Raw genomic sequence first — 57671 nt, forward strand, 5'->3', positions numbered from 1 at the left:
CATCGTGGTTTGCGGTGCACATTTAACATCCCCTACCCACGCAGCGCCCCTGGCTTTTTCCAGATCTAAATCCGCTTCGCAGATATTACCGTTGGCGGACACCAGGGTAATAACGGGATACTTCTTATCAATATCAATGGCGAACTCACCTTTCGCGTCGGTGCGCGTTTTGCCAATGTGGTTATGAATGTCGGTATTTGACGCCAGTTCACCATTGGGATATCGCACCCGGCCAAACACGGTCACCATGCTTTTCACCTCAGGTGACATCACGCCGACGTTACCGGGATAAAGGTTAAGCGCCTGTTTACGGCCCGAGACAATGTCAAAACTGTCTTCAGAGTTTTTATCATTCATAATTTCCAGCTTGTATTGCGCGTAAGGCGGGAGTGCAATAAAGCTCGATTTGCCGCTAAGAATATAATTTCGGTTATTTATTTTTGCGGCCAGCTTTCCATCACCCACAAGATCGGTTTTCACAATAATGCCCGAGCGCTGTCGCTCTTTGCTCAGACCAAAATCGCCGCCCGCCCAGGCAACGGAACCCTGAGAGGAGAAGTTCATATTGGTCGAGTTGTCTGCTGAACGGGTCACCGAAACCGTCCCGCCGTTATAGCGGGTGTCATAACTCAGGTTGCCATTTACAGCGTAATTGTTGTCGTAGTTCTGCTCTCCACTCAGGCGAGTCGAGGCGGAAATGCCTGCAGACGTAATGACGCTATCCTCAAATTGTTTACGCGCGCTGATATTGCCCTGTGTTGCGCCGTAGCGATCGCGTGAAACCCCGACACTCATCCACGAGGCCAGCGGCAGCGATAAATCCAGGCTGACATAGCGTTCCTGACGTCCGTCATCATTCGTATTGTTGTAGTAATAGCGCTGTACCCCGGCCCGTAACCCCACTGTGGCGTACCGTCCCGCATAGAGGGTGGTACTGTAATCCAGGTTCCGGTAGGTATTACCGGAATAGCGGTTTTCGGTCTGGCTAACCGTTAACGTGCCACCGTGCGGAATAAACCGGCTCAGGTTCAATGTTGCGCCAACCGAATAGTTATCCCGCTCCTGCACCGGCAGACGGTTACCGATTTTGCTGTCTTCCCGCGACGCCCACAGCGATCCAAACCCGCCTGGAGCATTAAGACTGGCGCTGCTGACGTTGCGCCATGTTCCGTCGTTCGCCACCAGCGTTTGTGTCCCGACGCTGACATATTCGTTGACGTTAAGAGTAATGTCCGTTTCATTGACGGCATTGTCATCAAACCCATAACCTGTCGTTTTCAGGGTGAGCCCGGAGAGCATCGCCAGGGTTAACGAGGCCGCACCACCCGCAATCCAGGTCTGTTCACTGCCGGCATCACGGTAATGATTGCGTTTATAACTCACGCGGTCGTAATCAAGTGAACCGCCAAAAATTTGCCATGCGACTTCATGCAGGCCTGCGGCCTGCTGGCGGGCAAATATTTTATTCACCCGACTGACGCGGGTGTTCACCGTCCGGCCATTTACCACGACATCCACCGTGACGTCATACACACCGTAAGGGAACCGGCTGGTGTCAATTTCGTAGCTGCCCATGTTGAAGTTCTGAACGCTTAACAAGCGCCCATCACGAAACACATGCACTTCGCCGGCAGACGGTAAAAATATGGTTATTGGGATCAAGGACAGGGAGGTGTTTTCAACCACCGTACTGCCTTTATTGCCGTAGCTGACGCCGTAGATCTTGCCGCCATTCAGCGCATTGAGGCTGGCGATCGACTGAACGTTCCAGGTGTCGAGCATGCCCAACGCCAGACGATAACCCTCATAATCGCGCTCATACATGGCACGATAGAGTTTGCTGGAGCGGTTACTCTCGCCAATACCATAGACCGAGCCATTGATATTGAGGTGGTGCTCTCTCAACGAGGTGGTGTTATCCAGGGTTAAATAACTGCGAGAGCTGCTGCCATTGCGGTAGTCATTGTAATAGGTGCCAAAGTTGTAATTCAGCACAGTAGACAGTCGATCAACGCTGGACGGTCCCAGCAATGAACTGCGGGCGACTACCGCTTCAGTCAGGGCATCCCGGCTGACAATCATCTCCAGATGAAAAGAGGAGACGTTTAATTTCAGCCGTGCGTCTCGCGAAAGGGCAAGAGAGGTATTGTCGATAAATTTCGCATCGCCTATTTTTTCCACCATCTCGCGCGTTTTCTCTGAAAGCACCGCGTTATTGGGCAAATCGGCAACCATAATGGATTTTACAACGATATTTCCCTCAACCAGCGAGATGACCGCATCAGCAATTTTTTGTTGGCTTTTTGTATCCGTCTCCTGGTAGCGGATATAAACGGGGACCGTCATCCCCTGTTCAAGAGAACGCGCGAATGCCCCTGGAATAACATAATTACCAATCTTAACCGGTGCAGAATGCGCAACCCCTGATGTTAGCGCATAAGAGAGTAATAAACTCCCTCCTATAAGATATTTAAAAGACATACGCATCCTTACTTTTCGGTATTTTTATTACTGGTACCGGAAATGACGCCGTGTATTACTTCACTGTAATAAATTGCTTGCCATGCCAAATCCCAATACGGGTGCGACTGTTTGACACATCGCTTTTCTGCAATCTTATTTTTGTGCCTGGCATGACGTAATAACGCTCGCGACACCCGCGTCCCCGATCCTGTGACGCCTCTTTGCAGGCTCCGTAAGCAATGACCCGAAACGAGACGTTGCCTTTGTTGGTGATGACATCCCCGTCACGACCATATTCGAATCGCTCCTTGCGTGGCGCCACGACCAGTATTGTCCCGATTTCTGCCGACGCCGTCGCAATCGCGGCTTTGCCAGCCTTAGTCGATGCGCTTTCGCTTACGGGTTCGTCAACCCACTGCAGCCGGTAATAACGTTCTTTGTCATCTTCAGGGCCCTTATAGAAAAAGCGAAAAACATCTTTTGCATCACCGGGTAAAATAAGGCTCGCCGGTGTAGAAAGTAATTCTCCCGACGTTTCAAATTGCATTTCTGTTCCGTCAGGCAGCGGAGAAGAGAGCCTTTTTACGGTAACGCTCACATAGCGGGCGGAATCAGTGGTGTTAATAATTTCTTTTGATAACGCGTTTTGATCGGCCGTCATTATTGACGTGATATCACCCACATTAATCGCCAGACTGGAAAAGGATATAGCCATCCCTGCCAGCACTGCGAGTGGCAAATATTTCTTCATCAGTGCATTCCTGAGAAATTCGGGAGAGAGCCTCTCCCGAATTAATATTCATTACGCTGGAGTGGTCCAGGTTGCATTGAACTGAACTTTTACGTCACCCGTCCAGTAACCATCCGGCAGCGCAGAATAGTCAGTTACAGCAGTCGAACCGTCAGAAGTCGCTGAAGCGATGGAGAATTTGAAGCTGGACTGATCGCTTACACGCTCAGCGCCGTTATAGGCGCCATCGGCCAGCAGGCTTTCCAGACCTGAAGTGGAAGCCGCATTCACCAGAACGGTTTCGGCAGAGTTAGACAGCGCCTGACCATTCCATGCCACGCCCACATTCAGGGTAGATGCATCACCGCTTGCATTGGTCAGCGTATTGCTGATGACCTGAGCAGTCAGTTCAAAATCGGTTGCACTTTCCTGTCCCTGAATCGTCACATCAAAAGCGCCATCCTGAGTGTTAAACCCATTCAGGCCCTCTGCATACTGGAACGTCAGCGAGTTCAATGGGGTCACGACCAGCAGGCTGGTTGTATCTTTCGTTGCGGTTGCATCCCATGATGCGGTGGCAGATGCCGTAACATCAGCCATAGCATTTGCAGCAGCAAATACAGAAACCAGAGAGGCCACCAGTAATAATTTTTTCATTTTCATCTCCTGAGAACAAACGTACTGCCAGGTGCCATTTAATAAATAACCTGGAAGCTCCATTTAAATGCGAACGGGATTTACCGCGCCAAAAAAGTATTATTTGAATTATGTTTCAGGACAACCAATCGAATGACGAAAAAACCCTCCGTCGTTAGGATTTTTCTCATAATCATTCATGACGAGATCGCTTAAATAAAAATATAAAACTATTTAAATAACATTTTTAAAATAAAAATCTATAATCATAGCAATTTTAGGCAATTTAAACTGTTTTAGCTTTTTGATACAAATCAAAAGTGGTGCATTGAAAGGAATAACAAAAACATATTTCAAATCAAATAAATACGTCACATTGCAAAAAATCATTAGTTTGTTAATGATTTGATAACAAGATGAAAAATATTGGTATAACAGAGAATATTCCGATCCTTACATGATGAATAATGGAATTTTCCTAAAGACAAATTAAATAATAAAACCAATTGTTATCTTTCTCCGTTTCTCACCCGGCAGATAAATAATAAGAATATTTCAGGTGGCAGGGAATATTCCTGGTAAATTATGCACTGGCAATTGATCCGATTTGAAGGCCGCCTCACGCCGCGCCCCTTCCCCTGCCAATCAGACAAATCCAGACAGTCTTCCATATTTCCTCCATTTTTCTGCCGTGTTGCCTGACTAAACTAGTATCATTCCCCGAAGTATTCAGGATGAGAACGTATAACGATGAAAGGCAGTAACAAATCCCGCTGGGCAATCGCCGCTGGCATCATTGTGGTGGCTCTTGCCGCCGCCTGGTTCTGGCACAATCACTCTTCTGACACTTCCGCAGGTGCCAGCAGCCCATCACAGCGTCCCGCGAGTGGCGGACGTCACGGCATGCGCGGCGGTGCGCTGGCTCCCGTTCAGGCGGCTACTGCGGTAAATAAAGCGGTGCCCCGTTATCTCTCCGGGCTGGGAACCATTACCGCCGCCAACACCGTTACGGTTCGCAGCCGTGTGGACGGGCAACTGATGGCGCTTCACTTCCAGGAAGGCCAGCAGGTTAAAGCCGGGGACTTACTGGCAGAAATTGACCCAAGCCAGTTTAAAGTCACCCTCGCGCAGGCGCAGGGCCAGCTCGCGAAAGACAAGGCCACGCTCGCGAACGCCCGACGCGATTTGGCACGCTATCAGCAACTGGTGAAAACCAACCTGGTATCGCGTCAGGAACTGGATACGCAGCAGTCTCTGGTCAGCGAAGCGCTGGGCACCCTTAAAGCCGACGAAGCCGCCGTGGCCAGCGCACAGTTACAGCTCGACTGGAGCCGCATCACCGCCCCGATTGACGGCCGCGTCGGTCTGAAGCAGGTTGATATTGGCAACCAGATTTCCAGCGGCGATACCACCGGTATCGTGGTCATCACCCAGACGCATCCTGTCGATTTAGTCTTTACCCTGCCGGAGAGCGACATCGCAACCGTGGTTCAGGCGCAAAAAGCCGGCAAAGGGCTGGTTGTGGAGGCCTGGGATCGCACCAACAAGCAAAAATTGAGCGAAGGCACCCTGCTCAGTCTGGATAACCAGATTGACACCACCACCGGCACCATCAAGTTAAAAGCCCGCTTTAACAATCAGGATGATGCGCTTTTCCCGAATCAGTTCGTGAATGCGCGGATGCTGGTCGCAACGCAGGAAAATGCGGTCGTTATCCCAACGGCGGCGCTGCAGATGGGCAACGAAGGGAACTTTGTCTGGGTGCTTAACAGTGAGAATAACGTCAGCAAGCATCTGGTGAAAACCGGCATTCAGGACAGCCAGACGGTGGTGATCAGCGCCGGCCTTTCCGCAGGTGACCGCGTGGTTACCGACGGTATTGATCGTCTCACCGAGGGGGCGAAAGTCGAAGTGGTTGAAGGCCAGCAACAGCCTGCTAAGCAGGGAGCGACTTCCTGATGCAGGTTATGCCCCCGAGCTCTACAGGTGGGCCTTCACGCCTGTTTATTCTGCGCCCTGTTGCCACCACGCTGTTAATGGTGGCGATCCTGCTGGCCGGGATTATTGGCTATCGCTTCCTGCCCGTCTCGGCGCTGCCGGAAGTGGATTATCCCACCATCCAGGTGGTCACCCTTTATCCGGGTGCGAGCCCGGATGTGGTGACGTCTGCCATCACCGCGCCGCTGGAGCGCCAGTTTGGTCAGATGTCTGGCCTGAAGCAAATGTCCTCGCAAAGCTCCGGCGGAGCATCCGTGGTGACGCTGCAGTTCCAGCTTACGCTCTCACTCGACGTTGCCGAACAGGAAGTACAGGCCGCGATTAACGCAGCCACCAACCTGCTGCCATCGGACCTGCCCAATCCACCGGTCTACAGCAAAGTAAACCCGGCGGATCCGCCGATCATGACGCTCGCCGTCACCTCCTCCGCCATGCCGATGACTCAGGTCGAAGACATGGTCGAAACGCGCGTGGCACAGAAAATTTCACAGGTCTCTGGCGTGGGGCTGGTTACGCTTGCCGGCGGTCAACGTCCGGCGGTGCGCGTGAAGCTCAACGCCCAGGCCATTGCCGCGCTGGGCCTTACCAGCGAAACCATCCGCAGCGCCATCAGTAACGCCAACGTCAACTCGGCGAAAGGCTCGCTTGATGGCCCAACCCGGGCCGTGACCCTCTCGGCGAACGATCAAATGCAGTCTGCGGATGAATATCGACAGCTGATCGTCGCGTACCAGAACGGTGCGCCGGTGCGTCTGGGCGATGTGGCAACCGTTGAGCAAGGTGCGGAAAACAGCTGGCTCGGCGCCTGGGCCAACAAACAGCAGGCAATCGTGATGAACGTCCAGCGCCAGCCGGGTGCTAATATCATTGAAACCGCAGACAGCATTCGCACCATGCTGCCGCAGCTGATTGAAAGCCTGCCCAGGTCAGTGAGCGTGAAAGTGCTGTCTGACCGGACCACCAATATTCGCGCGTCCGTGACTGACACCCAGTTTGAACTGATGCTGGCGATTGCGCTGGTGGTGATGATCATCTACCTGTTCCTGCGTAACGTGCCGGCGACCCTCATTCCTGCCGTCGCCGTGCCGCTCTCACTGGTGGGAACATTTGCCGTCATGGTGTTCCTCGATTTTTCGATAAACAACCTGACGCTGATGGCCCTTACCATTGCCACCGGCTTTGTGGTCGATGACGCTATCGTTGTTATCGAGAACATCTCGCGCTATATCGAAAAAGGCGAAAAACCGTTAGCCGCGGCGCTGAAAGGAGCGGGCGAGATCGGCTTTACCATTATCTCCCTCACCTTCTCACTGATTGCGGTACTGATCCCACTGCTGTTTATGGGCGATATCGTCGGGCGTTTGTTCCGCGAATTTGCCGTGACGCTGGCCGTCGCCATTCTGATTTCCGCCGTGGTGTCACTGACCCTCACGCCGATGATGTGCGCCCGTATGCTGAGCCACGCCTCCCTGCGCAAGCAAAACCGCTTCTCGCGCGCCTCTGAGCGGATGTTCGAACGCATTATTGCCGCTTACGGACGGGTGCTGGCGAAAGTGCTTAACCATCCATGGGCAACCCTTGGCGTGGCGCTTGGTACGCTGGCGCTCAGCGTTATGCTGTGGATTTTCATCCCGAAAGGTTTCTTCCCGATTCAGGACAACGGCATTATCCAGGGCACGCTTCAGGCACCGCAGACGGTCTCCTTCGCTAACATGGCGCAGCGTCAGCAGCAGGTGTCAGAGATCATCATGAAAGATCCGGCAGTAGAGAGCCTGACGTCGTATGTCGGTGTCGATGGCACCAACCCGTCGCTGAACAGTGCCCGCCTGCAGATCAACCTTAAACCGCTTGACAATCGCGACGACCGCGTGCAAACGGTGATCGAACGCCTGCAAACTGCCGTGGCGCGCGTGCCGGGTATTGAGCTGTACCTCCAGCCGATTCAGGATTTAACCATCGATACCCAGGTGAGCCGTACCCAGTACCAGTTCACGCTGCAGGCCACCACCCTTGATGCGCTCAGCACCTGGGTACCGCAACTGGTGGATAAACTCAACGCCCTGCCGCAGCTCTCGGACGTCAGCAGCGACTGGCAGGACAAAGGGCTGGCGGCGTATGTGAACGTCAACCGCGATACCGCCAGCCGGCTTGGGATCACCATGGCCGACGTGGATAATGCGCTGTATAACGCATTCGGTCAGCGTCTGATCTCCACCATCTATACCCAGGCGAATCAGTATCGCGTGGTGCTGGAACACAACACGGAAAACACGCCCGGCCTGGCCGCGCTCGATTCGGTGCGCCTGACCAGCAAAGACGGGGGCATCGTGCCCCTCAGCGCCATCGCGACGGTGGAAGAGCGCTACACACCGCTGTCGATTAACCATCTGGATCAGTTCCCGTCCACCACCATCTCGTTTAACGTACCGGACGGTTATTCGCTGGGCGAAGCGGTGGAGTCCATTCTGGCCGCAGAGAAGACGCTGAACTTCCCGTCCGATATTCAGACCCAGTTCCAGGGCAGCACGCTGGCGTTCCAGGCCGCGCTGGGCAACACCATCTGGCTGATTGTCGCGGCCGTGGTGGCGATGTATATCGTGCTCGGTGTGCTGTATGAAAGCTTTATTCACCCTATTACCATCCTCTCCACCCTGCCAACGGCGGGCGTGGGGGCACTGCTGGCATTGATGCTGGCGGGGAGCGAGCTGGACGTGATTGCCATCATTGGGATCATCCTGCTTATCGGGATCGTGAAGAAAAACGCCATCATGATGATCGACTTTGCCCTTGCCGCCGAGCGCGAGCAGGGGATGTCGCCGCGCGAGGCAATTTTCCAGGCCTGCCTGCTGCGTTTTCGCCCGATCCTGATGACCACGCTCGCCGCCCTGCTAGGTGCCCTGCCGCTGATGCTCAGTACCGGTGTTGGTGCCGAGCTGCGTCGTCCGCTGGGGATTGGTATGGTCGGTGGCCTGCTGGTAAGCCAGGTCCTGACCCTGTTCACCACGCCGGTCATTTATCTGCTGTTTGACCGTCTGGCGCTGTGGACGAAAAGCCGCTTCCCGAAACGTGAAGAGGAGGCGTAAATGAAGTTTTTCGCCCTCTTCATTTATCGCCCGGTGGCGACGATTTTACTCTCACTCGCCATCACCCTGTGCGGCGTCCTGGGCTTCCGGCTGCTGCCGGTGGCCCCGCTGCCGCAGGTGGATTTCCCGGTGATCATGGTCAGCGCCTCGCTGCCCGGTGCATCACCGGAAACCATGGCCTCGTCGGTTGCCACACCGCTGGAACGTTCACTCGGGCGAATTGCCGGGGTCAACGAGATGACCTCCAGCAGCTCGCTTGGCAGCACGCGCATCATTCTGGAATTCAGCTTCGACCGGGATATTAACGGCGCCGCGCGCGATGTGCAGGCGGCGATCAACGCCGCGCAGAACCTGCTACCGAGCGGGATGCCGGGCCGTCCGACATACCGTAAAGCGAACCCGTCCGATGCGCCGATCATGATCCTGACGCTTACCTCGGACACCTATTCGCAGGGGCAGCTGTACGATTTCGCCTCCACCCAACTGGCGCAGACTCTTGCCCAGATTAACGGCGTGGGTGATGTCAGCGTTGGCGGAAGCTCTCTGCCCGCCGTGCGCGTGGGCTTAAACCCGCAGGCGCTGTTTAACCAGGGTGTTTCACTGGACGATGTGCGCTCCGCCATCAGCAATGCAAACGTGCGCAAACCGCAGGGGGCCATTGAGGACAGTAGCCACCGCTGGCAGATCCAGACTAACGATGAGCTGAAAACCGCTGCGGAATACCAGCCGCTGATCATTCACTACAACAACGGTGCGGCGGTGCGCCTGAGCGATGTCGCGAGCGTCACCGACTCGGTGCAGGACGTGCGCAACGCAGGGATGACCAACGCCAAACCGGCCATTTTGCTGATGATCCGCAAGCTGCCGGAAGCCAATATTATTGAGACGGTGAACGGTATCCGCGCGAGATTGCCGGAACTCCAGCAGACCATCCCGGCGGCGATCGATCTGCAGATTGCCCAGGATCGCTCCCCCACCATTCGCGCCTCGCTTGAAGAGGTAGAGCAGACGCTTGTGATCTCCGTTGCGCTGGTGATTCTGGTGGTCTTCCTGTTTCTGCGTTCAGGCCGGGCCACGCTGATCCCTGCGGTGGCAGTGCCTGTCTCGCTGATCGGGACCTTCGCGGCGATGTACCTGTGCGGATTTAGCCTTAACAACCTGTCGCTGATGGCGCTGACGATTGCCACCGGCTTCGTGGTGGATGACGCCATTGTGGTGCTGGAGAACATCTCGCGCCATCTGGAGGCGGGGATGAAACCGCTGCAGGCCGCGCTGCAGGGAACGCGAGAAGTGGGCTTTACGGTACTGTCGATGAGCCTGTCGCTGGTGGCGGTGTTCCTGCCGTTACTGCTGATGGGCGGCCTGCCTGGCCGGCTGTTACGGGAATTTGCCGTCACGCTCTCGGTCGCCATCGGTATTTCATTGATCGTGTCTCTCACGCTCACGCCGATGATGTGCGGCTGGATGTTAAAACGCAGCAAGCCCCACTCTCAGCCGCGCCGTAAGGGGTTTGGTCGCTTCCTGCTGGCGATGCAGGAGAGCTATGGCAAGTCCCTGAAGTGGGTGCTGAGGCATACGCGCATCGTCGGCCTGGTGCTGATTGGCACCATCGTGCTCAACGTCTGGATGTACATTACTATCCCGAAAACCTTCTTCCCGGAGCAGGACACCGGGGTGCTGATGGGTGGGATCCAGGCAGACCAGAGTATTTCGTTTCAGGCCATGCGCGGCAAGCTGCAGGACTTTATGAAGATCATCCGCGAAGATAAAGCGGTAGATAACGTGACCGGCTTTACCGGCGGTTCGCGGGTGAACAGCGGGATGATGTTTATCACCCTGAAGCCGCGTGACGAGCGCAATGAAACCGCCCAGCAGGTTATCGATCGCCTGCGCGTTAAGCTCGCCAAAGAGCCGGGCGCTAATCTGTTTTTGATGGCCGTTCAGGATATCCGCGTCGGCGGGCGTCAGGCTAACGCCAGCTATCAATACACGTTACTCTCTGACGATTTAGCCGCCCTGCGCGAGTGGGAGCCTAAGATCCGCAAGGCGCTGGCCGCCCTGCCACAGCTGGCGGACGTTAACTCCGATCAGCAGGACAACGGCGCAGAAATGGCGCTGACCTACAATCGCGAAACCATGTCACGTCTGGGGATTAACGTCGATGCCGCCAACAGCCTGCTGAACAATGCCTTCGGCCAGCGTGAGATTTCCACCATCTACCAGCCCATGAACCAATACAAGGTGGTGATGGAGGTGGACCCGCGTTACACCCAGGACATCAGCGCGCTGGACAACATGTTTGTGATTAATAACGACGGTAAGGCGATCCCGCTCTCTTACTTTGCCAGCTGGCAGCCGGCGAATGCGCCGCTGTCGGTGAACCACCAGGGCCTTTCGGCGGCATCGACCATCTCCTTTAACCTGCCAGCCGGTTCGTCCCTCTCTGAGGCCAGCGATGCGATCAACCGTGCGATGACCCAGCTTGGCGTGCCGTCCACGGTACGCGGCAGTTTTGCCGGTACCGCGCAGGTGTTCCAGGAGACGATGAATTCGCAGGTGATTTTGATTCTGGCCGCCATTGCGACAGTCTATATCGTGCTGGGCGTGCTTTATGAAAGCTACGTCCATCCGCTGACCATTCTCTCCACGCTGCCGTCGGCGGGCGTCGGGGCGCTGCTGGCGCTGGAGCTGTTCGGCGCGCCCTTCAGCCTGATTGCGCTGATTGGTATCATGCTGTTAATTGGCATCGTGAAGAAAAACGCCATCATGATGGTGGACTTCGCGCTGGACGCCCAGCGAAATGGCAACCTGACGCCAGAAGAGGCCATATTCCAGGCCTGTCTGCTGCGTTTTCGCCCGATCATGATGACCACGCTGGCGGCGCTGTTTGGCGCGCTGCCGCTGGTGATTTCCGGCGGTGACGGCTCAGAATTGCGCCAGCCGCTGGGGATCACCATTGTCGGAGGGCTGGTGATGAGCCAGCTGCTGACGCTCTACACCACGCCGGTGGTCTATCTGTTCTTTGACCGTCTGCGGGTGCGTTTTTCGCGTAAAAACAGAACGACGGTAACCGAATAAATGACCGACCTCCCACGTCACGTGCGCTGGCAGCTGTGGATTGTCGCCTTCGGCTTCTTTATGCAGTCGCTGGATACAACCATCGTCAATACCGCCCTCCCCTCGATGGCAAAAAGCCTGGGGGAGAGTCCGCTGCATATGCATATGGTGATTGTCTCCTATGTATTAACGGTGGCCGTTATGCTTCCGGCCAGCGGCTGGCTGGCGGACAAAGTGGGCGTGCGGAATATCTTTTTCACCGCCATCGTGCTGTTTACCACAGGCTCGCTGTTTTGCGCCCAGGCGAATACGCTGGATCAGCTGGTGATGGCCCGCGCGTTACAGGGCATTGGCGGGGCGATGATGGTGCCTGTCGGGCGGCTGACGGTGATGAAGATTGTGCCCCGCGAGCAGTACATGGCCGCAATGACCTTCGTCACCCTGCCCGGCCAGGTCGGCCCGCTGCTTGGCCCGGCGCTGGGTGGAGTGCTGGTGGAGTATGCCTCCTGGCACTGGATCTTCTTAATCAACCTGCCGGTGGGCATCATCGGCGCGATTGCCACCCTGATGCTGATGCCTAACTACACCATGCAGACCCGGCGCTTTGATTTCCTGGGTTTTATCCTGCTGGCGGCGGGGATGGCGATGCTCACCCTCGCGCTTGATGGCCAAAAAGGCCTCGGGATTTCCGCCCTGACGCTTGGCCTTCTGGTGGCGCTCGGCATTACCGCTATCCTGTGGTATCTCTGGCATGCCAGAGGTAACGAGAGCGCGTTGTTCACGCTCGATCTGTTTAAAAACCCCACCTATCGTCTGGGCCTGTTCGGGAGCTTTGCCGGGCGCATCGGCAGCGGCATGTTGCCCTTTATGACGCCGGTCTTTTTGCAGATTGGAATGGGATTTTCACCGTTTCACGCCGGCTTGATGATGATCCCGATGGTACTTGGCAGCATGGGAATGAAACGCATCGTGGTGCAGGTGGTTAACCGTTTTGGTTATCGCCACGTCCTGGTCGCCGCGACGCTTGGGTTAGCCCTGGTGAGCCTGCTGTTTATGGCCGTGGCGCTGCTGGGCTGGTACTACGCGCTGCCGCTGGTGTTGTTCTGCCAGGGCATAATTAACTCTGTGCGCTTTTCGTCAATGAATACCCTGACGTTAAAAGCACTCCCGGATGACCTGGCGAGCAGCGGAAACAGCCTGCTGTCGATGATCATGCAGCTCTCCATGAGCGTAGGGGTGACCCTTGCCGGTTTACTGCTCGGCATGTACGGACAGCATCATCTTAGCGTCGACACGCCGGTCGCCCATCAGGTCTTTTTGTATACCTATCTCAGCATGGCGGTGATTATCGCCCTGCCCGCGTTCATCTTCGCCAGAGTGCCGGATGATACCCGTAAGAACGTCGTTATCCGACACGGCAAAAGGAGTGCACCATGAAATTCTGGCGTCCGGGCATTACCGGTAAACTCTTTGTGGCGATATTTGCCACCTGTATCGTGCTGCTGGTCACCATGCACTGGGCCGTGCGGGTCAGTTTCGAACGGGGTTTTATTGATTACATTAAGCATGGTAATGAACAGCGTTTACAGGGGCTGAGCGATGCGCTGAGCGATCAGTATGCCCTGCACGGTAACTGGCGTTTTCTGCGCAATAACGACCGCTTCGTATTCCAGATCCTGCGCTCGCTTGAGCATGATACCGGTGACGATCGCCCGGGGCCCGGGATGCCGCCGCACGGCTGGCGCACCCAGTTCTGGGTGATAGACCAGGATATGCGCGTACTGGTTGGCCCGCGCGCGCCCATTCCGCCGGATGGCACAAAGCGGGCGATCACAGTGAATAACGCCACCGTCGGCTGGGTGATCGCCTCGCCGGTTGAACGCCTGACGCGCAACACCGATATCAACTTTGATCGCCAGCAGCGCCGCACCAGCTGGTTGATTGTCGCGCTCTCCACCCTGCTGGCCGCGCTCGCGACCTTCCCGCTGGCCCGCGGTCTGCTCGCGCCGGTTAAACGGCTGGTGGAAGGGACGCATAAGCTGGCCGCCGGGGATTTCTCCACCCGCGTCGATACCCGTAGCCAGGACGAACTCGGCAAGCTGGCGCAGGACTTTAACCAGCTCGCCAGCACCCTGGAAAAAAACCAGCAGATGCGACGCGATTTTATGGCTGATATTTCCCATGAACTCCGCACGCCGCTGGCGGTGCTGCGCGGCGAGCTGGAAGCTATTCAGGACGGCGTGCGTCAGTTCACTCCCGAATCGGTGGCCTCGCTGCAGGCGGAAGTGGGCACGCTGACCAAACTGGTCGATGACCTCCACCAGCTCTCCATGTCGGACGAAGGCGCGCTGGCCTACCAGAAAGCGCCCGTCGATGTGATAAACGTGCTGGAGGTGGTAAGCGGTGCCTTCCGCGAACGTTTCGCCAGCCGCAACCTGAAAATCGATCTCTCACTGCCTGACAGTGCCGTGGTGTTTGGCGACAAAGACCGCCTGATGCAGCTGTTCAACAATCTGCTGGAAAATAGCCTGCGCTACACCGACAGCGGCGGTGGCCTGCATATTTCCGGCAAACAAGAAAACGGGCATTTTGCCCTGACCTTTGCGGATTCAGCCCCCGGCGTGCAGGATGCACAGCTGGAAAAACTGTTTGAGCGATTTTATCGCACCGAAGGCTCCCGCAATCGCGCCAGCGGCGGGTCCGGTCTGGGACTGGCGATTTGCGTAAACATCGTCGAGGCCCATAATGGCACGATCCGCGCCGCCCATTCGCCTTTTGGCGGGGTAAGCATTACAGTAGAGTTACCTCTGGAACGGGATTTATCGAGAGAAGCATGACCGAGTTACCGATTGACGAAAACACGCCACGCATTTTGATTGTCGAAGACGAGCCGAAGCTCGGGCAGTTACTGATCGACTATTTACGCGCGGCAAGCTATGCCCCCACGCTTATCAGCCATGGCGATCAGGTGCTGCCTTATGTGCGCCAGACGCCGCCGGACCTGATCCTGCTGGATCTGATGCTCCCCGGAACCGATGGCCTGACCCTGTGCCGGGAAATTCGTCGCTTCTCAGACGTGCCGGTGGTGATGGTGACGGCGAAAATCGAAGAGATCGACCGCCTGCTGGGCCTCGAAATTGGCGCGGATGATTACATCTGCAAGCCATACAGCCCACGTGAAGTGGTCGCGCGCGTAAAAACCATTCTGCGCCGCTGTAAGCCCCATCGTGAACTGCAGGTACTGGACGCGGAAAGCCCACTTATCGTCGATGAAAGCCGCTTCCAGGCGAGCTGGCGCGGCAAGCTGCTGGATCTCACCCCCGCCGAATTCCGCCTGTTGAAAACCCTCTCCCACGAGCCGGGGAAGGTCTTCTCCCGCGAGCAACTGCTGAACCGTCTGTATGATGATTACCGGGTCGTGACTGACCGTACCATCGACAGCCATATTAAAAACCTGCGCCGCAAGCTGGAAGCGCTCGATGCGGAGCAGTCATTTATCCGCGCGGTGTATGGCGTGGGCTACCGATGGGAAGCGGATGCCTGCAGGATAGCCTGAGCATTTAGCTTACCGAACCCGCCTGCTGGCGGGTTTTTCATTTCTGGAAAGCAACGAAGAATCAACCATACTCACATTACCGGTTCGCTTATTGATAACTGGTGCAGATAATTCCACTTCGTTCAAGGAGTTCCTATGTCTGGTTGGTTCGAGTTAAACAAAAGCAGTGATGGTCAGTTCAGGTTTGTTCTCAAAGCAGGAAACGGAGAAACGATCCTGACCAGTGAGCTTTACACCACCAAAAATTCCGCCGAAAACGGTATCGCCTCCGTTCGCACCAATAGCCCTTCTGATGAACGTTATGAGAAGAAAGTGGCCACCAACGGTAAATTCCACTTCAATCTGAAGGCCGGGAATCATCAGGTTATTGGCAGCAGCCAGATGTATGCCTCGGAACAGTCGCGAGATAAAGGCATCGCGTCGGTCAAAACTAACGGTTCAAGCCAGACGGTAAAAGACAATACCTGACGACACGCCTCCGGCCGGGTTAGCGATGGTACGACCCGGCGCTTTACCTCCCTGTCCCTCAGCGCTACAATGCCCGCCCTTAGAGTGGGGGATCTCCCCTTACCGCTGCACCTGGTGCATGCGGATCTGACCTGTCATCAGAACGAGAACAAACATGTTTAAACCGGAACTCCTTTCCCCGGCGGGAACGCTGCAAAATATGCGTTACGCTTTCGCCTATGGCGCTGACGCCGTCTATGCTGGCCAGCCGCGCTACTCACTGCGCGTGCGTAACAATGAATTCAACCATGAGAACCTGCAACTCGGCATTAACGAAGCACATGCCCTGGGCAAAAAATTCTACGTGGTGGTCAACATTGCGCCGCATAACGCCAAGCTGAAAACGTTCATCCGCGATCTGAAGCCGGTGGTTGATATGGGACCGGACGCGCTGATCATGTCGGACCCGGGTTTAATCATGCTGGTTCGGGAGAACTTCCCGGAGATGGATATTCACCTCTCCGTTCAGGCCAACGCCGTTAACTGGGCAACGGTGAAATTCTGGAAACAGATGGGGCTGACCCGCGTCATTCTGTCTCGTGAACTTTCGCTGGAAGAGATTGAAGAGATCCGCACGCAGGTGCCGGATATGGAAATCGAAATCTTCGTTCACGGCGCGCTGTGCATGGCCTACTCCGGTCGTTGCCTGCTCTCGGGATATATCAACAAGCGTGACCCGAACCAGGGTACCTGCACCAACGCCTGCCGCTGGGAATATAACGTTCAGGAAGGCAAAGAAGACGACATCGGCAATATCGTCCACAAACATGAGCCGATCCCGGTGACCAACGTGGAGCCAACCTTAGGCATCGGCGCGCCAACTGACAGCGTGTTCATGATTGAAGAAGCCAAACGTCCGGGTGAGTACATGACCGCCTTTGAAGACGAGCATGGCACTTACATCATGAACTCCAAAGACCTGCGTGCGATTGCGCACGTTGAGCGTCTGACGCAGATGGGCGTGCATTCCCTGAAAATTGAAGGCCGTACCAAGTCCTACTACTACTGCGCGCGTACTGCTCAGGTGTACCGTAAAGCCATCGACGATGCCGCTGCCGGTAAACCGTTCGATACCAGCCTGCTGGAAACCCTGGAAGGCCTGGCGCATCGCGGTTATACCGAAGGTTTCCTGCGTCGTCACACCCATGACGATTACCAGAACTACGAACACGGCTATTCCGTTTCCGAGCGTCAGCAGTTTGTCGGTGATTTTACCGGTGAGCGCAAAGGTGCGCTGGCCGCCGTGGCGGTGAAGAACAAATTCACCAAAGGCGACAGCCTGGAGTTAATGACCCCGCAGGGCAACATGAACTTCACCCTGGAACATCTGGAAAACGGTAAAGGCGAAGCAATTGACGTGGCGCCAGGCAACGGCCATACCGTCTGGCTGCCGGTACCCGAAGAAGTGGAGCTGGAGTTTGCGCTGCTGATGCGTAATTTCAACGGTGAAAGTACCCGTAACCCGCACAGTAAATAGTCAAGCAGGGAAATTTTTTCGCGCTGGGATAATTCTTAGAATCGGATCACATACCGCTTCGTTCAATACGGGTATTATCCCCCCGCTGAAAAACATAACCCATAAATGCTAGCTGTACCAGGAACCACCTCCTTAGCCTGCGTAATCTCCCTTACGCGGGCTTATTTTTTGCCTTTCATCCTGTTCTTACCCGCTTTTTTCCTCCCTGCTATACACTCTTACTAACGCTAAAAAAGGGAGCAGCGCGGATGGCAATCTATCCAGACAGTTTATTGATTCTCAATGGCAAAAGTGCGGGCAACGATTTGTTGCGCCAGGCAGTGACGGATTTGCGTGAAGACGGTGCGCGTATACACGTGCGAGTGACGTGGGAAAAAGGTGATGCGGCACGCTATATCGACGAAGGTCTGAAGCTCGGGGTCGAAACCATTATTTCTGGCGGGGGCGATGGCACCATTAATGAAATTGCCGGCGCTCTGATAGATCTTCCCGCAACCGACCGCCCGGTGATGGGCATTTTGCCGCTCGGTACGGCCAACGATTTCGCCACCAGCGCCGGAATCCCCGAAGAACTGGGAAAAGCCCTGCAGCTGGCTATCCTCGGCAAAGCCACCGCCGTGGATATTGCTCAGGTGAATGAAAAAACCTGTTTTATTAATATGGCGACCGGTGGATTCGGGACGCGCATTACCAGCGAAACCCCTGAAAAGCTGAAGGCAGCGCTGGGCGGCGTCTCGTATCTGATCCATGGCCTGATGCGCATGGATACCCTGAAGCCGGACCGCTGTGAGATTCACGGCGAGAACTTTCAGTGGCAGGGTGATGCGCTGGTGATTGGTATCGGCAATGGCCGTCAGGCCGGTGGCGGACAGCAGTTATGCCCGGAGGCGCTGATCAATGATGGTCAGTTACAGCTGCGTATTTTCACGGGTGATGGCCTGCTGCCTGCGCTGTTTACCACCCTGACCCAGCCAGAAGAGAGCCCGAATATTATTGCCGGTAAATCCGCGTGGTTTGAAGTGAATGCCCCACACGGCATGACGTTTAATCTTGACGGAGAGCCGCTGAGCGGGAAGCAGTTCCGCATTGAGGTGTTACCGGGCGCGCTACAGTGCCGGCTGCCACCGGACTGCCAGCTTCTGCGTTGACAGTGTGGCCGGGCGGCGGTAACGCCTGACCCGGCCAGCGTTTTACAAAAAGTCTTAAGCGATAGTCACTTTGCTGTCCAGGTACACATCCTGCACGGCATTGATCAGCTTCACGCCGTCCGCCATCGATTTTTTAAACGCCTTACGGCCCAGGATCAGCCCCATACCGCCCGCGCGCTTATTGATAACCGCCGTGCGCACCGCGTCGGAGAGATCGGTGTCGCCACCCGCCGCACCACCGGAGTTAATTAACCCGGCACGTCCCATATAGCAGTTCGCCAGCTGATAACGCACCAGGTCGATAGGGTTTTCACTGGTCAGTTTGCTGTAGACCCGGTCATCGGTGTAACCGAAGTTTACCGCTTTATAACCGCCGTTATTTTCCGCCATCTTCTGCTTCACAATATCCGCGCCAATGGTTGCCGCCAGATGGTTCGCCTGGCCGGTCAGGTCGGCAGAAACGTGGTAGTCCACTCCGTCTTTCTTAAATGCGGAGTTACGCAGATACGCCCACAGAACGGTGACCATACCCAGCTCATGCGCGCGTTCGAAGGCAGCAGAAATTTCTTCAATCTGGCGACGTGACTGCTCAGAACCAAAGTAGATCGTCGCCCCGACCGCGACCGCGCCCATATTGAACGCCTGCTCTACGCTGGCGTAAAGCGTCTGATCGTATTCGGTCGGGTAGCTCAGGGTTTCGTTGTGATTCAGTTTGACGAGGAATGGAATGCGGTGGGCATAGCGACGCGATACGGAGGCCAGTACGCCATAGGTGGACGCCACGCAGTTACAGCCCGCTTCTATCGCCAGTTCGACGATGTTCTTCGGATCGAAATACAGCGGGTTCGCCGCAAAGGAGGCGCCCGCGGAGTGCTCAACGCCCTGGTCAACCGGCAGAATAGAAAGATACCCGGTTCCCCCCAGTCGGCCGGTATTATAGAGGGTCTGCATATTTCGCAGTACCGCAGGCGGACGGTTGTTATCAACCATCACGCGGTCGACGTAATCGTGGCCAGGCAGATAAAGCTGGTCGGCTGGAATGGTCATACAACGATGCTGTAAAAGGCTGTCGGCGTCTTTGCCAAGCAACTGCGCAATATCAGTCATGTGATGCTCCCGTAAGCCCGACGTAATGTCGGTGAGTGTTTATCCAGACCCATAGCGTTATGGGCAGACTAAGCCTGGTACCGACTTAACAGATTTTCCACCATTTGCATTTTTTTTCAGCACAATCTGCTGGCTCGATTCGTGTACAACAAAACTGTTACATTGATCAAACAATCACCGCAAAGGTATTTAAAAGGTATTATTAAGTGGTATGTTAAAGGCGTACCCTCTCTGACATGCAGGATTAAACAATGAAAACGAAAGTCCAACTGTCATTCATGATGTTTGTTGAATGGTTTATCTGGGGCGCGTGGTTTGTACCGCTGTGGCTGTGGCTGAGCAAAAGCGGTTTTACCGCCGGGGAAATTGGCTGGTCTTATGCCTGTACCGCGATTGCCGCGATCCTCTCCCCCATTCTGGTGGGTTCATTGACAGACCGCTTTTTCGCTGCGCAGAAAGTACTGGCCGTACTGATGTTCGCCGGTGCCATCGTGATGTACTTCGCCGCACAGCAAACCCTGTTCAGCACCTTTTTCCCGCTGCTGCTGATTTACTCCCTGACCTATATGCCGACCATTGCGCTGACCAACAGTATTGCCTTCGCCAATGTGGATGATGTGGAGGCTGATTTCCCGCGTATCCGCGTGATGGGCACCCTCGGCTGGATCGCCTCGGGACTGGCGTGCGGTTTCCTCCCGCAGATGATGGGCTATAACGACATTTCCGATACCAATATTCCGCTGCTGATGACGGCGGGCAGCTCCGCCCTGCTCGGTGTCTTTGCGCTGTTCCTGCCGAACACCCCGCCGAAGAGTACCGGCAAGATGGATTTCAAAGTCATGCTGGGGCTGGATGCGCTGATCCTGCTGCGCGATAAAAACTTCCTGGTGTTCTTCTTCTGCTCATTTCTGTTCGCAATGCCGCTGGCCTTCTATTACATCTTTGCCAACGGCTATCTCACCGAAGTGGGGATGAAAAACGCCACCGGCTGGATGACGCTCGGCCAGTTCTCCGAAATCTTCTTTATGCTGGCGCTGCCGTTCTTCACCAAACGCTTTGGTATTAAGAAGGTCTTGCTGCTGGGCCTGCTCACCGCCGCCATCCGCTATGGCTTCTTTGTTTACGGTGGTGCCGACCAGTACTTCACCTATGCCCTGCTGTTCCTCGGCATTCTGCTGCATGGCGTGAGTTACGACTTCTACTATGTGACCGCGTATATCTACGTGGATAAAAAAGCGCCGGTGCATATGCGCACCGCCGCACAAGGCCTGATTACGCTGTGCTGTCAGGGGTTTGGTAGCCTGTTAGGTTACCGCCTGGGCGGCGTGATGATGGAAAAAATGTTCGCATACAAAGAGCCGGTGAATGGGTTGACCTTCAACTGGGCCGGAATGTGGGCATTCGGAGGGATCATGATTGCCGTGATCGCCGTGCTGTTTATGCTGTTTTTCCGCGAATCGGACAAAGAGATCACCGCAATTGAGGTGGTTGAAGGCGATACCGCGCTGACACGAGGGGAAGTTAAATGAAACAAGAACGTGTTCTCGGTGCCCTTTACGGGCAAGCGTTAGGGGATGCGATGGGCATGCCGTCGGAGCTTTGGCCGAGAAAGCGCGTCAAAGCGCACTTCGGCTGGATCGACCGTTTTTTACCCGGACCGGCTGAAAATAACGCCGCCTGCTATTTTAAGCAGGCAGAATTCACCGACGATACGTCAATGGCGTTATGCCTGGCGGATGCGATTATCGAATGCGACGGGCAGATCAACGCGGATGTTATCGGCAAACATATTCTGCACTGGGCGGAGTCGTTCGATGCGTTTAACAAGAATGTGTTAGGTCCGACATCGAAGATTGCGCTTAACGCCATTCGTGACGGCAAGCCGGTCAGTGAACTGGAAAACAACGGCGTCACCAACGGTGCGGCGATGCGCGCCTCTCCGCTGGGCTGCCTGCTGCCGGCCACGCGTCTGGAGCACTTTGTCGCAGAGGTGGCGCTGGCCTCAAGCCCGACCCATAAATCCGACCTCGCGATTGCCGGCGCGGTGGTGATAGCCTGGGCGGTGTCGCGTGCCATTGACGGTGAACGCTGGCAGAACATCGTCGATGCCCTGCCAGGCATTGCCCGCTACGCACAGGAAGCGAAAACAACCACCTTCAGCGCATCGCTGGCGGCACGGATTGAGCTCGCCCTTAAGACCGTGCGTGAAGCCAACGGCATCGATTCCGCCAGCGAGCAGGTTTACCAGCTTATTGGCGCGGGCACCAGCACGCTTGAGTCGGTTCCAGCGGCGATTGCGATGGTCGAACTGGCAGGCACCGACCCGAACCGCTGCGCCATTTTGTGCGCCAACCTCGGCGGTGATACGGACACCATCGGCGCGATGGCGACGGCAATCTGCGGTGCGCTTCACGGCGTACAGGCGATTGACCCGGCGTACAAGGAGGAACTCGACGCCGTAAACCGCCTCGACTTTAACCACTACTGTGAAAAACTGCTGCACTTCCGGGAGCAAAGGGAGGGCGTATGAGTGCTTTTGCTGCACGCCTTGAAACACTGCACGCCACTCGCCCGGTCACGGTGTTGGGTGCTGCGGTCATCGACGTGATCGCCGACGCCTATGCCCTGCCCTGGCGCGGGTGTGATATCGAACTCAAACAACAGGGTGTCAATATCGGCGGCTGTGCGCTGAATATTGCTATTGCGCTGAAACGGCTCGGGATCGCCGCGCAAAACGCGCTCCCTGTCGGTCACGGAGTGTGGGCAGACATCATCCGTAACGCCATGGCCAAACAGGATCTGCACAGCGTCATCGACGTAGAAACGGGCGACAACGGCTGGTGTCTGGCGCTGGTCGAACCGGACGGTGAGCGGACCTTTATGTCGTTTAGCGGCGTGGAGAACCAGTGGCAACAGCGCTGGCTGGATGCGCTGCACGTGCCGTCTGAAAGCCTGGTCTACCTCTCAGGCTATCAGCTGGCGTCACCGTGCGGAGAGCGTCTGACGGCCTGGCTGGAAGGCCTGGAAAACATTACCGCGTTTATCGACTTTGGGCCGCGCATTGCCGATATTCCTGATGCGCTGATGGCGCGGATCATGGCCTGTAAGCCGATGGTATCGCTTAATCGCCAGGAAGCCGAGATGGCAGCGGGACGATTTGGCATGGAAGCTGAAACACTCGGCCCGCAGTGGCTACAGCGTTTTGGTTCTGCGCTGATTATTCGCCACGATAAAGACGGTGCCGCCTGGTATGAGGGTGATAAATCGGGCTACGTTCCGGCGTTTCCCGCAACCGTCGTCGACACGATCGGTGCGGGCGACAGCCACGCCGGTGGCACGCTTGCCGGGCTGGCGGCAGGATGGTCGCTGGCTGATGCCGTTACGCTTGGCAATGCAGTGGCAGCCTGGGTCGTTAGCCACCGCGGCGGCGACTGCGCGCCAGGGCGCGAGGCGTTACTCCTCGCACACAAAGACGTATAAATCGCTACGGCAGTAGCTGATGCTGAACTCAATGGGCCGGTTCTGCTGATCAAGTGCAACTTGCTTGATCACCAGCACCGGGATTTTGTCATCCATGCGGATATGCGTCTGAAACTCGCTGTCCGGCATGCGGGCACTGACGCGTGAGCGGGTGCGTTGCGGGAAGATATTCTGGCTACGGAAGTAGTCATACAGGGAAATCCCAATTGCATCCGGATCGTGAATCAACCCTACCGGCACCCAGGACTCCTCAATCGATACGGCGTCATCATCCACATAGCGGATGCGCTTAAGCAAAAAGACCTCGCTCTCCGGCGGCACTGACAGCTGGCTGGCCACCTCTTCCGGGCATTTCACCACCCGTTTATTCACCCACAGCGTGTTGGGCTTTTTGCCGCGCAGCACCACCTGCTGAGAAAAACCGCGCGCTTCCTTGAGCGAGTATTCAAAGATGTTATTGATTTGCGTCCCATAGCCCCGGGCGCGCGTCACTACGCCGTCGGCTTCCAGAGCCTGCATCGCTTTGCGCACGGTAATGCGCGACACGCCGGTTAACTGACTGAGATCGCGCTCGCCGGGCAGTATATTCCCATGCTCCAGCACCCCGTTGCGTACCGCGTTTTTTACCGTTTCGGCAAATTTCAGATACAGCGGCGTGTTGTCCGGGGCGGCAATGCGTTCATTCAGTTGATCGATTAACCGGGTATGCGCTTGTTCCATCTCTGTTTTTCTCAGGCCTGGTGTGTGTTGCCAGTATACGGCTTACCACCAGGCATGAAAATGGTGTACCGGACCAATACCGTGACCAACCTCGAGAGTATCGGCTTTTGCCAGCGCTTCGGAGAGCCAGATTTTAGCGTCGCGGACCGTATCCCCCCAGTTGTCACGACGGGGGCGCAAAGCCGCCAGCGCGGCAGAGAGCGTGCAGCCGGTCCCGTGGGTGTTTTTGGTCTGTACCCGCGGGGCCGTGAAACGCAGCGCACCGTCGTGGGTAAACAACCAGTCAGGGCTTTCTTCATCATCAAGATGACCACCTTTCATCAGCACGGCGCCGCAGCCCATCGCCAGGAGCGCATTCCCCTGCTCTTTCATTTCGCGCTCATTCTGCGCGTGCGGCGCATCCAGCAGCGCAGCAGCTTCAGGCAGATTAGGCGTGATAAGCGCCACCTGCGGCAGCAGCTTATTTCGCAGCGTCTCTACGGCGGAGGCGGACAGCAGCGGGTCACCGCTTTTTGCCAGCATCACGGTATCCAGCACCACATTTTGCACCTGGTAACGTTTAAGCCGTTCTGCCACCGCTTCAACAATGTCGGTCTCGGCCAGCATCCCAATCTTGGTGGTGTCGATTCGCACATCGCTGAAAACCGAATCCAGCTGTGCGGCGACAAAGTCCGGCTCAATGCGGTAAACCGACTGCACGCCACGCGTATTTTGCGCCACCAGCGCGGTAATCACCGAGCAGCCGTACGCCCCGAGTGCGGAGAAAGTTTTCAAATCAGCCTGAATGCCCGCGCCGCCGCTTGGGTCGGTACCGGCAATGGTAAGGGCGTTAATCCGATTCATACCCGTTCCTCCAGAGTGTAGAGCGCGTCGAGGAACGCGCTGGCAAAACTGCCGGGACCACCGGACCGGGCGATGGCTGCCGATCCGGCACGTTTCATCCATCCGCAAGCGGCGGCGATGTTGTCCAGCCGGTCGCCGGGAAGCGAGCAGCTCGCCGCCACGACTGCCGAGAGCGCGCATCCCGTTCCCACCACGCGGGTCATCATCGGGTCACCGCCCACGACCGTGCGGGTGCGCTGCCCGTCTGTGACGTAATCCCGTTCACCGGTGACCACCACAATGGCATTCGTCTGGCGAGCCAGCGCCTGCGCGGCAGGCAGCGCAGTTGCCGCCGTGTCGGTGGTATCGACGCCGCGCCCGCCCGCACTCATCCCGGCAAGGGCGAGAATTTCCGAGGCATTGCCGCGAATGGCCGCCGGTTTCAGGGCGAGGATTTGGTGGCAAAAACGGGTGCGGAACGTCAGCGCCCCTACGGCAACCGGGTCAAGCGTCCAGGGTTTCCCTGCTGCCACTGCACGCTCAATCGCCCGGCGCATCGACTGGGCGCGCGGCGCCGTCAGCGTCCCGACGTTAATCAGCAGGGCATCTGCGAGCGCGGAAAACTGCTCAGCCTCTTCGGCTTCAATCACCATAGCCGGGGAAGCGCCAAGCGCCAGTAACACATTGGCCGTAAAGGTCTGTACCACATCGTTGGTCATACAGTGGGTAAGTGGGGAACGGGTTCGAAACTGATGTAAAACGTGTAAATCGAGCAGGTCAGGCTGCATGGTATCGCTCCTGCCGTGCGTGAAGAAGCGATGACCGGGAAGGCATCTGACTTCCCTACGCTGGCATTATCCAGATCAGGTGGTACGGGTATTTCTCAGCCTTCACAAGGAAGGGCACCCCGAGTCATGTACTACAAAATCAAAAGCTTGCGATTAACGTCCCGTTAATCCCTGTTCTGGATCATGCCAGCGGGAAGCCAAAGACTCAACCCTAAAAAATCCTCTGTGTCCCAGTTTGTGTCTCACGTTGTGTCCCACAGATAAATGGCGGGCACAAAAAAACCGCCCATAAGGCGGCTTAAGAAAATAATTTCAATCGTGATGATTTAAATGGAATCTATTTTCTGCATACGCTTTCTCCATGCAGTCGAAGTGCTTTTGCCAATTCCAATTGGAATGCAAAGGAAAGACGGGAACGGCTGATCTTTATACCATCAATAATGATGTGTGTAGGGTAAACAGTGACCATGCGGCCCAAGTATTGGAAGTGTTTAGGGTGGTTTGACTTATCGTTATTCATTGTGTGCCATCCGTCTGGGTGGGGGTATTCCCGCCAACGGATGATTGATCTAAAATCGATCAAAATCAATAACTTAACAGATCACCAAATCCAGGGGGTGTACACTGGCAAGCCTCCCTCAGCCTAACTTATACACGAACAGAAAATAGGGGCGGATTCCTTCCAGTTGGGTGGGAAAATATCTGGGAGTTTGGATATTGTTGCTAGGCCCCTCGATCTGAGGCCCCGGGTGATGAGAGTATTTTCGCCAAATATCTGGGGGCACTCCCTACCGGATGGCCTGCATTCTGGTCAAACATTGTCCAACCTTCCGCTCTTACAGTGCGCTCGCTCAGATAACCCTTTATTCTCAATTACTTAATAACAACACAATACCATTCTGTTGCTTTACCCTGTGGACCAGTGGCCCAGCCGGGCCACCCTGGAGGCGTCCGCCTCCCCTGTGCGCCTGTGGCGCGTTATCTTGTGGCAAGCCATACAAACCCACAGGGTTGAGAGTGGTAGCGCCACAGGCGCATACAGAGAGCGGGCCTACATAGACCCTCTGAGGGGCGAAGGCTTTCGACCCGGCTTGTATTGAGAATAACTATCGTTTGCAAGTGATATTGATTATCATGTGGGAATAAAAAAGCTGGGGATTTTTTCTTGAGGGTAAATTGAAAATTTGCCAGGCAACACTATAACGAAATGATAATTAATTGCCCACAAATACAGTAGCTTAAAAGCGCTGAGGGAGCCACATCACCTTATCCGGCCTGTGGTAATAGTATATTAAGTAACCATCATTTACCTACTTAAACAGCCCATTACCTCCCCTGCTGGGTCATTACTTTGCCATTAAACGCGATTAAACCCGATTTAATTCACTCAAAAGACACATCTTAAAATTAATCATTTTTGTCGTTTACAAGCGCTTGTTTTTGATCAAGAATTAATCACAGCTAGGATCTGGAGGGTACATAATGAATTTCGTAGAGGGTTGTAAATCAGTTCAGGAAGTGAAAGCGGTAGCGGTTGAGCTACTCAAACAGGGCAAGGGGCTGACGCTGTACCGTGACGCCTGGTTGCTGGGTTATGAATTAATGCTGAGGGTGTCGGATCTGCGGTCAATCCGTTATGACGACATTAAAGGTGATCACCTTGCCCTGTCCCAACAGAAAACGGGGGAATCTATCCGGGTGAGGCTCACCGATACCGCTAAACGAATCATAGCGGCCCGGAGAGAGGCGAACCCTGATCATGTGTACCTCTTACAGTTGGACAGCCACAGGAGCAAGGGAAAGCCTGTGAGCCGCTCCAAATTGCATGAGGAAATTAGCTACGCCGGGGAAAAGCTGGGGCTGAATCTTTCGACCCACAGCATGAGGAAGAGTAAACCAACTATCGGATATGACAATGGGGAGGATATAGCCGTAATCAGTAAGGCATTGGGGCACAAATCGTTATCCAGTACGCTCCATTACATTGGGGCCACACAACGCAAAGTAGATGATTTCAGTGATAAATATTCAATAGAGGATCTGTTATGAAAAGCCCGGATATTAGGAATTATAAAAGAGAAAAGGCTCCCACTAGGGGAGCCTTTTTTGTATGGGCGGTTACTGTCCGCCCTGCATCAGCATATTGAAAGCGTGCTGGTTATTGTTCTCAACTTCAGAGCGTACCAAATCCCTAACCTGCCCATCCTGCACTTTCACATTAACGTTCACGTTTAGCGGCTGGTTTAGCCACGCTGGCGGCTTCATCAGTGGATTACCTGCCATATCAACTTTAAGCTTTGGCGCTGTAATCGTCGGCGTAGGAGGTACATAACTAGGATTGGAGTAAGAGCTAACCCACCCTGTTTTATCTGCTGGTTTGGCAAAGTCTGGATTAGTCGGAAGGTCTGGACTATGGAGGAAATCCCACAGTTTACCCAGCGGGCTATCTTTCTTCAGGTTGCCCCCGGCGGTGGTGTCCTGCCCATACATGGCGTCGTTAACGTCCATGACTTTATCCCAGGCATAATCCCCGCCTACCGAACCGATCGCAATTCCCCAGCCAACAGGACCGCCGGAGAGAGCCGCCGCGCCGCCTACCTTGCCAACTTTCGGACCCCGGCCCGGTTTGTTTGGCTTGTCTTTACCTTCCCCACCAGATCCGCCAGTTGTAGCGGCTTCAATGCCACCAATAGCGGCGATCCCTTTCATGACCCCCAGCAATTTAGTTAGCGGATTGAGCATGGTCAACAACCACTTAAAGGCCCCGCCCAACTTCCAGATAGAACCAGCGAACAGAGCCACCCCTGCGGCGTATGCTGCCATTTCTCCCCAAGATTTAAGCTGCTCACCAGTGATCCCCATCTTAGCGGCGTAATACTCGATAATGCGGAAAGTGAGGATCACAGTGTCGTGCAACTCTGTAAACGCATCAGTGGCACCCTCAACGATTTTCCCGGCGATATGCCCGAACATCTCAAAGGCCCCATCAGAACCGTTAACAGCGGCACTGATAGCGTCGAAAGCGCTGGTTAATTCGTTGCCGAAGCCAGAAGTAAAGAAGATGTTCATCGCGTTCTGCATACTGGTTTGCAGGCGCTGCCAGCTTGCCCGGTTGGACTTCATAGCCTTATCCAGAGCGCCGCCGTTACGGGCTGCGGCTTTCATCTGTTTAGCCACTTCCGGGAGGATGTCCTTAGAGAACAGCTTCCCTTGTTGCATCAGGTCAAACAGATCCTTTTCTGTCAGGTCTGTACGGCCTTTCATCTGGTTAAGAGCCTTAACGAACAGCCCCACTGCGCCCGGGAGAGCTTCAGACAATTGGCCTTTGAGTTCTTCACTCATTACCGTGCCTTTAGACATCATCTGGTTAAGTGCTTTCAAAGCGCGGCTTTGTGCGTCGGCGTCAGCTCCAGTTACAAGGCCCCACTCACTTGCACCCTCAAAGATGGATCGCATCTGGTCTTTAGGGAGTTTATCCCCAACAGCGGCGGCAAATTGAGTGTAATCCTTTGAGGTTTTCAGGAGGTCTAGGCCCAGACGATTGGACTGATCACGGAGATAATCAAACTCTTTAGCGGCTTTATCTGTGGAACCGGTAATCGCTGTCAGACCAGACAAAGCGGATTCAAAATCCTGTCCGGTATTCATGATCTTGCCACTCAAAGCCACAGTTGCGGCAATGGTGATCGCTCCGCCTGCACCCTCGATCATGCTAGTATCCAGTTTGTTTACTTTGGCGGTTACCGGGATTGTTGCTCCCCTCATGCCTACCCGGCCTTGTTGGCGCATGGTTTGTTGAAGGCGTGACACACGGGCATTATATTCCTGCAATGCCATAGACCCGGCGTGATACTGGCGGGTAAGCTGCCCAAACTCCTGGAGGTGTCCAGCACGTTGGGCCGGGGTCACGTTAGCGTTAGCCGCTGCGGTATTAAAGCGGATGGCTTTAGCGCGGATTGTCTGGATCTTACGCTCCGCTGCGATCTGTGCTTTGGCTGCTTTGGCGTCTGCTGCCGCTTTGGCTTTGGCTTCTGCCAGTGCTGCTTTTGCGGCGGCGTCCTGCTGTTTGCGGCGGATCTTGGTGTAGGCGTTTTCCTCAAATTTGAGGCGTAGCGGTTTCATCCTGGACGCTACTTTGTCCCACTCTTTCCCCACCTGTTTGATACGGTCAACCGTCTTTTTGTAGCTTGCCCCATCTACCGTAAAACGGGTCTTGTTTACTGTAGACGTAATGATCACGTTTCCACTTGCCATTATTCAGCCCCTTCCAGATTGATAGCCTTCAGGGTGCGCCCTGCTGCCTTGTTGATGATTACCCGGCGGTGACCTGCTGGCAGGTCTGCGGATTTGGTCAGGAGAGAGACCGGGCGACCGTTGGCGCTGAATCCCTGATCCTTGTGACACAGAGCAATTCCCCGGCTCTTAATGGCGCGGCCCTTCTGGGCGCTGTCTGCGGCCCCGGTGGAGGCTTCCAACTGTGTGGAGTACAAAGCGATAGCCTCATCCAGTGACAGATCGGCCTGTGCCTTGCGGAGTTCGTTCTGTTTGGTTGCCTCTTCGGCTTCCCGCTGGCGTTGCTCCGCCTGTTGAATTTCCAACTGATTAAGGAGGTTCTTAAATGCTTCCATGTGAGAGGGTCCTTATAATGAAAGTGAGTACCACACCCCACAGGAGGAGGGAGGCGGGCTTAAAGGGGATATAGAGGAGTGAGGCGAGAAAGTTAGAGAGTCTTGTCTGACGCTTAACCAGTTTGGAGCCTAAATAATCCTTTAGACCCCATTCCGTTGGGTTGGGCATAATTACCGGGATTTAATGATTGCCTGGCGGGTCTGCTGACGTGCTTCAGAAACGATTAGACGCACACGGCGCTTATTCGTCCCCTCTTTGTATACAGGGTTTTCTACATAGCGGGCGCTGCGTAGATTCTGCAAAACTTGGTCATACGGGAGCATTTGCTCCACCAGGTAACGGGGTGAAGGTTGGGTAAGAAGTAGGGAGACCATCTTACTGTTAATCCCCAGAAGTTCCGCCATTTTGGAGAGGCTCAGGCCGTCGGCTTCCATCTGTTTAGCCATAACGCCTTTTTCAGCCAAAGTTAGCGGGGTCTTTTGGTACTTCTGCGGGTTGTGGTTGCGCTTTACTTTCAGGACGTAAGCCAGTGACACATTAAACGCCACTTGGATGGCTTTAGCGCTGTGGCCCTGAATACAGGCCCGCTTGATCTTCAGGATTTGATCCGGGGTTAAGTGGCTCTCATCCATGATCCGGCGGGGCTTGTTTGCTGCCAATTTCTCAGCCAGTGCGTTAACTGCGGCCTCTTCCTCAGAGGATAAGGCTTTGAATTTGGTTGTAATAAATTCATTCATGCGAGAGTCTCCAGAGGGTTGTAAAGCGCGGGGGTTTGGTGTAGAGTGTTATTTGTGGGAAATCAATTGCAGATTTTTAAAAAGCATCGCCAAACTGATCAATGGCGCTTTCTTCTGGCTCCAGATATTCAACAGGCAAGCCGTTGACCATCATCACATTAGAGCCAGCCACAAAATTAATAACAGGGTTGCGTAAATCATCGTTTGCGGCCCCCTGCTCTACTGGCACAGGGACAGGAGCGGGACGAACAGCGCCCCCGCTGTGGTCCACAGGAGCAACTCCAGACGACGCCGGGCGGCTTCTATGTACGCTGTCAGATCCACACTTAACAATTCCAGGCTGGTTAGTTCCTGCATTCTCTACGGTCTCCTTCGGTTGGGATGCTGCGGTTGGTTTGGTTACTTCAGGTTTGGCGGCTTCAGGGGTTCCCACCATTTCCGGGGTGATCGGGCAGGTGCGCCACTCTATCGTTTCGCCCTGCTTTCTCTCCACCTTTTGGATCAGTCCGATCTCTACCATCTCGTTTACAAGTCGCTTCACAGTAGAGCGGGAGGCCCCGAGATAACGCTCCAGAGTGGCGCGGGAGAAATAGGCGATCTGCCCGTTTTTCTCAAAGCCTTGGATCAGGCTATAAATGATCTTCATGTTCCCGGTGAAAGTCTTCCCGGCGACCTTCTCAATATTCAGAAGGTCATTAGCCAACATTACAAATCCGTTACTTGCTGTGGTCATCTTGCTGTTTTCCTTCTGCGGAAGCGACTAAAAGAGGGTGGTTTTCAAGGTAGGCGGCTAACGCCTGTTTAACGATAGTATGGGGAGCGCCACCGCCCGCCCTTACCAGTGCATACAGCTGATCGGCTTGCTCTTTCGGAAAGTCGATTTTCATAAGTCAATCTCCTTTAATTCTGCGATGTCTTCAGCGGTGAGGTTGAGGCCGAACCAATCACCCCACCATGACGCCGGGGCGGTGATCGCCGGGTTGCCAATCGTCACCAATTTGGAGGGGCTAACCTGCTTCAACATTTCGTAAATGTCATCGTACAGGGTTGGGTCCAACTGGTTGATCGTCTGCTGTGCATACGCTGACAACACAGGGGAATCACTCAGATCTGCATAAGGCTGATATTTGCTCATTGTTTCCTCTCCAAAAAGTAAATGAATAATTAGTGAACGATAACGGGCAACTCTCCGGTGATACGCTCAAACTGATCCGCCGCTTGCAGCATGATAAAGGCCATCACTTCGTCGTATTCCATCGGGACGCCTTTAGCCTCAAAGAGGGATTGGAACGCCAGCACAATGGAGGCTTGCATGTCTGTAGACTTGGAAGCGAACAGCGAAACGGCTGCTTTAACTTCAAGTGCTTTCTCTGCGTCCATCTCGGTGACCTTTGCAGCGATACGTTGAGACTGTCGCATGACGCCGGATGCTTTTGATTTGGTCAGTTCAAGGGCCTGCGTAATCGCTTCAACTTCTCCCATACGTCCGGCGGCTTTCATTCGGCTACGGGTTTCTGTCAGGGTCTTACGGGTCAGGTCACGCTGATCTACACGTTCAACCAATTTTTCAACATCGAGGTAAACACTCATTGCAATCTCCTTTCGGGTGGGTTATAGTATGATGGGGATCTATATATTCGATTAAATGCCTCATCACAGTATCTATTTTACACTATTTGACAATGATTCGCAACAACTTTCTTGATTTATCTTGCGCTCAGTTGTTTATTGTGCTAGAGGCATAGAAAGCCGCTGTAAAGCTCTCAGAGCGCCGGAGGGCGTTTATAGGGTCTTTCCTTGTCTACGTATGGGAGAGCGCCACAGCGGCGCGTTTAGGTGGGTTCCTGCTGCTTGTGGTTCTGTACGCTGTACCGGGCCGGGGGACCCCCACCCCGCCGCCCAGAGGTCACCTTACAACGTGCGGTGTTCCAAAGGGGTCTTGCTCGCTGGTGCGAGCGCTGCCAAAGAGGCGCGTCTGTAGGACGCTTAAAGAGATCAGTCTCTTACCAATCAATCTACGATTTCCCAACACTCCCTTAAAAGATCTTGACCTGGCTCCTGGGGTTAGTGTTATGGGTTAGTCTTATGATTAGTATTATTGGGGTCCAATGTGAACCCCCTACCGGGTCCAATGTGAACCCCCTACCGGGTCCAATATGACCCCTCCCCTGGAGTGAGCCACACGGGCGAGACTCCACACTGTGGGAACAGGCCCCCGGCCTAAAACCTGGTAAGGCCGATCAGGCCGAGAAGGTTTTAATGGTGATAATATATGAGTGAAATAATTAAGAGCCTAAGCGATTAATTATTGAACGATATATATTATATAAAAGATCTTTTATTTAAGAGTGAAAGAGGACTTGTCAAAGTCCGATTGAACGATTATAATAAAAATATTTTATTTAAAAGACGCGTGGGTATGCGCGAAGGCGCGGGCGTGAGTGCGTAGGCACACGCAAATAACATGATCTTTATAGTCTGTCAATTAAAATTAATTAGACTCACCTGTTCAATTATCAATCAATAATCCCTCTATCCTCTACAACCTCCTGTAAGGCTCTCCAGCGCGTCCGCCACTGTGGCAAGGTCATTTATCATCTTACCCCATTAAAACCCCGTGGAGGCTCTCCTGTGGCCCCTGTGGGATGCTTCCGCCCCTCTTCTGTGTGGCTCTCCTGTACCAGCCGCCAGATCTACCCATGATCTCACATATCACACCAAACAACACAATGCAATTAATTTTTATTGCAAATGATAATCATTCGTGTTAAACTATTATACATGGTGTGGGATGTGGTGAGTATGTCGAATCGAGATCTGGAAATCGCCGTTTTGCAGCTTACCGCCCCGCACCTGTACAGAACTTTCATTAACGTGTGCTTTAGCCAGCCCCTGTGGGTCTGTACTGAGTGAGCCGGGCGGACTTCTCCCCCGCCCCGGCCCTCACCCAAAGTGTTCTTTCAACTCCACTTGCCAGAATGCTTTGTGTGCGGTCCTCTCCTCTCCTCAAGTTCCGCCGATTGTAGTTTCTCCTACGATTCAAAACGCCTCTAATCATAGGGCTTGCGCCACAGGCCCTATTCTAAAGCGTCGCTAACTGCGGCTATTCAGAATACAAGCGATCTCCTCGATTGTAGCGACCCTCCACGGGGTCACAGTTGGGCCGGGCTGGTTACCTGGTCTCAACGATAAACTGTTGATTTGTGTCGATGGTTTCCGGGGCGTTGGTTGCGTCCCGTTTTCCTCTGTGGCTTCTTTGCTGAACCATGAAAGCAAATCATGTAAGGCTCTGAGGCTACACAGGAAAACAAGTGATCAGACAGTAAGTTACATTGCCTTCTCCCGGTCTCTCCTTTCCGGGTTCTTTTTTGTGGTTATTTGCCTATCGGCTGGCGGTTGCTCCCGTGACGCTGGCGGGTGAGTGACCACAAAAAAGATGTGTTGCATCTTCCCTACCCTAGCGAGGGTGAGAGAGAGCCAGATTAGAAAGGGCGGCATGATGCCGCCCTCTTCTATTCAGCCCACGGCCTCCCATCTTCCAACCTATTCCGGCCCGCCGTTCTGGCTGTCCTGATATCCGGTGCAACGCCGGATCACCCTGTGGACTCTCTCCACGTCTAAAACCCTCCATAAGGAAACCCTTTATGAAAACTTCCGAGCGCTACCCGGTAACGCAAGGCGACGTAATCGTGAATTACGCCTCCAGCCTGTTTGACCGCACCGAAGTAACCGCCCCGTCACTGCCTGCTGACGTTTTTTGCGGTGACATCTTGGACAGCAAAACTTTTGCCTTGTTCGACTCTGCCGCCGCTGACGCTGGCAAGCCGATCATTAACCTTTCCGATATGTCCGCCACTGACGCTGGCAAGCCTAAAACCCTAGTCATTTGTGACAGACACCTTGTGATCACGGATTTCTATCTACGTGCTAAAGACGCCGCGAGCAAAAAAGCCGCACTGGAAGCGCTGACAGCCTCCGGTGATATTCGCCTGGCTATCAACGCCGATTACTTCAAAGCATAAGGAAATCACACAATGGCTATTGATTTTAAACAGTTTGAAAAGCTGGACACTGTAGCGGCGATCAAAGATCAACCCGCAGGTAATTACCTGATCACTGATCTGGGTATCTTCTCAGATGTTAACTCAACCACTCCAAACGCCCAGATTGTGGATATTGTGGAAACTCAGGTTAGCGAACTGGAACAGGTTGCCCGTTATGGCACCGAAGTTAACGCGATCAAGATGGATAAAACGATCCTGCGTAACCAGGAGATCCCACACTACGCCACTGAGGCGGATGTAAAAACCGCTGACTGGCAAGGCCTGGTAAGCCCGGCTAACCCGGATCAGGCTCAGGCGATCACCTCTGTTATTGCTGATAAAGCTATCCGTATGCGTAACTATCATCTGGAAACAGTCGAAAGCACACTGGCCCGCGCCCTGTTCAAACAGTCCGCCAAAGCGGCTAAAACTAACGCCGGTGATATCGACTTTCGCGCGGCGATGGGTGCCGATCCGCTGAGTTTCGACCTGGACGGATCAGCAGGCGCTAACGTGTATGCACAGCTTGCGAAGATTCGCCGCATGTTGGTTAAAGAGTACGGCGCGAGCCGCTCTTATCTTGATCGCTTCTTTGTCTTCTGCTCCCCGGATCTGTATGACGCACTGGCGAGCCACCCGGAAGTAACCAGCCTGATCACCAACAAAGTGGCGGAAGCTGCAAAAGGCGCTCTGATCCCGGTTAACACTGCGGGTTATGACTCCTTCAGCATTGGCAACATTACTTTCATTCTGGCGGACGATGACCGCTACGAAATCGAAGAAGGTTCCGGCCTGTTCGTTCCTAAGTTCAATACAGCAGATCGTAACCCGTTCAAACTGGTACATGGCCCAGCATCCCGTAATCAGGATATTGCCGCTAAAGGTGTGATCAGCCCTTACTACCAGAAAGTAATGACTGACCGTTACGGCATGGTGACCGTTCACCAAGAGGCGAGCTTCATTCCTCTGAACCTGCGCCCGAACTACATGCTGAACGTCAAGCTGAAGTAATGCACATTTCCCCCGGCTCCGGCTGGGGGTTATCTCTTCCGGTTATATTCATTTTTACTTTTACACTGAGGTAACACATGAAAGTTTCAATCAATATCCCCGGCGCTGGTCAAGTCTATGTATCTGGCGCGGCGGAAGTCGTAAACCGTAAAGCACTGTGTAGAGAGTTGGGGATCTGCAATATCACTCTATGCCGTCTGGAGGCGCAACACGGCTTTGAATATGCTTTGAGTGTGCTATTGTCTAAAAAGCGCACACTAGTAATTTAGTATTAAAAGGCGAGCCATTGGGCTCGCCTTTCTACTTTTGCATAATCCAATCACTAGCAATATGAACACGACAAAAATATAAATTCAGGCGAAAATCGAATCAAAAAAAAAATACATTACCGGGTGGCAATCACGAAGGTAAATGTTTTTTCACATTACATTCACTCTTGATGATATATTCATGCAGAGAAAATACAGAAGACTATTTTTCGAGTTTTAGACAAAATCAGACTTACGTCATATAGCAAGTCTGATTTTAAAATGAATCATTTTTTATCGGTTATAGCAGGGACACCTTTAATCGTAAATCTTTTTTTGCCACCGTAATATAATGGTGATTTAAAATAAGGCCCTTTATTAACAATCACAGCAGTTTGGATTAAATCATCAATGGCATCAGCTAGGCCATCATCTAAAAAAGCGATAGAATCATCACCTTGTGGATATCCTTCTGTTATGACCTGACATTCGATATAATGATGACCAATACACTCAATTAAGAAGCGCTCAAAGACCTCTCGAGGGAGAGCTAATCCAAATTCACGCCAAGCATATTTCCGCCCCCAATAGTAGCCATCGGACTCAGAATGTTTGACCCTTGAATCATTTTTCCCTTTATTTTCATCATGTTTCTGTTTAGACATATTACGGGCATATTGATAGCTAAAGTCTTTGTCTAGAACAGATGACTTTGACAAACATGATGTATCAATAGTCTTTATACCATTATGCTCAGTGAATCCAATATTATATCTTTCTCCTTCGATGACTACATCCTCAATGTTGGCTTCAAACTGATAGGTAGTGTCAGTTGTTGCTGGCTGGAAAGTATGCAGATAACGGCCATTTCCTAAATCTTGTTTTTGATAATTTGTAATTATCAGATCATGGATAGTCTTTAGCTCTCGTGATTTCATAGAACACCCCCTAAGTTAAATCACTTTTAAACAAAACTTTAATTGTTATTCTGCTGAATAAGCAATCAAGGTCAATCTATTAAGATTTATCACGTGCACAAATTATCATTGTTCTTGATCGAGATATTACTTTTTCGAGTTCTTTTGTCTCTCGATCAACTTTGTAATGATCACAAATTATTTCTTTTGAACATGTAATTGCCAGAACCTCTGAAAATTCTAAGTTTGTTAAAAAATTTGGATGACTATTTTCAATATATTCATTATCAATCAGAAAATGATTTACTTCAGATAGAAAAATATCAGCTTGGTTGCAAACTGAATCAGGCAAATCAAATTCAACTATTTGATTGCTACATTCTCGGTCTCTCCATACGGAAATCTCAACAATTTTTTGATCTAACATAAAAACCTCTTTTAGACTAAAATGAATAATATTTTTAACACAAGAACCTCAAGCTATTTGTAATTTTCTAGATTACTGACTAATTCTTTTCGTTCTTGTAGCAAATCAGCGTGTATTTTTTGAGACATTGGGTCAGTCAGATCAAATGCACCTTTCCTCAAGTTAATATTTTTAACCCCATCAATAAGTGCAGTTCTCACAAGTTCTTTATCATCAGCATCATTTACATTATCCATCAATTCAAGAATGCTTTTATGTAATTCCAAGATTGAATTATATATTGACATGACTGAATTTTTTTTGTGAGTTTTTGTTTTATAGCTAATTTCATTTATTTTTTTATTAATATTATCAAGCGAACCAACAATACCCTTCCTAGCCTCAACTCTAATAATTTCTTTTTTACTCCTTGATTTAGTTTGGAACAAAACTTCTGCGTTGACAACATCACTAAGTCTTGCCACATCAGAAACTATTGTTTTAATTCCTTCCCTATATGAGGAATAGTTTGTCACAAAATTGCCGACTGGAGTAAGAGCATTTAATAAAACACAAACACTACCATATGCTGTAATACGAGCTTTAATAGAGCCATCTTCAAAGGAAACATCAATATCAACATCATCATAAAGAAAGAACTTCATCCTCTCTTCGGCATGTTGTTTGATTATATTTTTTATCCTTTCAATAGCCTCTTGTTTCTCTTTCCCTTTTACTGTCGCAAGCCACTCAGGCTCTACATGAACGTATGATTGGCTAAGAATGTTACTATTGATATAATCAGCCATGATATTCCTTTAAATGTAATAATTTAGATTGTAAACTATTTAGTCTTTCCCGCTGCTGTGCACCTAATTGTCTCAATAACCGTCTTGTAAACACACTAGGCAGCAAGATATTTTTGAATTAGTTCATTAGACCCAATTAAGTTTATCAATTACATAACATACAGTATGTAATGGGAAGTTATGCATGTATCTCTTTGTGATACCTGTCCCACTTTTTTCGTGACCAACCACCTGTTGCAAGTGCGCTAGGTTACTAACCCAGCCAGCTAAACAGGCTGAAATCATACTATGCCGGAAGCTATGCACCAATCGCCGCTGCCCATAATCATCAAGATAAGGAATACCAAGCTGGTCTCGAACATCTGCTAAAACTTTGCCGATCTTCGGCATGTTCTTGCCAGACACAGGCGAGAAGATTTTCTCTTTCCACTGCCGATTCACGAAATCAAGAAAACCCAACTCGATCAGTTTGGGATGGATCACTACCTGCCTTGTAGCGTTCTCAGTTTTACCCTGCCCTCCTTCCGCGATCAGAAGATAGTACCGCTGGCTATCTTCATCAAATTTGATCTGTGATTTCTCCAACTTGGCGATCTCCCCTCTTCTGGCTCCCGTATACGCCAACAACAGAGTAACCCACTTCTGCCAGCCGTCAGTCTGCTTGAGCGCCCAGCCCACAAACTTTCTCATTTCTGCTGTACTGTATGCACCAAATCTCGCTTTCGAGGGTGCGGCGACTACTCCATCAGTCGGAGACTTCTCCAGAATATCTTTATTGTCAGTCAGGAAGGTTTTGAACAACGATTTGTAAATTTTCAAATGCTTGTGGATAGACTCAGCACCAACCAAATCTTCAGGTGGCACATCATCACACTCGATCAGTTGCTGAACCGTCATTGACCGATAAGGCTGCACAACACGCTTAGGCAAGTTTTCAACGACTTCCATCACCTGTTTAATGTCTTGCTTGGTGATCGTAGTTACATTGGTTGATACACCAAGGACGATAAACATAACCTCCATAAAGCGCTCATTGGCTTGTGAGATAGCCTTAGTCCAGTTCTTGGACTTCTCCTGCTTGTACATGTTCCATGCGCCAGCAAGTGTTAACACATCCTTTGCCTGTGCTTCTGTTTGTTCTTCCTCATCTTCAGAATATGTAAAAACCTCGCGGTATTCCTGAACAACTTTCGGCTGAAGATTGCGACGTTCCTCACTAAGAAATTGTTGCGCCAGCCATTGTTCGTTCTGCTGCTTCAGGCTATCGCCATACTCGGAAAGACGCTTACCGAAGTGATCCGGTTGGATGGTTCCACGTTGAACCAGAGGGATTACAGGAGAAGCAAAAGACATGAGCAACTGCGCCTGGGTGTGGCTGTCAGTCTCTAACGACTTACGGAAAAACTTGTTATCAGGCAGACGGAAGCGAACGTAATAGATTCCGTTACGTTTAATGGTGTGGCGTATGGCTTTGTGTCCCATTTGGAGAGCCTCAATGTGTTACGGCTGAACAATACGGGACGAAAAGGAGTAATAATCTTTTGATTTATATGAGGATAATCGCCAGGACTACGCTGGCATTATCCAGATCAGGTAATACGGGTATTTCTCAGCCTTCATTTAAGAAGGGCACCCCGAGTCATTGGTAAGAATTCACTTACATTTGGCAGATTAGGGGAAGAGTACCAGTGATGCAAGACCTGTTGATTTCTCGCTTTCATGATTTTGTTAGACCAATCAGATGTAACGAGAAGCCTGTAACCGCTATGTCCGGGAATAAAAACAACCTGTCGTGACCCCGGTATTTTGCAGGTAATGTCGAGATAATGCGCTTAAAGGGGCTATCTGCCCCCCTTAACGTCCCTCAATGGCACGATTTGTCACACACTTTTCTCTCTTTTTACAGTCCTGACAAAATACGCGTAACCGACTGTTTTTGTTTGGCATAAAGCGCAATTTTTATTCTTAAAATGAGGATATTCCCTCCCCCGTACCGCATGTCATAAAACAGTAAACAAATTAACCATTGAGCCTCGTGACAAAAGGCTCTATATTGGCGGCGTTTTTTTCAGGCCCCCATCTGTTTTTTAACTTTTTATTCAATCGTTGCTCATAACGAAGCGGCGGTTGTAGGAGTGATATGATGACGGATAAAGTCCGTATTGACACCGTAGATGCCCACAAAAGCAACGAAACCTATCTGGCCCGTCAGGCCGAGTTTGAATCTAACGTCAGGAGTTATCCGCGCAAACTGCCTTTAGCAATCACTAAAGCAGAAGGCGTGTGGATCACCGATGCAGACAATAAAGAATACCTTGACTGTTTAGCAGGCGCAGGCACCCTTGCGCTTGGACATAACCATCCTGATGTGCTGAAAAGCATCCAAAATGTCATTACCAGCGGCTTGCCGTTACATACTCTGGATCTGACTACGCCTCTGAAAGACGCGTTCTCAGAATATCTGCTCTCTCTGCTGCCTGGTCAGGGCAAAGAGTACTGCCTGCAGTTCACCGGTCCATCCGGTGCTGATGCCGTTGAAGCAGCGCTGAAACTGGCGAAAAAAGTGACCGGTCGTAGCGGTATCATCAGCTTCTCTGGTGGTTACCACGGTATGACTCACGGCGCACTGGCCGTTACCGGCAACCTGTCTCCGAAAGAAGCGGTTAACGGAATGATGCCAGAAGTGCAGTTCATGCCTTACCCACACCAGTACCGTTGCCCACTGGGTATCGGCGGTGAGGCGGGTGTGAAAGCGCTGACCTACTATTTCGAAAACCTGATCAACGACGTTGAAAGCGGCGTGCGTAAACCTGCGGCAGTGATCCTTGAAGCCGTTCAGGGTGAAGGCGGCGTGAACCCGGCTCCGGTTGAGTGGCTGCAGCGCATCCGTAAAGTGACTCAGGAACACGGCATTCTGCTGATCCTCGACGAAGTTCAGGCTGGCTTTGCCCGTACCGGTAAATTCTTCGCCTTCGAACACGCGGGCATTGAGCCAGACATCATCGTGATGTCTAAAGCGGTTGGCGGCGGTCTGCCACTGGCGGTACTCGGCATCAAAAAACAGTTCGACGCGTGGGCACCAGGCCACCACACCGGTACCTTCCGCGGTAACCAGCTGGCAATGGCAACCGGTCTGACAACGCTGAAAATCCTGAAAGACCAGAATATCGCGGGCAAAGTGGCCGCACAGGGCGAATGGCTGAAAGGCCAGCTGAACGAGATGGCGAAACGCTATCCGGTTATCGGTCACGTTCGCGGCCTGGGCATGATGATCGGGATTGAGATCGTTAAACCACACGAAGCGGCAGACCACATGGATTGCTACCCGGGTGATGGCGAGCTGTCTGCACTGATTCAGAAGAAGTGCTTCGAAGCCGGCCTGATTCTGGAACGCGGTGGCCGCAACGGTATTGTTCTGCGTCTGCTGCCTTCCCTGCTGATCAGCGATGATGAGCTGAAAGTCTTCCTGGATAAATTCGAGCAGGCACTGCTTGCTGCGGGCGTTCGCCCGGCGTAACCGGAGTTGTTGAACACGATGTCAGATTCAAACCCAATTTTGTTCTCCTCTGCACAGAGCATTGAAGCTTACCAGCAGGCGATTGAACAAAGCACTCAGGCTGTGATGCAGTGGCTGAAACAGCCTGAGATGTATCAGGGCAAAACGGTCGCGGAACTGCGCGACCGTATTAAGCTGGATTTCAACCCGAAAGGGCTGGGCAACGAAGCGGCGATTGAACGCGCCGTGGAGTTCTTCCTGAAAGACAGCCTGTCCGTTCATCACCCGCAGTGTGTGGCGCACCTGCACTGCCCAAGCCTGGTGGTTAGCCAGGCAGCGGAAGTGCTGATTAACGCCACTAACCAGAGCATGGACTCCTGGGATCAAAGCCCGTCCGCAACCATCATTGAGATCAAGCTGATCGAATGGCTGCGTACCCGCGTGGGTTATCAGGCTGGCGACGCCGGTGTGTTCACCAGCGGCGGCACGCAGAGCAACCTGATGGGTCTGATGCTGGCCCGTGATGCGTTCTTCGCGCGTCAGGGTCATTCCGTTCAGCAGGACGGCCTGGTTGGCGATCTGCGTAAAATCCGCGTGCTGTGCTCTGAAAACGCACATTTTTCCGTGCAGAAGAACATGGCGCTGATGGGTCTGGGCTACCAGTCCGTCGTGCAGGTGAAAACGGATGAATTTTCGCGCATGGATCTCAACGATCTGGCAGCGAAAATTGAGCAGTGCAATGCTAACGGCGAGCAGATCCTGGCGATTGTTGCCACTGCCGGTACTACCGATGCAGGTGCAATCGATCCGCTGCGTGCCATTGCTGAACTGGCGGCGAAACAGAATATCTGGGTACACGTTGATGCGGCCTGGGGCGGCGCGCTGCTGATGTCTGAGCAGTATCGTCACTACCTGGACGGTATCGAGCTGGTGGATTCCGTTACTCTGGACTTCCACAAGCAGTTCTTCCAGACCATCAGCTGCGGTGCGTTCCTGCTCAAAGAAGCGCGCCACTATGAGCTGATGCGCTATCAGGCGGCCTATCTGAACTCTGAGTTCGATGAAGAAGCTGGCGTGCCTAACCTGGTGTCCAAATCTCTGCAGACGACCCGTCGTTTCGACGCGCTGAAGCTGTGGATGAGCCTGGAAGCGCTGGGTCAGGAACAATATGCGGCGATCATCGATCACGGTGTTACGCTGGCACAGCAGGTTGCGGCTTACGTGAGAGAGCAGCCTGCTCTGGAACTGGTTATGCAACCGCAGCTGGCAAGCGTACTGTTCCGCTTCCGTGGACAGGTACAGATGGACGACGCGGGTATCGCCCTGCTGAACCAGAAAATTGGTGATGCGCTGCTTGAATCCGGCCGTGCTAACGTCGGCGTGACCGAGCATAACGGCGTCACCTGCCTGAAGCTGACTCTGCTGAACCCAACCGTGACCCTGGAGGACATTAAAGTCCTGCTGTCGCTGGTTGAGCGTACCGCACAGGAAGTTCTGGCGAAGTAATATCCAGCCCCTCTTCCGCCGGAAGAGGGGTTCTCTTTACAGCCCTGCCCACCACAGTCTGAGCTTCATTCCCCAGTAACTTGTCCACCCCGTAGTAGTACTGACCACTTTCTTCTTCGACACGATCACCAGCGTCGGTGTTACGCTCACCTGCCACCCCTGTGACAGCGCACCGTTGGCATCGTTGACCACCGGCATGACCAGCTGTTTCTTGTCGACCCAGCGCGCCAGCTTTGCATCGTCGCCGGAACGCATGGCGATACTCACGACGTTGCCACCCTGTTCTGCCAGCGTATTGACCGAGGGCGTCGTAAACCGGCAGATGCTGCACCAGGTTGCCCATACGTATATCAGCAGCGGGCGTTCCTGGCTGAGTGCCGTTATATCGTGGATCTTTCCGTCGATGCTGTGCATCGGTGCAGCGCTAAAGCTGGCGGGGAGTGTGGGCTTGCGGTATTGATCCACGCCCCACATGACGGCCAGCGCGAGCAGAAAGAAGATGATCCCTTCCCGCGCCCAGCGGCGCAGTCGACTGAATTTGCGGTTTTCCATTGTGACCTCTTGATGAATCGACGGTCATCTTAGCGAGCAATGCGCCATCACGCTGTAAAGAAGTGTCGGGTCATTTCGTTCGCAACGTGTCGGCCATCAGCGTAAAGCAGGATTCAATAAGCGGAGGAAGCGGCTGCGGGGCGCGCATTAACGCCACCGTGCGGGCCAGGGCCGGTTGTTGAAGATGTACCACCCTGAGCTGCGGGTCCTGGAGGTGCGTGGTATAGAGCTGCGGTAAAATCGCCACGGCGAGTTTCGAGCGCACCAGACCATACAAAGTTTCGATGTAGTCCACCTGATAGCGTGTCGGCAATGACAAACGGTGGCTTTCCGCGAGCGCCGCAACCAGACGCTGAATATTACCTTTTGAGAACACGGCGATATCCCGCCCTGCCAGTTGCTTCCAGGGCAGGTGCGCCGACGCGGCCAGCGGATCGTCGCTGTGAATGACCGCGACAAACGGGTCATCCTGTAAGGGAAACACGTTCAACTGGTCGGGAACAGAGTTATCGAGCGCACCAATGCCGAAATCAATCTGCCCTTTCAGCAGCTGGGCCACCAGCGCATCGTTGGTTTGATCGTGAAATTCCACCCTGAGGCGGGGAAAAGCCTGCGCGAGCGTCCGGGGCAACAAGGGGAACAGCAGCGAACTCACGGAAGGGATCAGCCCAATACGCACCGTACCTTCTCCGCCCGCCTGAACAATGTGCTGCATGTCGTCAAACGCAAGCTGCGCCACGCTGAGCACCCGCTGCGCGTGCGGCAGGATGGCATTGCCAAGCTCCGTCAACGTCACGGCCGAGGCGGTCCGGTTAACCAGTTTGCCCCCAAGCACCGTCTCGATTTGCCGCAACGCACTGCTGAGCGCCGGCTGGCTGATAGCCAGTTTGCTGGCGGTATCAGTAAAATGACGCAGCTGCGCCAGAGTGACAAAATACTGTAGCTGTCGAAGAGAGAGCGCGGGCAAGCGCTGCCAGGGTTCCGTCATGATTATCCATTACACGCGTCACAGAATAACCCGGGGTTATCGGGCGATAAATTTTATCAGCTGGGCAAACGTTTGCCGTGTGCATAGAGTAGCGTCATTATTTTGATGCTGGAACTGTTAATTGCATGACTGCTGAAACCCGACGCCGCGCCGTTCAGGCTGCACGAGGCGAAATGCCCTTTGACCTGCTGCTCACCGATACCCGTATTGTGGATATGGTCACCGGTGAGATCCGCGAAGCGGATGTTGGTATCGTGGGCTCACTGATTGCCAGCGTCCATCCGCGCGGCAGCCGCAAGGACGCGTATGAGACCCACGCGCTGAACAACCAGTTTCTGTCGCCAGGGCTGATGGATACCCACGTCCACCTTGAAAGCTCCCATCTTATGCCCGCCCGCTACGCGGAGATTGTGCTTGCACAGGGCACCACGGCGGTCTTCTGGGATCCGCATGAACTGGCCAACGTGCTGGGCATTGACGGCGTCCGTTTTGCCATTGAGGCCAGCCGCAATCTGCCGCTGCAGGTGATGGTCGCCGCGCCTTCAAGCGTGCCCTCAACGCCCGGCCTGGAAATGTCCGGGGCGGATTTTGCCGGAGACGAGATGAACACCCTGCTCGGTTGGCCGGAAGTGCGCGGTGTGGCTGAAGTGATGGACATGCACGGGGTGCTTAATGGCAGCCAGCGTATGCTTGAAATTATGCAGGCCGGGCTCGACAGCGGAAAGCTGATTGAAGGCCATGCCCGCGGTCTCAGCGGTGCGGATTTACAGGCTTATCTGGCAGCAGGCGTGACTTCTGACCATGAGTTAACGTCGGCTGACGATGCGCTGGAAAAACTGCGTGCCGGGCTGACGCTGGAGATCCGCGGTTCGCACCCTTATCTGCTGCCCGATATTGTCAGCGCCCTGAAAACGCTCCCCCATCTTTCGTCTCACATCACGGTTTGCACCGATGATGTTCCGCCAGACATCCTCATGGAAAAAGGCGGGATCATCGCGCTGCTGAACCTGCTGATTGAACATGGATTAGCGGCCACCGACGCACTGCGTTTTGCAACGCTCAATGCGGCCATTCGCCTGCAGCGTAACGACCTGGGGCTGATTGCCGCCGGGCGTCGCGCGGATCTGGTGGTGTTTGACTCGCTGGATAAACTGACGGCGCGCCAGGTCTACGTCGCCGGAAAGCTGATTGCCCGGGACGGGGCAACGCTCGAACCTGTTGTTGATACGCCTCTTACGTTGCCGCGTGATACCGTACGGTTGTCTGCCCTGACCGCTGGTGATTTTTGCATGCGCATTGGCAACGCGAACCATGGCGTGGCTCGCTTGCGCCACATCTGCGGCGCGCGCTTTACCCGCTGGGGTGAAACAGATGTGCAGGTGCGCAACGGGTGCGTGCAGATCCCGGACGGCTTTAGCCTGATCTGGGTTCAGCATCGCCATGCCCGACATGCAGCAAAACCGCAAATTGCCCTGCTTGAAGGCTGGGGGGAACTGCGCGGGGCGATTGCCACCAGCTACTCGCACGACTCTCACAACCTGGTGGTTCTGGGCCGCGATCCGAACGATATGGCGCTGGCTGCCAATACGCTTATCAACAGCGGTGGTGGCATGGCGCTGGCGCAACAGGGTGACGTGATTGCCCACGTTGCCATGCCGATTGCGGGCATGCTGTCGGAACTGCCACCTGCCGAGCTGGCGCTGCAGTTCAGGACGCTGCGCGATCGCAGCAGTCTGATTGCCGACTGGGAACCGCCGTATCGGGTCTTTAAGGCCATCGAAGGAACCTGCCTTGCCTGTAATGCCGGGCCACATTTGACCGATCTAGGACTGACCGATGGCAGCACGCGCCAGATTGTCGATCCGCTGATTTCTTACCGGGAAACCCCGGACAACACACAATAATACCAAAGGAGAGCCGGATAATGGCCGACAATACCGTTAATTCACCAGCACCAGGGCGCTGGCTTGAACGTCGTTTTGCACTCCGTGCACGTGGGAGCACCGTGCGCACCGAGTGCCTGGCGGGTATCACCGGTTTTCTCGCCGCCGCCTATTTGCTGGTGGTGATCCCGGGGCTGCTGGCCGTGGGAGGAATGGACAAAGGCGCCGCGACCACGGGCACCATTCTGGTCTTCGTTGCCGGGACGCTGCTGATGGCGTTTTACGCCAACCTGCCGTTTATCGTCGGGCCAGGAATTGGTGGCTCGGTGCTGGTCGGGGTGACGCTTGCGGGCAGTGAAGGCATTGGCTGGCAAATTGGTCTGGGTATCGCCTGCTGGTCGGGGATTTTATTCTTCCTGCTGACCCGGTTTGGCCTGCGTGAAGTGGTGACCCGCTCGGTGCCGCAGTCCATCAAGCTGGGGCTGACGGCCTCCATCGGGCTGTTTGTCGCCGTACTCGGTTTCCGCAACGCCGGGCTGGTGCTGGCGAATGCCAAAACGAACGCACTGATGCTGGGAGATTTTTTATCACCCGGTGCGCTGGTGGCGTTGCTCGGCCTGTTCCTGGCTATCGGCCTGCAGGCTCGTCGTATTCCGGGTGCGATCCTGTGGGCTATCCTGCTCGCGACCCTCGTGGGTATTCCGATGGGCGTCACGAAATTACCCGCCAGTTTTATCGATGTGCCCCACTCCATCGCTCCCGTCCTCGGGCATGTCGATATGCTGGGCGCGCTGAATATTGCCTTTCTGCCGTTCCTGTTTGTCTTCTTCGCCTCCGAGTTTTTCTCCACCATGGGAACAACGCTGGCGGTGGGCGGGGAAGCAGGGCTGCTGGATGAAGAAGGCAATATGCCGAACATTAACCGCCCGTTTATGGTGGACTCCATTGCCGCCGCGATTGGCCCGTGGGTAGGCATTCCTGCCGCCACGGCGCTGATTGAATCGTCCGCAGCCGCAGAAGCCGGCGGCAAAACCGGCATGACCGCGCTGGCCGCGGCGGTAATGTTCCTGCTGATGCTGCTGTTTACCCCTGTGGCGCTGATGATCCCGAAAGAAGCCACGGCGCCCGCCCTGATCCTCATCGGGCTGAATATGTTTAGCGGTTTACGTAAGGTTGATCTGGCGAACTTCACCGACGGCTTGCCGGTGTTGATGATGGTGATGATTACGCTGATTGCCAACAGTTTCGGGACCGGTATTGCGGGCGGGCTGCTGTTTTATATCGTTATCAAAGCGATTGCCGGGAAATGGCGCGATATCCCCGTCGGTCTTTGGATCCTCGCCATTCCCCTGGTGTATTACTTCGCCACGCTGGTGAAGCACTAACCCTCACGCCGCTTTTCCTTCGGGGTATAGCCGTAGTCGAAATGGCTATACCCCGCGCTGTAATACAGCGCCGCAGATTTCACGATATCATTGAGAATGGCACCGTTCACCTGCACACCCATCTGCTGCAGACGCTTTACACAGTTTTCCGTCTCTTTCACGTTGGTTTTACCAAAGCGGGCAACCAGTAACGTGGTTGCGGCCACTCTGGCGATCAGCACCGCATCGGTCACGGCCAGCACCGGCGGTGTATCAACGATAACAACGTCATAGTGTGCATTCATCCCCGACATCACCTCCTGGAAGCGTTCTCCCATGAGCAGCTCCACGGGACGTAACGGCTGGGGACCACAGGTCAGAACATCAAATCCCGCCTTATCAACGCGCTGGATCGCCTCCTGCCACGCCACATTTCCCTCAAGGACAGCGGATAATCCGTGATGGTTGTTCAGCTTAAAGAGATTATGCACATAGCCTTTACGCATATCCGCATCGATAAAGAGCACCCGCTTTCCGGCCTGAGCCGCTATGGATGCCAGTGACGTGCTGACCAGCGTTTTGCCGCAATTCTGCGTGGGGCCCGTAATCACCACGATCTGGTTTGAGGCATCCATCATCGTGAAATGCAGGCTGGTACGCAGTCCGCGCATCGCTTCAACAAACATATCCGCTGGCCGGTCTGTGGGCAGGAAGGGGATATCCGAAGTTTTGTGTTTCCCGTGGGGCGCCAAAAAGTGCTTTCGGCGCAAATGCGTTTTTTCCACAGCCAGACCGAGCGCGGCAGCGTCGCCAGAACCGGCATCCCCTGCTCTTCTATTTGCTCAGACGAGGTGATCCCTCGCCGACAGGCAGTACGAACCAACACCCAACCCATGGAGACCATCAGCCCTAGCAGCACACCAGGCAGAATAATAAGCGCTTTACGGGGCTTTATTGGCTCAGGTTGCGTAACCGCGGTATCAATGATCCGCACGTTGCCGATGGCGCTGGAGCGTGAAATGTTCAGTTCCTGTTGGCGTGTCAGCAGCTGCAGGTAAATGGTACGCCCGGACTCGACATCACGGCTCAGGCGCAACACTTCCTGCTGGGTAGAAGGCATAGATGAAACCCGGCTGTTCAGGCGCGCGCGTCTCTCTTCGAGCGTTTGTCGCTTCTCCCGTAATGCGCGATAGGTCGGGTGATCCTTTTTGAAAAGCTGAGAAACCTCTGCCTCACGAAAGGTCAGTTCGTTGAGCTGATTTTCCACGTTAACGACCTGATCCAGTACGGACTTCGCCTCAAGGGATAAGTCGACGGAATCGCGCTTCGCCCGATAGGCATTCAGTCGTGCTTCGGCCTCATCCAGTTCGTGGCGGACCTTAGGCAACTGCTCCTGTAAAAACGCCAGACTTCGAGAATCCTGTGCCTCCTGGCGCGCAATATTCTGGCTGAGATAATTTTCTGCAATCGTATTGAGCACCACTGCTATCCTGTCCGGATCCTCACCCGTCAGCGTCAGGGTGATCATACCGCTCTGTTTACCGGATTCCGCGACAAAGAGTCTCTTCTGCAGCGCGTTAATTGCCTCAAGCCTGGTAAAGGCTTGAAGGGTAAATTGGGTCCCCGGCTCCGCGCTGAGCGAGGTCACCAGAAGCGTGACCCCGTCTTTCACCAGCCGTTTGCCAACCCTACCGTCAGCCTTAAGCGTCTCCCCTTCCAGGCGATACCGGCCCTGCCCCAGTGCGGTCAGGACAACCGCTTGCGGTTTCCCCTCCTGCTGGGGCAGGGTAAGCTCACCTATCGTCATGTTGCCCGGTTTACCGCCGCGTAGACGTTCCCAGAGGCGCCCCACAACCGGGAGAACGCGCTGTTTTACCTGATATGTCAGCCCCAGATTATCAACGGTTCCCCCCAGGATCATGCGCGATTTAAGCAGCAACAGTTCAGGTTCAGCGTCGGGTGAAAGGTCAGACCCAAACTGGCTTAAGCTTTTAAGCAACGAGTTGTCCTGCTTTGCTTCTATCTGTACCAGGGCATCCGCCTGGTAGACCGGCGTGGCGCTAAACGCGTAGAGCCCCGCGCACACCGTAAACAGGAGCGTGACCAGCCCGATTAGCATGCGGTGATCAATCATCTCAGCAAGTAGCTGCATAAGATCGATTTCATTACTGTGCGGTGCGGCAGCACCGTATTTGTCTGATGTATGAGAAGACATTAACGCTTAATTCCTTTTTGACCCACACGACGAGCCCATTCCTGACTGGCTTTTACCAGTTGCCCGAAAATATATTCAAACGCTTCACGACTTTTGCGGTAAGGATCGGGAATGTCCTTGTTTTCCAGCCATTGGCCAAACAGCAGCGATTTTCCACGACATTCGGGTGACACGGCGGCAATAAAACGCAGGTGCTCCGGCTCCATCACCAGAATCAAATCGGAGGTTTGCAACATGCTGCGCGTCATCTTGCGTGCCACATGCCCCTCCAGCGAAACGCCGTAACACCGGGCCACCTCCCGTGCAGTTGCATCCGCCGGGCGTCCTTCAAATCCGTAAATCCCAGCCGATGTCACGAGTCTGCCGGGCAGCTGTTGTCGCAACAGCCGCTCCCCCATCGGCGAACGGCAAATATTGCCGGTGCAAACCACTAAGATTGAGTTGAACATTATTGCGGCCATGAACGGATGAAGCGGACGGTTTCGGTCAGGTCATGGACACCGCTGATGGTGGGTACCAGCTGGGTGATCACGCGATTCCAGCGTGACAACGGCGCGGTGGTGACGTAGACAATGTCATACGGTTCCAGCTGGAATTCCGTCCCCAGTACCATCGCGGAGGCATCCTTCGCATTGAGCTGATAGATATTGGCAATTTTGTCCGTCGCCCCTTTTTTCGCTACCGAGCGAATAACAAAAATCCCGGTTGCATCGGCCATATTCTGATCCAGCCCACCTGCATTCCCCAGGGCTTCCGCCAGGGTCATTCCGCTACGATCCATCTTCAACGTGCTCTGCTTCACCACCTCGCCCATCACGAACACTTTTAAGGCATCGTTACGCGGAACAAAGAGGATATCGCCCGGATACAGCAGCTTATTCTGGCTTAAATCACCGTGCTGCATCAGCGCATACAGCGAAAGGCGCGCGTCCTGGCCATTATGCGTGAGGACCACGTTACGCCAGTCGGCATCCGCGGAAAGCCCACCTGCGGCGTTGACTGCGTCCATTACCGTCAACGGAATATTGGTTATCGATTGCTGGCCTGATTTTGCCACCTCTCCCGTCACATAGGCTTTTTGTGAGCGGAAAGACGCCACGCTGACATCCACCTGCGGGCTCTCAATGACCTTCTCCAGTTGCGCGGTGATTGCTTCACGCACCTGCGCGACCGTTTTGCCTGCAACATGCAGTTTTCCGACGTAGGGATAGAAGAGCGTTCCATCCGCATTCACCCAGTTACCCGCGTCACTCGCGGCACGATACTGCCCTGCGGGCGTGGTTAATTCCGGATGATCCCAGACAGTGACCGTCAGGATGTCGCCGGTGCCTATGCGGTATTCCCAGTTTTTGACCTGCTCATCCAGAGTAGGATTTGCCTGAGATTTGAGGACAGGCGGTCGCAATCTTTCAATGAGCGCCGGGGTCAGGGGATAAATTTCCACGTGTTGATCGAGCTGATAATTTGTTTCTCCGTCAGTCATGACTTTTTTCCCGGTAATGCTGAGATCCTGACCTGGCGAAAATACGCAACCAGTTAACTGGCCGACTGAAAGAAATAAAAGTGAAAATAGCGTTGTATTTTTCATTTATATAAAAAGTTCTTTTATTGTTGTGTTTGTTGTTAAACAGATAAAAAATAAATTCATTTACATTAAAATTTTCAACGGGTTATTGTTTTAGCAGACGTATTACAAAAAACAAACAACGTTTCCCTTCTTGGCGATAAAAAAGCAAAATCGTTCCCATTCTTTTGAAAAAAATGGAAAGAGATTGATGTCATACGGAGGCGATATTAAATGTTCTTACGTGGGAAAGCATGCGTTGAACAGTCCATTTGCGAAGTGAGAAGGTATTTTCAGAATTGATTAATGGAATAATAAATATTGGAAATATCAAATTCGTGAGATATTGACCGTAGTGATACTGCACGCGTCATTACGACTACACAAAACCGTCCACTTTTGTTACATTTTTTTTCAAACACACCATGCTTTGGTACTTAAAATGGACCGTCTGCCTCGCGTTCCATGAACCCGCAGACGAAAAGTATCTGTAACGATATCACTGGAGAAAAAATGGCTAAGCGTAAATTGCTGCTTCTGGGTGTATTACTGTCTCTGGCGGGTTCCGCGTTTTCTGCCCCGCAAACCGCCGCTGCGCCATCAGGCATTAAAGCCTATGAGGAACAAGAGTTCATCGCTGATTTCACCAAATTCAAGATTGGCGACACCGCACCGGCGCAGTATCAAACGCCTGAGTACACCATTAAACAGTACCAGCTGCGTAACCTGCCGGCCCCGGATGCGGGTACCCACTGGACCTATATGGGCGAGAACTACGTCCTGATTGGCGATGCAGATGGCAAAATCTACAAAGCCTACAATGGAGATATCTTCTATCACCGCTAATGACATTTTAATCCGGCCCTGGCAGGAGAGCGATCGCCCCTTTTTGCGAACACTCTATCTCCACGCGCGGCGCGAGGCCTGGCCATGGCTGGACGGTTCCGAGTGGCAGCTTGAAGACTTTGACGCGGCAACCCGCGACGAAGTGATTTGGGTGGCCGTTCAGGACGGTCATCGACTGGGTTTTGCGTCGGTGTGGACGAACGACAATTTCCTGCACAATCTGTTTGTCGATCCGCAGTATCAAGGTCTGGGCGTCGGTCATTTGCTCCTTGAACAGGTGCAAAACGCGTTCACCAGTACGGGTTCGCTGAAGTGTCTGGTAAAGAATGACCGGGCTGTTGCCTTTTACCAGCGCCATGGCTGGCATATTGAAGCGAAGGGTGACTCGCCGGAAGGTGAGTACTTTTTAATGCATTACGTACAGCGTTAAACGCGGGTGACGCTTCGCTGAGCCGGCCTACAACACGTTATTTCCGTAGGCCGGGTCAGGCGCAAACGCCGCCCGGCAATTCAGACTAAAGCACTCACACCGCGCGAAACGCAATTTCACTCGGGATGACTTCGCCCTGCCAGTAAAGCTGCGCCGCAACGCGCCCCGCCAGCTGTCGATACATTTCTGCAAATTCACTGTCCGGACGGCTGACGACCGTCGGCTTCCCGCTGTCCAGATCTTCACGCAGCGAGATGTGCAGCGGCATCTGCCCAAGCAGTTGGGTGTGATACTGCGCAGCCAGTTTTTCTGCCCCACCGGTGCCAAAGATAGGCTCATGGTGTCCGCAGTTGCTGCAGATATGCATGCTCATGTTCTCGACAATACCCAGCACCGGCACGTCCACTTTCTCGAACATCACGATGCCTTTTTTGGCGTCGATCAGCGCAATGTCCTGCGGGGTGGTCACCACGACCGCTCCCGTGACCGGAATGTTTTGCGCCAGTGTCAGCTGAATGTCACCGGTGCCCGGCGGCATATCCAGCACCAGATAATCCAGATCGGGCCACATTGTCTCCTGCAACATCTGCATCAGCGCTTTGCTGGCCATCGGGCCACGCCACACCATGGCGTTATCGTCTGTCACCAGATAACCAATGGAGTTGGTTGCCAGACCGTGGGCCATGATCGGTGCCATGTGCGTGCCATCCGGCGAGGTTGGGCGCTGGTTTTCCGCGCCCAGCATGTTAGGCACAGACGGTCCGTAAATATCGGCGTCCAGAATACCGACTTTCGCCCCTTCGGCTGCCAGCGCGAGCGCCAGGTTTACCGCCGTGGAGGATTTACCCACCCCACCCTTGCCTGAACTGACGGCAATGATGTTTTTCACGCCGTTAACGCCCGGGTGGTTTTTCACACGCTTGAGGGTGGCGATGCTGTGGGTCAGCTTCCAGTCAATGGCTTTCGCGCCGGTAATGCGCAACAGCTCAGAGCTGGTTTGCTCTTTCAGCGCGTCGAACGCGCTGGTCCAGACGAAGGGCATCTGCAGCTCGATGTGCAGCGTATCGTCCAGCCATGCGACATGGTGTAACGCTTTCAGCGTGGTGAGATTGTGCTTCAGGGTTGGATGCTGAAAGTTAGCCAGCGTCCCGGCGACCATTGCTCTTAAGGCTTCCGGTGATTTGGCCTGGGATTGAGAACTCATCCCGACTCCTTTGTTCTTGTGAATAAGACCTTAGATGAACAAGTTTACCTGAAAGGCCGTGGTTTGTGCTTACTTAATAATGCCCCTTTTGGTAATATCAAAAACCCTTTTCACAGTTAAAAGAAGTAATGCCTACTATGACTCAAGTCGCGAAGAAAATTCTGGTAACGTGCGCACTGCCGTACGCCAACGGCTCAATCCACCTCGGCCACATGCTGGAGCATATCCAGGCTGATGTCTGGGTCCGTTACCAGCGAATGCGCGGCCACGAGGTTAACTTCATCTGTGCGGACGATGCCCACGGCACGCCGATCATGCTGAAAGCGCAGCAGTTGGGGATCTCTCCAGAGCAGATGATTGCCGAAATGAGTCAGGAGCATCAGACCGATTTTGCGGGCTTTGACATCAGCTATGACAACTATCACTCCACGCACAGCGACGAAAACCGTGAGCTGTCGGAGCTGATCTACTCTCGCCTGAAAGAGAACGGTTTTATTAAAAACCGCACCATCTCTCAGCTGTACGATCCGGAAAAAGGCATGTTCCTGCCGGACCGCTTTGTCAAAGGTACCTGCCCGAAATGTAAATCACCGGATCAGTATGGCGATAACTGCGAAGTGTGCGGCGCAACCTACAGCCCGACCGAGCTTATCGATCCGAAATCTGTTGTTTCGGGTGCCACACCGGTAATGCGTGATTCCGAGCACTTCTTCTTCGACCTGCCGTCCTTCAGTGAAATGCTGCAGGCGTGGACCCGCAGCGGCGCGCTGCAGGAGCAGGTCGCGAATAAAATGCAGGAGTGGTTCGAATCCGGTCTGCAGCAGTGGGATATCTCCCGCGATGCACCGTACTTCGGTTTCGAAATTCCCAACGCACCGGGTAAATACTTCTACGTCTGGCTGGATGCGCCAATCGGGTACATGGGCTCCTTCAAGAACCTGTGCGACAAGCGCGGCGACACCGTCAGCTTTGACGAATACTGGAAGAAAGATTCCGACGCCGAGCTGTATCACTTTATCGGCAAAGACATTGTTTACTTCCACAGCCTGTTCTGGCCGGCCATGCTGGAAGGCAGTAACTTCCGTAAACCAACCAACCTGTTTGTGCACGGCTATGTGACGGTCAACGGCGCGAAGATGTCCAAATCTCGCGGTACGTTCATCAAAGCCAGCACCTGGCTGAACCACTTCGACGCGGACAGCCTGCGTTATTACTACACGGCGAAGCTCTCTTCTCGCATCGACGATATCGACCTGAACCTGGAAGATTTCGTGCAGCGCGTGAACGCCGACATCGTCAACAAAGTCGTGAACCTGGCTTCCCGTAACGCAGGCTTTATCGCCAAGCGTTTCGACGGCGTGCTGTCTGCCGAACTGGCCGATCCTGAGCTGTACAAAACCTTCACCGACGCCGCCGCGGCGGTTGGCGAAGCCTGGGAAAGCCGTGAGTTCGGTAAAGCAATTCGTGAAATCATGGCGCTGGCTGACGTGGCTAACCGCTACGTTGACGAGCAGGCTCCGTGGGTTGTCGCGAAACAGGAAGGCCGCGACGCCGACCTGCAGGCGATCTGCACCATGGGCCTGAACATGTTCCGCGTGCTGATGACCTGGCTGAAGCCGGTACTGCCACAGCTGGCCTCCCGCGCTGAAGCGTTCCTCAACACCGAGCTGACCTGGGATGCTATCCAGCAGCCGCTGCTCGGCCACAAGGTGAATACCTTCAAGGCGCTGTACAACCGCATCGAGATGAAGCAGGTAGAATCCCTGGTGGAAGCGTCTAAAGAAGAGGTGAAGGCTGCCGCTGCGCCGGTGACTGGCCCGCTGGCAGACGATCCGATTCAGGAGACCATTACCTTTGATGATTTCGCCAAGGTCGATCTGCGTGTCGCACTGATTGAAAACGCGGAATTTGTCGAAGGCTCGGACAAACTGCTGCGCCTGACGCTGGATCTGGGCGGTGAGAAGCGTAACGTCTTCTCCGGAATCCGTTCTGCCTATCCTGATCCGCAGGTGCTGATTGGCCGTCAGACCGTGATGGTCGCCAACCTGGCACCGCGCAAAATGCGCTTCGGCATCTCGGAAGGCATGGTGATGGCGGCAGGTCCTGGCGGGAAAGATATCTTCCTGTTAAGCCCTGATGAAGGCGCCAAACCAGGTCAGCAGGTGAAATAATAAAAAAGCCGGAGATAATCTCCGGCTTTTTTTTGCCTCTTCATCCTTCACGCCCTGGTACCACTCACGGCTTAGCGTGATGCACCCGGTGAGTCAGTCCGCGTAAAAAATAACGCAAAAACTGGTCGCCGCACTCGCGGTAGTTCTTATGGTCCGGCGCACGCATCATGGCGGTGATCTCCGGCATCGACACGCGGTGCTTCTGCTCTGTCATAATCGCCAGAATGTCGTCTGTTTTCAGTGAAAACGCGATACGCAGCTTTTTCAGCACCGTGTTGTTATTCACCCGACGCTCAAGCGCCAGTTCTTGTGCTGAGTCATCTTTCCCGCGCTTGTCGTAGATGAGGCCGTTCAGGAAGCCAGACAGGATAATGTCAGGGCAGCGAACAAACCCCTCTTCATCCTCTTTTGTCATCCAGGTGTCGAAACCGGCAGAGGTGGACTCCATGCCAGCAAGCGCAAGAATGCGCACCATATCGTTATTGTTTGCTTTCAGGGTGTAGCGCAGGCTACGGAGAATATCATTACTGAGCATGGGTGCCTTTAACTTAACTGTCGATGATGCAATGGGGCGCAGTGTACCAGTTTTACAGGCCGATCGCCTCTTTCAAACTCTTAAGGTAGCGGCGACTGACGGGGACGGTTTGCCCGGCACGCAGCACCAGCTCTGCCTGTCCGTTGTCTTCCAGCCGGATCTCTTTCAGGTGCGCCATGTTCACCAGATACTGGCGATGGCAACGAACGAGCGGCGTTCGGCTCTCCAGCGTCCGCAGCGTCAGCTCGGTAAAGCCTTCGTTCCCCTCCGCGCTGGTAACAAAAACGCCGCTCAAACGGCTGCTGACAAACGCCACATCGTCCATCTGCAGAAGGTAAATCCGACTGTGGCCGGTGCAGGGGATAAATTTCAGCGGCTGCTGGTTTTCCGGCAACAGCGTGACATCCTGCACGGTGCGCTCCTGGCGCAAACGGCTGAGGGTCTTTTCAAGACGCTTCTCTTCAATCGGTTTCAGTAAATAATCGAATGCGTGCTCCTCAAAGGCTTTGACGGCGTACTCATCGAAGGCGGTCAAAAACACAATG

47 protein-coding genes, 1 pseudogene and 1 riboswitch (2 of these 49 running past the window's edge) are annotated in these 57671 nt (G+C 53.7%); of the genes and pseudogenes, 22 read left to right on the plus strand and 26 right to left on the minus strand.

Annotated features, from left to right (window positions below):
* The 3 genes in view from AC2FAP_RS09725 to ecpA are tightly spaced (at most 55 nt apart) and all read right to left on the minus strand, a layout consistent with a single transcriptional unit that may run on beyond the window.
* A protein-coding gene (locus AC2FAP_RS09725; RefSeq protein ID WP_449541843.1) for a TcfC E-set like domain-containing protein crosses the window boundary here: on the minus strand, positions 1-2481 show its 5' portion. The gene continues 12 nt to the left of window position 1, outside the view; only the first 2481 of its 2493 coding nucleotides appear in the window; its start codon is at positions 2479-2481; its stop codon lies off the left edge, out of view.
* A gap of 55 nt (positions 2482-2536) precedes the next feature.
* The gene (locus tag AC2FAP_RS09730) at positions 2537-3214 is read right to left on the minus strand and encodes an EcpB family pilus assembly chaperone (RefSeq protein WP_148576228.1); all 678 of its coding nucleotides are present in this window, start codon (positions 3212-3214) and stop codon (positions 2537-2539) included.
* Positions 3215-3265: 51 nt separating this feature from the next.
* Positions 3266-3850, minus strand: coding sequence for a common pilus major fimbrillin subunit EcpA (gene ecpA / locus AC2FAP_RS09735; protein WP_020883247.1), 585 nt, complete (start codon positions 3848-3850; stop codon positions 3266-3268).
* A gap of 729 nt (positions 3851-4579) precedes the next feature.
* On the opposite strand from ecpA, the gene AC2FAP_RS09740 reads away from it, so the two are divergent.
* From AC2FAP_RS09740 to yegS, 9 genes are all read left to right on the plus strand, one after another.
* Positions 4580-5788, plus strand: a complete 1209-nt coding sequence (locus AC2FAP_RS09740; RefSeq protein WP_020883246.1) for an MdtA/MuxA family multidrug efflux RND transporter periplasmic adaptor subunit — start codon at positions 4580-4582, stop codon at positions 5786-5788.
* The gene (locus AC2FAP_RS09745; protein WP_449541842.1) at positions 5788-8910 is read left to right on the plus strand and encodes an MdtB/MuxB family multidrug efflux RND transporter permease subunit; all 3123 of its coding nucleotides are present in this window, start codon (positions 5788-5790) and stop codon (positions 8908-8910) included. The genes AC2FAP_RS09740 and AC2FAP_RS09745 overlap by 1 nt, the downstream gene beginning before the upstream one ends.
* Positions 8911-11988, plus strand: a complete 3078-nt coding sequence (mdtC, locus tag AC2FAP_RS09750; RefSeq protein ID WP_126547633.1) for a multidrug efflux RND transporter permease subunit MdtC — start codon at positions 8911-8913, stop codon at positions 11986-11988. It abuts the gene before it with no gap.
* The gene (mdtD, locus tag AC2FAP_RS09755; protein ID WP_449541841.1) at positions 11989-13404 is read left to right on the plus strand and encodes an MFS transporter; all 1416 of its coding nucleotides are present in this window, start codon (positions 11989-11991) and stop codon (positions 13402-13404) included.
* On the plus strand, positions 13401-14804 hold the full coding sequence (baeS, locus tag AC2FAP_RS09760) for an envelope stress sensor histidine kinase BaeS (RefSeq protein ID WP_020883244.1): 1404 nt from the start codon (positions 13401-13403) through the stop codon (positions 14802-14804). Before mdtD ends, baeS begins: the two co-directional genes overlap by 4 nt.
* Complete coding sequence (baeR, locus tag AC2FAP_RS09765) at positions 14801-15523, plus strand: envelope stress response regulator BaeR (RefSeq protein ID WP_014170852.1); 723 nt, start codon at positions 14801-14803, stop codon at positions 15521-15523. Before baeS ends, baeR begins: the two co-directional genes overlap by 4 nt.
* Positions 15524-15658: 135 nt before the next feature.
* Positions 15659-15991, plus strand: coding sequence for a YegP family protein (locus AC2FAP_RS09770; protein ID WP_014170853.1), 333 nt, complete (start codon positions 15659-15661; stop codon positions 15989-15991).
* A 154-nt stretch (positions 15992-16145) separates the two neighbouring features.
* Positions 16146-17507, plus strand: a complete 1362-nt coding sequence (gene trhP, locus AC2FAP_RS09775) for a prephenate-dependent tRNA uridine(34) hydroxylase TrhP (protein WP_014170855.1) — start codon at positions 16146-16148, stop codon at positions 17505-17507.
* 248 nt (positions 17508-17755) lie between these two features.
* A complete protein-coding gene (gene yegS, locus AC2FAP_RS09780; RefSeq protein ID WP_014170856.1) occupies positions 17756-18655 on the plus strand; it encodes a lipid kinase YegS in 900 nt (299 codons plus the stop codon).
* Positions 18656-18709: 54 nt separating this feature from the next.
* Here yegS and fbaB read toward each other — a convergent pair whose 3' ends face one another.
* On the minus strand, positions 18710-19762 hold the full coding sequence (fbaB, locus tag AC2FAP_RS09785) for a class I fructose-bisphosphate aldolase (protein ID WP_014170857.1): 1053 nt from the start codon (positions 19760-19762) through the stop codon (positions 18710-18712).
* 251 nt (positions 19763-20013) lie between these two features.
* On the opposite strand from fbaB, the gene AC2FAP_RS09790 reads away from it, so the two are divergent.
* From AC2FAP_RS09790 to AC2FAP_RS09800, 3 genes are read left to right on the plus strand one after another with little or no spacing between them, the layout of a single operon-like run.
* The gene (locus AC2FAP_RS09790) at positions 20014-21291 is read left to right on the plus strand and encodes a nucleoside permease (RefSeq protein WP_449541840.1); all 1278 of its coding nucleotides are present in this window, start codon (positions 20014-20016) and stop codon (positions 21289-21291) included.
* Positions 21288-22292: an ADP-ribosylglycohydrolase family protein gene (locus AC2FAP_RS09795; RefSeq protein ID WP_020883237.1), complete on the plus strand. Its 1005-nt coding sequence runs from the start codon at positions 21288-21290 to the stop codon at positions 22290-22292. The genes AC2FAP_RS09790 and AC2FAP_RS09795 overlap by 4 nt, the downstream gene beginning before the upstream one ends.
* On the plus strand, positions 22289-23242 hold the full coding sequence (locus tag AC2FAP_RS09800; RefSeq protein WP_449541839.1) for a PfkB family carbohydrate kinase: 954 nt from the start codon (positions 22289-22291) through the stop codon (positions 23240-23242). Before AC2FAP_RS09795 ends, AC2FAP_RS09800 begins: the two co-directional genes overlap by 4 nt.
* Here AC2FAP_RS09800 and AC2FAP_RS09805 read toward each other — a convergent pair.
* From AC2FAP_RS09805 to thiM, 3 genes are read right to left on the minus strand one after another with little or no spacing between them, the layout of a single operon-like run.
* Positions 23216-23962, minus strand: coding sequence for a GntR family transcriptional regulator (locus AC2FAP_RS09805; RefSeq protein ID WP_485452913.1), 747 nt, complete (start codon positions 23960-23962; stop codon positions 23216-23218). The two genes, AC2FAP_RS09800 and AC2FAP_RS09805, sit on opposite strands and share 27 nt — an antisense overlap.
* Positions 23963-24004: 42 nt before the next feature.
* On the minus strand, positions 24005-24805 hold the full coding sequence (gene thiD / locus AC2FAP_RS09810) for a bifunctional hydroxymethylpyrimidine kinase/phosphomethylpyrimidine kinase (RefSeq protein ID WP_032678550.1): 801 nt from the start codon (positions 24803-24805) through the stop codon (positions 24005-24007).
* Positions 24802-25572: a hydroxyethylthiazole kinase gene (gene thiM / locus AC2FAP_RS09815; protein ID WP_449541838.1), complete on the minus strand. Its 771-nt coding sequence runs from the start codon at positions 25570-25572 to the stop codon at positions 24802-24804. The genes thiD and thiM overlap by 4 nt, the downstream gene beginning before the upstream one ends.
* A gap of 35 nt (positions 25573-25607) precedes the next feature.
* A riboswitch (TPP riboswitch) is annotated at positions 25608-25704 on the minus strand.
* A 1350-nt stretch (positions 25705-27054) separates the two neighbouring features.
* Between thiM and AC2FAP_RS09820 the strand changes: the two genes are divergently transcribed.
* Positions 27055-27621 (plus strand): tyrosine-type recombinase/integrase, encoded by a 567-nt coding sequence (locus AC2FAP_RS09820; RefSeq protein ID WP_097755980.1) that lies wholly within the window; start codon positions 27055-27057, stop codon positions 27619-27621.
* Positions 27622-27690: 69 nt separating this feature from the next.
* On the opposite strand, the gene AC2FAP_RS09825 is transcribed toward AC2FAP_RS09820, so the two are convergent.
* From AC2FAP_RS09825 to AC2FAP_RS09855, 7 genes are all read right to left on the minus strand, one after another.
* Positions 27691-29826 carry a tape measure protein gene (locus AC2FAP_RS09825; RefSeq protein ID WP_485452914.1) on the minus strand — a complete coding sequence of 712 codons (2136 nt, stop codon included), beginning with the start codon at positions 29824-29826 and terminating at the stop codon, positions 27691-27693.
* The gene (locus AC2FAP_RS09830; protein WP_097755981.1) at positions 29826-30200 is read right to left on the minus strand and encodes a hypothetical protein; all 375 of its coding nucleotides are present in this window, start codon (positions 30198-30200) and stop codon (positions 29826-29828) included. Before AC2FAP_RS09830 ends, AC2FAP_RS09825 begins: the two co-directional genes overlap by 1 nt.
* A gap of 171 nt (positions 30201-30371) precedes the next feature.
* Entirely contained in the window at positions 30372-30938 is a 567-nt protein-coding gene (locus tag AC2FAP_RS09835; protein WP_043135125.1) for a hypothetical protein, read from the minus strand.
* A gap of 76 nt (positions 30939-31014) precedes the next feature.
* Positions 31015-31671, minus strand: coding sequence for a helix-turn-helix domain-containing protein (locus tag AC2FAP_RS09840; protein ID WP_129344873.1), 657 nt, complete (start codon positions 31669-31671; stop codon positions 31015-31017).
* Positions 31655-31825 carry a hypothetical protein gene (locus AC2FAP_RS09845; protein WP_001353113.1) on the minus strand — a complete coding sequence of 57 codons (171 nt, stop codon included), beginning with the start codon at positions 31823-31825 and terminating at the stop codon, positions 31655-31657. Before AC2FAP_RS09845 ends, AC2FAP_RS09840 begins: the two co-directional genes overlap by 17 nt.
* Positions 31822-32073, minus strand: a complete 252-nt coding sequence (locus tag AC2FAP_RS09850; RefSeq protein WP_133549567.1) for a hypothetical protein — start codon at positions 32071-32073, stop codon at positions 31822-31824. The genes AC2FAP_RS09845 and AC2FAP_RS09850 overlap by 4 nt, the downstream gene beginning before the upstream one ends.
* A 29-nt stretch (positions 32074-32102) precedes the next feature.
* The gene (locus AC2FAP_RS09855) at positions 32103-32528 is read right to left on the minus strand and encodes a hypothetical protein (protein WP_129344877.1); all 426 of its coding nucleotides are present in this window, start codon (positions 32526-32528) and stop codon (positions 32103-32105) included.
* A gap of 2054 nt (positions 32529-34582) precedes the next feature.
* On the opposite strand from AC2FAP_RS09855, the gene AC2FAP_RS09860 reads away from it, so the two are divergent.
* On the plus strand, positions 34583-34960 hold the full coding sequence (locus AC2FAP_RS09860) for a hypothetical protein (RefSeq protein WP_133549569.1): 378 nt from the start codon (positions 34583-34585) through the stop codon (positions 34958-34960).
* 12 nt (positions 34961-34972) lie between these two features.
* Positions 34973-35992 carry a major capsid protein gene (locus AC2FAP_RS09865; RefSeq protein ID WP_133549570.1) on the plus strand — a complete coding sequence of 340 codons (1020 nt, stop codon included), beginning with the start codon at positions 34973-34975 and terminating at the stop codon, positions 35990-35992.
* Between the two features lie 535 nt (positions 35993-36527).
* On the opposite strand, the gene AC2FAP_RS09870 is transcribed toward AC2FAP_RS09865, so the two are convergent.
* From AC2FAP_RS09870 to AC2FAP_RS09885, 4 genes are all read right to left on the minus strand, one after another.
* On the minus strand, positions 36528-37178 hold the full coding sequence (locus AC2FAP_RS09870; protein ID WP_485452915.1) for a hypothetical protein: 651 nt from the start codon (positions 37176-37178) through the stop codon (positions 36528-36530).
* 79 nt (positions 37179-37257) lie between these two features.
* The gene (locus tag AC2FAP_RS09875; protein ID WP_133549572.1) at positions 37258-37584 is read right to left on the minus strand and encodes a hypothetical protein; all 327 of its coding nucleotides are present in this window, start codon (positions 37582-37584) and stop codon (positions 37258-37260) included.
* Between the two features lie 53 nt (positions 37585-37637).
* Entirely contained in the window at positions 37638-38372 is a 735-nt protein-coding gene (locus AC2FAP_RS09880; RefSeq protein ID WP_133549574.1) for a hypothetical protein, read from the minus strand.
* Between the two features lie 126 nt (positions 38373-38498).
* Entirely contained in the window at positions 38499-39854 is a 1356-nt protein-coding gene (locus tag AC2FAP_RS09885) for a site-specific integrase (protein WP_097755984.1), read from the minus strand.
* A 658-nt stretch (positions 39855-40512) separates the two neighbouring features.
* On the opposite strand from AC2FAP_RS09885, the gene AC2FAP_RS09890 reads away from it, so the two are divergent.
* Positions 40513-41889 (plus strand): diaminobutyrate--2-oxoglutarate transaminase, encoded by a 1377-nt coding sequence (locus AC2FAP_RS09890; protein WP_449541837.1) that lies wholly within the window; start codon positions 40513-40515, stop codon positions 41887-41889.
* An 18-nt stretch (positions 41890-41907) separates the two neighbouring features.
* Entirely contained in the window at positions 41908-43374 is a 1467-nt protein-coding gene (locus AC2FAP_RS09895; protein ID WP_032678556.1) for a pyridoxal phosphate-dependent decarboxylase family protein, read from the plus strand.
* A 36-nt stretch (positions 43375-43410) separates the two neighbouring features.
* Here the strand turns inward: AC2FAP_RS09895 and AC2FAP_RS09900 are convergent, their stop codons facing one another.
* Together AC2FAP_RS09900 and AC2FAP_RS09905 are read right to left on the minus strand one after the other, a co-directional pair.
* Positions 43411-43926, minus strand: coding sequence for a protein disulfide oxidoreductase (locus AC2FAP_RS09900; RefSeq protein ID WP_485452916.1), 516 nt, complete (start codon positions 43924-43926; stop codon positions 43411-43413).
* Positions 43927-43996: 70 nt separating this feature from the next.
* Positions 43997-44917 (minus strand): LysR family transcriptional regulator, encoded by a 921-nt coding sequence (locus AC2FAP_RS09905; RefSeq protein ID WP_160890458.1) that lies wholly within the window; start codon positions 44915-44917, stop codon positions 43997-43999.
* Between the two features lie 122 nt (positions 44918-45039).
* Between AC2FAP_RS09905 and AC2FAP_RS09910 the strand changes: the two genes are divergently transcribed.
* Both AC2FAP_RS09910 and AC2FAP_RS09915 read left to right on the plus strand, forming a co-directional pair.
* On the plus strand, positions 45040-46818 hold the full coding sequence (locus AC2FAP_RS09910; protein WP_449541835.1) for an adenine deaminase: 1779 nt from the start codon (positions 45040-45042) through the stop codon (positions 46816-46818).
* A 20-nt stretch (positions 46819-46838) separates the two neighbouring features.
* Positions 46839-48182 carry an NCS2 family permease gene (locus AC2FAP_RS09915; protein WP_032678560.1) on the plus strand — a complete coding sequence of 448 codons (1344 nt, stop codon included), beginning with the start codon at positions 46839-46841 and terminating at the stop codon, positions 48180-48182.
* On the opposite strand, the pseudogene AC2FAP_RS09920 reads toward AC2FAP_RS09915, so the two are convergent.
* The 3 genes and pseudogenes from AC2FAP_RS09920 to AC2FAP_RS09930 form a co-directional block, all read right to left on the minus strand.
* Positions 48179-50376, minus strand: a pseudogene (locus AC2FAP_RS09920) (polysaccharide biosynthesis tyrosine autokinase). The gene AC2FAP_RS09915 and the pseudogene AC2FAP_RS09920 overlap by 4 nt on opposite strands.
* A complete protein-coding gene (locus tag AC2FAP_RS09925; protein ID WP_272456172.1) occupies positions 50376-50825 on the minus strand; it encodes an arsenate reductase/protein-tyrosine-phosphatase family protein in 450 nt (149 codons plus the stop codon). Before AC2FAP_RS09925 ends, AC2FAP_RS09920 begins: the two are co-directional and overlap by 1 nt.
* Positions 50825-51964, minus strand: coding sequence for a polysaccharide export protein (locus tag AC2FAP_RS09930; RefSeq protein WP_449541833.1), 1140 nt, complete (start codon positions 51962-51964; stop codon positions 50825-50827). The genes AC2FAP_RS09925 and AC2FAP_RS09930 overlap by 1 nt, the downstream gene beginning before the upstream one ends.
* A gap of 489 nt (positions 51965-52453) precedes the next feature.
* On the opposite strand from AC2FAP_RS09930, the gene AC2FAP_RS09935 reads away from it, so the two are divergent.
* Positions 52454-52786 (plus strand): RcnB family protein, encoded by a 333-nt coding sequence (locus AC2FAP_RS09935; protein WP_008500887.1) that lies wholly within the window; start codon positions 52454-52456, stop codon positions 52784-52786.
* On the plus strand, positions 52761-53216 hold the full coding sequence (locus tag AC2FAP_RS09940; protein ID WP_014170875.1) for a GNAT family N-acetyltransferase: 456 nt from the start codon (positions 52761-52763) through the stop codon (positions 53214-53216). The genes AC2FAP_RS09935 and AC2FAP_RS09940 overlap by 26 nt, the downstream gene beginning before the upstream one ends.
* A 94-nt stretch (positions 53217-53310) precedes the next feature.
* On the opposite strand, the gene apbC is transcribed toward AC2FAP_RS09940, so the two are convergent.
* The gene (gene apbC, locus AC2FAP_RS09945) at positions 53311-54420 is read right to left on the minus strand and encodes an iron-sulfur cluster carrier protein ApbC (RefSeq protein WP_020883218.1); all 1110 of its coding nucleotides are present in this window, start codon (positions 54418-54420) and stop codon (positions 53311-53313) included.
* A 137-nt stretch (positions 54421-54557) separates the two neighbouring features.
* On the opposite strand from apbC, the gene metG reads away from it, so the two are divergent.
* A complete protein-coding gene (gene metG, locus AC2FAP_RS09950) occupies positions 54558-56591 on the plus strand; it encodes a methionine--tRNA ligase (RefSeq protein ID WP_020883217.1) in 2034 nt (677 codons plus the stop codon).
* 64 nt (positions 56592-56655) lie between these two features.
* Here metG and AC2FAP_RS09955 read toward each other — a convergent pair whose 3' ends face one another.
* Both AC2FAP_RS09955 and btsR read right to left on the minus strand, forming a co-directional pair.
* Positions 56656-57126, minus strand: a complete 471-nt coding sequence (locus tag AC2FAP_RS09955; RefSeq protein ID WP_449541832.1) for a YehS family protein — start codon at positions 57124-57126, stop codon at positions 56656-56658.
* 52 nt (positions 57127-57178) lie between these two features.
* On the minus strand, positions 57179-57671 hold the 3' portion of the coding sequence (gene btsR / locus AC2FAP_RS09960) for a two-component system response regulator BtsR (RefSeq protein WP_020883216.1). The gene runs 227 nt beyond the window's last position; the window shows 493 of its 720 coding nt (coding positions 228-720); its start codon lies off the right edge, out of view; its stop codon occupies positions 57179-57181.

Source organism: Enterobacter cloacae complex sp. 394I7, from assembly GCF_057320345.1.

Excerpts from the sequence above, each read along its gene's own strand:
- AC2FAP_RS09910 (WP_449541835.1), top strand. The coding sequence starts at position 45,040 with ATGACTGCTGAAACCCGACGCCGCGCCGTTCAGGCTGCACGAGGCGAA.
- AC2FAP_RS09840 (WP_129344873.1), bottom strand. The coding sequence starts at position 31,671 with ATGACCACAGCAAGTAACGGATTTGTAATGTTGGCTAATGACCTTCTG.
- AC2FAP_RS09835 (WP_043135125.1), bottom strand. The coding sequence starts at position 30,938 with ATGAATGAATTTATTACAACCAAATTCAAAGCCTTATCCTCTGAGGAA.
- yegS (WP_014170856.1), top strand. The coding sequence starts at position 17,756 with ATGGCAATCTATCCAGACAGTTTATTGATTCTCAATGGCAAAAGTGCG.
- AC2FAP_RS09895 (WP_032678556.1), top strand. The coding sequence starts at position 41,908 with ATGTCAGATTCAAACCCAATTTTGTTCTCCTCTGCACAGAGCATTGAA.
- AC2FAP_RS09930 (WP_449541833.1), bottom strand. The coding sequence starts at position 51,964 with ATGAAAAATACAACGCTATTTTCACTTTTATTTCTTTCAGTCGGCCAG.
- AC2FAP_RS09870 (WP_485452915.1), bottom strand. The coding sequence starts at position 37,178 with ATGAAATCACGAGAGCTAAAGACTATCCATGATCTGATAATTACAAAT.
- baeR (WP_014170852.1), top strand. The coding sequence starts at position 14,801 with ATGACCGAGTTACCGATTGACGAAAACACGCCACGCATTTTGATTGTC.
- AC2FAP_RS09865 (WP_133549570.1), top strand. The coding sequence starts at position 34,973 with ATGGCTATTGATTTTAAACAGTTTGAAAAGCTGGACACTGTAGCGGCG.
- AC2FAP_RS09875 (WP_133549572.1), bottom strand. The coding sequence starts at position 37,584 with ATGTTAGATCAAAAAATTGTTGAGATTTCCGTATGGAGAGACCGAGAA.
- AC2FAP_RS09825 (WP_485452914.1), bottom strand. The coding sequence starts at position 29,826 with ATGGCAAGTGGAAACGTGATCATTACGTCTACAGTAAACAAGACCCGT.
- AC2FAP_RS09915 (WP_032678560.1), top strand. The coding sequence starts at position 46,839 with ATGGCCGACAATACCGTTAATTCACCAGCACCAGGGCGCTGGCTTGAA.
- AC2FAP_RS09940 (WP_014170875.1), top strand. The coding sequence starts at position 52,761 with ATGGAGATATCTTCTATCACCGCTAATGACATTTTAATCCGGCCCTGG.
- AC2FAP_RS09845 (WP_001353113.1), bottom strand. The coding sequence starts at position 31,825 with ATGAAAATCGACTTTCCGAAAGAGCAAGCCGATCAGCTGTATGCACTG.
- AC2FAP_RS09800 (WP_449541839.1), top strand. The coding sequence starts at position 22,289 with ATGAGTGCTTTTGCTGCACGCCTTGAAACACTGCACGCCACTCGCCCG.
- metG (WP_020883217.1), top strand. The coding sequence starts at position 54,558 with ATGACTCAAGTCGCGAAGAAAATTCTGGTAACGTGCGCACTGCCGTAC.
- AC2FAP_RS09745 (WP_449541842.1), top strand. The coding sequence starts at position 5,788 with ATGCAGGTTATGCCCCCGAGCTCTACAGGTGGGCCTTCACGCCTGTTT.
- mdtD (WP_449541841.1), top strand. The coding sequence starts at position 11,989 with ATGACCGACCTCCCACGTCACGTGCGCTGGCAGCTGTGGATTGTCGCC.
- AC2FAP_RS09885 (WP_097755984.1), bottom strand. The coding sequence starts at position 39,854 with ATGGGACACAAAGCCATACGCCACACCATTAAACGTAACGGAATCTAT.
- ecpA (WP_020883247.1), bottom strand. The coding sequence starts at position 3,850 with ATGAAAAAATTATTACTGGTGGCCTCTCTGGTTTCTGTATTTGCTGCT.
- AC2FAP_RS09890 (WP_449541837.1), top strand. The coding sequence starts at position 40,513 with ATGATGACGGATAAAGTCCGTATTGACACCGTAGATGCCCACAAAAGC.
- trhP (WP_014170855.1), top strand. The coding sequence starts at position 16,146 with ATGTTTAAACCGGAACTCCTTTCCCCGGCGGGAACGCTGCAAAATATG.
- fbaB (WP_014170857.1), bottom strand. The coding sequence starts at position 19,762 with ATGACTGATATTGCGCAGTTGCTTGGCAAAGACGCCGACAGCCTTTTA.
- AC2FAP_RS09900 (WP_485452916.1), bottom strand. The coding sequence starts at position 43,926 with ATGGAAAACCGCAAATTCAGTCGACTGCGCCGCTGGGCGCGGGAAGGG.
- mdtC (WP_126547633.1), top strand. The coding sequence starts at position 8,911 with ATGAAGTTTTTCGCCCTCTTCATTTATCGCCCGGTGGCGACGATTTTA.
- thiD (WP_032678550.1), bottom strand. The coding sequence starts at position 24,805 with ATGAATCGGATTAACGCCCTTACCATTGCCGGTACCGACCCAAGCGGC.
- AC2FAP_RS09880 (WP_133549574.1), bottom strand. The coding sequence starts at position 38,372 with ATGGCTGATTATATCAATAGTAACATTCTTAGCCAATCATACGTTCAT.
- AC2FAP_RS09925 (WP_272456172.1), bottom strand. The coding sequence starts at position 50,825 with ATGTTCAACTCAATCTTAGTGGTTTGCACCGGCAATATTTGCCGTTCG.
- apbC (WP_020883218.1), bottom strand. The coding sequence starts at position 54,420 with ATGAGTTCTCAATCCCAGGCCAAATCACCGGAAGCCTTAAGAGCAATG.
- AC2FAP_RS09820 (WP_097755980.1), top strand. The coding sequence starts at position 27,055 with ATGAATTTCGTAGAGGGTTGTAAATCAGTTCAGGAAGTGAAAGCGGTA.
- AC2FAP_RS09855 (WP_129344877.1), bottom strand. The coding sequence starts at position 32,528 with ATGAGTGTTTACCTCGATGTTGAAAAATTGGTTGAACGTGTAGATCAG.
- AC2FAP_RS09850 (WP_133549567.1), bottom strand. The coding sequence starts at position 32,073 with ATGAGCAAATATCAGCCTTATGCAGATCTGAGTGATTCCCCTGTGTTG.
- AC2FAP_RS09805 (WP_485452913.1), bottom strand. The coding sequence starts at position 23,962 with ATGGAACAAGCGCATACCCGGTTAATCGATCAACTGAATGAACGCATT.
- AC2FAP_RS09770 (WP_014170853.1), top strand. The coding sequence starts at position 15,659 with ATGTCTGGTTGGTTCGAGTTAAACAAAAGCAGTGATGGTCAGTTCAGG.
- baeS (WP_020883244.1), top strand. The coding sequence starts at position 13,401 with ATGAAATTCTGGCGTCCGGGCATTACCGGTAAACTCTTTGTGGCGATA.
- AC2FAP_RS09860 (WP_133549569.1), top strand. The coding sequence starts at position 34,583 with ATGAAAACTTCCGAGCGCTACCCGGTAACGCAAGGCGACGTAATCGTG.
- AC2FAP_RS09935 (WP_008500887.1), top strand. The coding sequence starts at position 52,454 with ATGGCTAAGCGTAAATTGCTGCTTCTGGGTGTATTACTGTCTCTGGCG.
- thiM (WP_449541838.1), bottom strand. The coding sequence starts at position 25,572 with ATGCAGCCTGACCTGCTCGATTTACACGTTTTACATCAGTTTCGAACC.
- AC2FAP_RS09830 (WP_097755981.1), bottom strand. The coding sequence starts at position 30,200 with ATGGAAGCATTTAAGAACCTCCTTAATCAGTTGGAAATTCAACAGGCG.
- AC2FAP_RS09790 (WP_449541840.1), top strand. The coding sequence starts at position 20,014 with ATGAAAACGAAAGTCCAACTGTCATTCATGATGTTTGTTGAATGGTTT.
- AC2FAP_RS09730 (WP_148576228.1), bottom strand. The coding sequence starts at position 3,214 with ATGAAGAAATATTTGCCACTCGCAGTGCTGGCAGGGATGGCTATATCC.
- AC2FAP_RS09740 (WP_020883246.1), top strand. The coding sequence starts at position 4,580 with ATGAAAGGCAGTAACAAATCCCGCTGGGCAATCGCCGCTGGCATCATT.
- AC2FAP_RS09955 (WP_449541832.1), bottom strand. The coding sequence starts at position 57,126 with ATGCTCAGTAATGATATTCTCCGTAGCCTGCGCTACACCCTGAAAGCA.
- AC2FAP_RS09795 (WP_020883237.1), top strand. The coding sequence starts at position 21,288 with ATGAAACAAGAACGTGTTCTCGGTGCCCTTTACGGGCAAGCGTTAGGG.